The 56,211-nt window shown below is 65.2% G+C and carries 51 protein-coding genes (1 of these 51 only partly in view); 26 read left to right on the top strand and 25 right to left on the bottom strand.

Going from position 1 to position 56,211, the window contains the following annotated elements:
- Positions 1-18, top strand: partial view of a DUF1127 domain-containing protein gene (locus tag BJF92_RS16080; RefSeq protein ID WP_075635757.1) — the final stretch only. 270 nt of this gene lie to the left of the window's left edge; the window shows 18 of its 288 coding nt (coding positions 271-288); the start codon falls outside the window, past its left edge; the stop codon is at positions 16-18.
- 232 nt (positions 19-250) lie between these two features.
- On the opposite strand, the gene BJF92_RS16075 is transcribed toward BJF92_RS16080, so the two are convergent.
- From BJF92_RS16075 to BJF92_RS16040, 8 genes are all read right to left on the bottom strand, one after another.
- Positions 251-1,117 carry a DUF937 domain-containing protein gene (locus BJF92_RS16075; RefSeq protein ID WP_075635756.1) on the bottom strand — a complete coding sequence of 289 codons (867 nt, stop codon included), beginning with the start codon at positions 1,115-1,117 and terminating at the stop codon, positions 251-253.
- Between the two features lie 132 nt (positions 1,118-1,249).
- On the bottom strand, positions 1,250-2,623 hold the full coding sequence (locus tag BJF92_RS16070) for a glutamate--cysteine ligase (RefSeq protein WP_075635755.1): 1,374 nt from the start codon (positions 2,621-2,623) through the stop codon (positions 1,250-1,252).
- 245 nt (positions 2,624-2,868) lie between these two features.
- On the bottom strand, positions 2,869-3,606 hold the full coding sequence (locus BJF92_RS16065) for a 16S rRNA (uracil(1498)-N(3))-methyltransferase (RefSeq protein WP_075635754.1): 738 nt from the start codon (positions 3,604-3,606) through the stop codon (positions 2,869-2,871).
- Positions 3,607-3,681: 75 nt separating this feature from the next.
- Positions 3,682-5,184, bottom strand: a complete 1,503-nt coding sequence (locus tag BJF92_RS16060; RefSeq protein WP_075635753.1) for an inorganic phosphate transporter — start codon at positions 5,182-5,184, stop codon at positions 3,682-3,684.
- Between the two features lie 563 nt (positions 5,185-5,747).
- Positions 5,748-6,251 carry an NUDIX hydrolase gene (locus BJF92_RS16055; protein WP_143524061.1) on the bottom strand — a complete coding sequence of 168 codons (504 nt, stop codon included), beginning with the start codon at positions 6,249-6,251 and terminating at the stop codon, positions 5,748-5,750.
- Positions 6,252-6,918: 667 nt separating this feature from the next.
- Entirely contained in the window at positions 6,919-7,587 is a 669-nt protein-coding gene (locus tag BJF92_RS16050; RefSeq protein WP_075635752.1) for an outer membrane protein, read from the bottom strand.
- A gap of 277 nt (positions 7,588-7,864) precedes the next feature.
- Positions 7,865-8,848, bottom strand: coding sequence for a bifunctional riboflavin kinase/FAD synthetase (locus BJF92_RS16045; RefSeq protein ID WP_075635797.1), 984 nt, complete (start codon positions 8,846-8,848; stop codon positions 7,865-7,867).
- Entirely contained in the window at positions 8,845-9,693 is an 849-nt protein-coding gene (locus BJF92_RS16040; RefSeq protein ID WP_075635751.1) for a TIGR01459 family HAD-type hydrolase, read from the bottom strand. Before BJF92_RS16040 ends, BJF92_RS16045 begins: the two co-directional genes overlap by 4 nt.
- Positions 9,694-10,043: 350 nt before the next feature.
- Between BJF92_RS16040 and groES the strand changes: the two genes are divergently transcribed.
- The 3 genes from groES to BJF92_RS16025 all read left to right on the top strand — a co-directional run bounded on the left by groES (position 10,044) and on the right by BJF92_RS16025 (position 13,208).
- On the top strand, positions 10,044-10,340 hold the full coding sequence (groES, locus tag BJF92_RS16035; RefSeq protein ID WP_075635750.1) for a co-chaperone GroES: 297 nt from the start codon (positions 10,044-10,046) through the stop codon (positions 10,338-10,340).
- 72 nt (positions 10,341-10,412) lie between these two features.
- Positions 10,413-12,050, top strand: a complete 1,638-nt coding sequence (gene groL / locus BJF92_RS16030) for a chaperonin GroEL (protein ID WP_075635749.1) — start codon at positions 10,413-10,415, stop codon at positions 12,048-12,050.
- A 501-nt stretch (positions 12,051-12,551) separates the two neighbouring features.
- A complete protein-coding gene (locus tag BJF92_RS16025; RefSeq protein WP_075635748.1) occupies positions 12,552-13,208 on the top strand; it encodes a ParA family protein in 657 nt (218 codons plus the stop codon).
- Between the two features lie 175 nt (positions 13,209-13,383).
- Here BJF92_RS16025 and BJF92_RS16020 read toward each other — a convergent pair whose 3' ends face one another.
- The 7 genes from BJF92_RS16020 to hisS all read right to left on the bottom strand — a co-directional run bounded on the left by BJF92_RS16020 (position 13,384) and on the right by hisS (position 19,701).
- On the bottom strand, positions 13,384-13,845 hold the full coding sequence (locus BJF92_RS16020) for a GNAT family N-acetyltransferase (protein WP_075635747.1): 462 nt from the start codon (positions 13,843-13,845) through the stop codon (positions 13,384-13,386).
- 121 nt (positions 13,846-13,966) lie between these two features.
- Positions 13,967-15,217 carry an NAD(P)/FAD-dependent oxidoreductase gene (locus BJF92_RS16015; RefSeq protein ID WP_245294786.1) on the bottom strand — a complete coding sequence of 417 codons (1,251 nt, stop codon included), beginning with the start codon at positions 15,215-15,217 and terminating at the stop codon, positions 13,967-13,969.
- Positions 15,218-15,260: 43 nt separating this feature from the next.
- A complete protein-coding gene (locus BJF92_RS16010; RefSeq protein WP_075635746.1) occupies positions 15,261-15,782 on the bottom strand; it encodes a nucleoside deaminase in 522 nt (173 codons plus the stop codon).
- Between the two features lie 203 nt (positions 15,783-15,985).
- Complete coding sequence (gene hisG, locus BJF92_RS16005) at positions 15,986-16,681, bottom strand: ATP phosphoribosyltransferase (protein ID WP_075635745.1); 696 nt, start codon at positions 16,679-16,681, stop codon at positions 15,986-15,988.
- Complete coding sequence (locus BJF92_RS16000) at positions 16,678-17,817, bottom strand: ATP phosphoribosyltransferase regulatory subunit (protein WP_075635744.1); 1,140 nt, start codon at positions 17,815-17,817, stop codon at positions 16,678-16,680. The genes hisG and BJF92_RS16000 overlap by 4 nt, the downstream gene beginning before the upstream one ends.
- Positions 17,818-17,821: 4 nt before the next feature.
- The gene (locus tag BJF92_RS15995; protein ID WP_075635743.1) at positions 17,822-18,190 is read right to left on the bottom strand and encodes a VOC family protein; all 369 of its coding nucleotides are present in this window, start codon (positions 18,188-18,190) and stop codon (positions 17,822-17,824) included.
- Complete coding sequence (gene hisS / locus BJF92_RS15990; RefSeq protein ID WP_075635742.1) at positions 18,187-19,701, bottom strand: histidine--tRNA ligase; 1,515 nt, start codon at positions 19,699-19,701, stop codon at positions 18,187-18,189. The genes BJF92_RS15995 and hisS overlap by 4 nt, the downstream gene beginning before the upstream one ends.
- Before the next feature lie 169 nt (positions 19,702-19,870).
- Between hisS and relB the strand changes: the two genes are divergently transcribed.
- From relB to copM, 5 genes are all read left to right on the top strand, one after another.
- Positions 19,871-20,101 carry a type II toxin-antitoxin system RelB family antitoxin gene (gene relB / locus BJF92_RS15985; protein ID WP_075635741.1) on the top strand — a complete coding sequence of 77 codons (231 nt, stop codon included), beginning with the start codon at positions 19,871-19,873 and terminating at the stop codon, positions 20,099-20,101.
- The gene (locus BJF92_RS15980; protein WP_075635740.1) at positions 20,085-20,354 is read left to right on the top strand and encodes a type II toxin-antitoxin system RelE family toxin; all 270 of its coding nucleotides are present in this window, start codon (positions 20,085-20,087) and stop codon (positions 20,352-20,354) included. The genes relB and BJF92_RS15980 overlap by 17 nt, the downstream gene beginning before the upstream one ends.
- 112 nt (positions 20,355-20,466) lie before the next feature.
- Complete coding sequence (locus tag BJF92_RS15975; protein ID WP_075635739.1) at positions 20,467-21,255, top strand: hypothetical protein; 789 nt, start codon at positions 20,467-20,469, stop codon at positions 21,253-21,255.
- Between the two features lie 61 nt (positions 21,256-21,316).
- The gene (locus tag BJF92_RS15970; RefSeq protein WP_075635738.1) at positions 21,317-21,802 is read left to right on the top strand and encodes a hypothetical protein; all 486 of its coding nucleotides are present in this window, start codon (positions 21,317-21,319) and stop codon (positions 21,800-21,802) included.
- A 101-nt stretch (positions 21,803-21,903) separates the two neighbouring features.
- Positions 21,904-22,311, top strand: coding sequence for a CopM family metallochaperone (copM, locus tag BJF92_RS15965; RefSeq protein WP_075635737.1), 408 nt, complete (start codon positions 21,904-21,906; stop codon positions 22,309-22,311).
- 156 nt (positions 22,312-22,467) lie between these two features.
- On the opposite strand, the gene BJF92_RS15960 is transcribed toward copM, so the two are convergent.
- Positions 22,468-23,130, bottom strand: a complete 663-nt coding sequence (locus BJF92_RS15960) for a DNA-3-methyladenine glycosylase I (RefSeq protein ID WP_245294785.1) — start codon at positions 23,128-23,130, stop codon at positions 22,468-22,470.
- A gap of 252 nt (positions 23,131-23,382) precedes the next feature.
- Here BJF92_RS15960 and BJF92_RS15955 point away from each other — a divergent pair, with 252 nt between their 5' ends.
- Together BJF92_RS15955 and BJF92_RS15950 are read left to right on the top strand one after the other, a co-directional pair.
- Positions 23,383-24,264 carry a L,D-transpeptidase gene (locus BJF92_RS15955; RefSeq protein WP_078058111.1) on the top strand — a complete coding sequence of 294 codons (882 nt, stop codon included), beginning with the start codon at positions 23,383-23,385 and terminating at the stop codon, positions 24,262-24,264.
- A 339-nt stretch (positions 24,265-24,603) separates the two neighbouring features.
- A complete protein-coding gene (locus tag BJF92_RS15950) occupies positions 24,604-25,296 on the top strand; it encodes a L,D-transpeptidase (RefSeq protein WP_075635735.1) in 693 nt (230 codons plus the stop codon).
- A 174-nt stretch (positions 25,297-25,470) separates the two neighbouring features.
- Here the strand turns inward: BJF92_RS15950 and BJF92_RS15945 are convergent, their stop codons facing one another.
- Positions 25,471-25,938 (bottom strand): type II toxin-antitoxin system VapC family toxin, encoded by a 468-nt coding sequence (locus BJF92_RS15945; protein ID WP_075635734.1) that lies wholly within the window; start codon positions 25,936-25,938, stop codon positions 25,471-25,473.
- Entirely contained in the window at positions 25,935-26,198 is a 264-nt protein-coding gene (locus tag BJF92_RS15940; RefSeq protein ID WP_075635733.1) for a hypothetical protein, read from the bottom strand. The genes BJF92_RS15945 and BJF92_RS15940 overlap by 4 nt, the downstream gene beginning before the upstream one ends.
- Positions 26,199-26,587: 389 nt before the next feature.
- On the opposite strand from BJF92_RS15940, the gene ileS reads away from it, so the two are divergent.
- The 4 genes from ileS (at position 26,588) to BJF92_RS15920 (ending at position 32,751) form a co-directional block, all read left to right on the top strand.
- Positions 26,588-29,611 carry an isoleucine--tRNA ligase gene (gene ileS / locus BJF92_RS15935; protein WP_075635732.1) on the top strand — a complete coding sequence of 1,008 codons (3,024 nt, stop codon included), beginning with the start codon at positions 26,588-26,590 and terminating at the stop codon, positions 29,609-29,611.
- 386 nt (positions 29,612-29,997) lie between these two features.
- Complete coding sequence (locus tag BJF92_RS15930) at positions 29,998-30,615, top strand: GPALPP1 family protein (protein WP_075635731.1); 618 nt, start codon at positions 29,998-30,000, stop codon at positions 30,613-30,615.
- Positions 30,616-31,143: 528 nt separating this feature from the next.
- Complete coding sequence (locus BJF92_RS15925) at positions 31,144-31,623, top strand: GNAT family N-acetyltransferase (protein ID WP_075635730.1); 480 nt, start codon at positions 31,144-31,146, stop codon at positions 31,621-31,623.
- 63 nt (positions 31,624-31,686) lie between these two features.
- Positions 31,687-32,751 (top strand): ABC transporter ATP-binding protein, encoded by a 1,065-nt coding sequence (locus BJF92_RS15920; RefSeq protein WP_075635729.1) that lies wholly within the window; start codon positions 31,687-31,689, stop codon positions 32,749-32,751.
- 222 nt (positions 32,752-32,973) lie between these two features.
- Here BJF92_RS15920 and BJF92_RS15915 read toward each other — a convergent pair whose 3' ends face one another.
- From BJF92_RS15915 to BJF92_RS15905, 3 genes are all read right to left on the bottom strand, one after another.
- Positions 32,974-34,695, bottom strand: coding sequence for an ABC transporter permease (locus tag BJF92_RS15915; protein WP_245294784.1), 1,722 nt, complete (start codon positions 34,693-34,695; stop codon positions 32,974-32,976).
- A gap of 111 nt (positions 34,696-34,806) precedes the next feature.
- Positions 34,807-35,784, bottom strand: coding sequence for an ABC transporter substrate-binding protein (locus tag BJF92_RS15910; RefSeq protein ID WP_425356475.1), 978 nt, complete (start codon positions 35,782-35,784; stop codon positions 34,807-34,809).
- Positions 35,785-36,015: 231 nt separating this feature from the next.
- A complete protein-coding gene (locus BJF92_RS15905; RefSeq protein ID WP_078058119.1) occupies positions 36,016-36,444 on the bottom strand; it encodes a nucleoside deaminase in 429 nt (142 codons plus the stop codon).
- A gap of 84 nt (positions 36,445-36,528) precedes the next feature.
- Between BJF92_RS15905 and BJF92_RS15900 the strand changes: the two genes are divergently transcribed.
- From BJF92_RS15900 to BJF92_RS15890, 3 genes are read left to right on the top strand one after another with little or no spacing between them, the layout of a single operon-like run.
- A complete protein-coding gene (locus tag BJF92_RS15900) occupies positions 36,529-38,724 on the top strand; it encodes a pseudouridine synthase (RefSeq protein WP_078058110.1) in 2,196 nt (731 codons plus the stop codon).
- A 6-nt stretch (positions 38,725-38,730) separates the two neighbouring features.
- Complete coding sequence (gene rsmD / locus BJF92_RS15895) at positions 38,731-39,297, top strand: 16S rRNA (guanine(966)-N(2))-methyltransferase RsmD (protein WP_075635726.1); 567 nt, start codon at positions 38,731-38,733, stop codon at positions 39,295-39,297.
- A 39-nt stretch (positions 39,298-39,336) separates the two neighbouring features.
- Positions 39,337-40,233, top strand: coding sequence for a patatin-like phospholipase family protein (locus tag BJF92_RS15890; RefSeq protein ID WP_075635725.1), 897 nt, complete (start codon positions 39,337-39,339; stop codon positions 40,231-40,233).
- Positions 40,234-40,243: 10 nt separating this feature from the next.
- On the opposite strand, the gene BJF92_RS15885 is transcribed toward BJF92_RS15890, so the two are convergent.
- Positions 40,244-41,344 (bottom strand): serine hydrolase domain-containing protein, encoded by a 1,101-nt coding sequence (locus BJF92_RS15885; protein ID WP_078058107.1) that lies wholly within the window; start codon positions 41,342-41,344, stop codon positions 40,244-40,246.
- An 81-nt stretch (positions 41,345-41,425) separates the two neighbouring features.
- Positions 41,426-43,255, bottom strand: coding sequence for a monovalent cation:proton antiporter-2 (CPA2) family protein (locus BJF92_RS15880; protein WP_075635724.1), 1,830 nt, complete (start codon positions 43,253-43,255; stop codon positions 41,426-41,428).
- Positions 43,256-43,494: 239 nt separating this feature from the next.
- On the opposite strand from BJF92_RS15880, the gene BJF92_RS15875 reads away from it, so the two are divergent.
- From BJF92_RS15875 to lpxK, 6 genes are all read left to right on the top strand, one after another.
- Positions 43,495-44,841, top strand: a complete 1,347-nt coding sequence (locus tag BJF92_RS15875) for a TldD/PmbA family protein (RefSeq protein WP_075635792.1) — start codon at positions 43,495-43,497, stop codon at positions 44,839-44,841.
- 140 nt (positions 44,842-44,981) lie between these two features.
- Positions 44,982-45,830, top strand: a complete 849-nt coding sequence (locus BJF92_RS15870; RefSeq protein WP_425356474.1) for a 3'(2'),5'-bisphosphate nucleotidase CysQ — start codon at positions 44,982-44,984, stop codon at positions 45,828-45,830.
- Positions 45,831-45,915: 85 nt separating this feature from the next.
- A complete protein-coding gene (locus BJF92_RS15865; RefSeq protein WP_075635723.1) occupies positions 45,916-46,152 on the top strand; it encodes a DUF4170 domain-containing protein in 237 nt (78 codons plus the stop codon).
- Positions 46,153-46,267: 115 nt separating this feature from the next.
- On the top strand, positions 46,268-47,584 hold the full coding sequence (waaA, locus tag BJF92_RS15860) for a lipid IV(A) 3-deoxy-D-manno-octulosonic acid transferase (protein ID WP_075635722.1): 1,317 nt from the start codon (positions 46,268-46,270) through the stop codon (positions 47,582-47,584).
- A gap of 108 nt (positions 47,585-47,692) precedes the next feature.
- A complete protein-coding gene (locus BJF92_RS15855; protein ID WP_075635790.1) occupies positions 47,693-48,478 on the top strand; it encodes an HAD family hydrolase in 786 nt (261 codons plus the stop codon).
- Between the two features lie 90 nt (positions 48,479-48,568).
- On the top strand, positions 48,569-49,639 hold the full coding sequence (gene lpxK, locus BJF92_RS15850) for a tetraacyldisaccharide 4'-kinase (RefSeq protein WP_075635721.1): 1,071 nt from the start codon (positions 48,569-48,571) through the stop codon (positions 49,637-49,639).
- A gap of 28 nt (positions 49,640-49,667) precedes the next feature.
- On the opposite strand, the gene BJF92_RS15845 is transcribed toward lpxK, so the two are convergent.
- Together BJF92_RS15845 and mutL are read right to left on the bottom strand one after the other, a co-directional pair.
- Positions 49,668-49,892 (bottom strand): DUF2093 domain-containing protein, encoded by a 225-nt coding sequence (locus BJF92_RS15845; RefSeq protein ID WP_075635720.1) that lies wholly within the window; start codon positions 49,890-49,892, stop codon positions 49,668-49,670.
- Between the two features lie 107 nt (positions 49,893-49,999).
- Entirely contained in the window at positions 50,000-51,937 is a 1,938-nt protein-coding gene (gene mutL, locus BJF92_RS15840; RefSeq protein ID WP_075635719.1) for a DNA mismatch repair endonuclease MutL, read from the bottom strand.
- Between the two features lie 435 nt (positions 51,938-52,372).
- On the opposite strand from mutL, the gene BJF92_RS15835 reads away from it, so the two are divergent.
- Together BJF92_RS15835 and BJF92_RS15830 are read left to right on the top strand one after the other, a co-directional pair.
- Positions 52,373-54,052 (top strand): response regulator, encoded by a 1,680-nt coding sequence (locus BJF92_RS15835; RefSeq protein WP_158032239.1) that lies wholly within the window; start codon positions 52,373-52,375, stop codon positions 54,050-54,052.
- A 644-nt stretch (positions 54,053-54,696) separates the two neighbouring features.
- A complete protein-coding gene (locus tag BJF92_RS15830; RefSeq protein ID WP_075635717.1) occupies positions 54,697-56,046 on the top strand; it encodes a putative bifunctional diguanylate cyclase/phosphodiesterase in 1,350 nt (449 codons plus the stop codon).
- Positions 56,047-56,211 lie beyond the last annotated feature (165 nt).

Genomic DNA, 56,211 nt, shown 5'->3' with positions numbered 1-56,211 from the left:
GAGCGGCTGAGGCGCTAGAGCATCGGACCGAAAAGTGGGAACCGGTTTTCGGAAAAATCCGATGCAAAAACAAAAATCTAGAGCATCGGACGTTTCGTCCAAGCACACCTTCCCCGCGGGGCCTTGAAGCCGAGCGCCTCGCCTTTACCCGGCAAGCTGGTCCTTCGACCACTTTGCCGGGTTTTTTCTTTGGTTGCGTTCTGATTGCCCCGCGTGACGCGTCAGCCGATCAGGCTCTGCGCAGCAAGGGTTATTCGCCCTTGCCGGTGCGGTAGGAGGTGAAGATCCGGTCGACCGCGCGGCCATATTCCTTCTGCGCTTCCAGGCCGCTCTCGAACATGGTGTTGACCATCTGGCGGAAGGGCGTGGTTGCGGTCTCGATCGTCGGCTCGGGTTCGGGTGCGGGCGGCGGGGTCGGCTCTGGCTTGGCCATGCCGATCGTCATCATCTGCTGGAACGCCTTGAAGAAGGGATTGGCAGCGAAGAGATCCTGCACGGGCTCGGGTGCTGGCTTGGGCGGCTGCGTGCCCTGCGACAGCGCTTGGAAATAGGCCTGCATGGCCTGGGTGAAAGGCGTCTCGAACGGCATGCGCGGCGGCGGCTCGGGCTTGCGCATCAGGCCGGTCGCTTCCATCCACGGGCGCATCATGGCTGCGAAGGGCATGGCGTCGAAAGGGGTTGCGGGGGGCGGCATCTGCCCGCTGGTCTGCTTGAACAGGCCGCCCATCAGCGCATTGGCGAAGACCGGCATCATCTGGCGCATCACATCCTGGGTGATGCCGGTGACCTGCGCCGCCTGCGCCGCCACGGCGCGGGCCACGTCGTTGGAGCCGAAGATCCGCTCCATTGCCACCGTGCCGTCATCCATCCCGCGCGGGGTGAAGGCCTTGGTCATGTCCTCGAAATACTGGACATAGCTGCGCGCCGCCATGGTCTGCATCAGCGCGCCGAAATCATAGGGGCTCGCAGCATTCTGCTTCAGCCCCATGGAGAAAGCCGGCATCAGCGCAGCGGTGGCCTTGACCATTTCGGCCTGAGCCAGCCCGAACTGCCGGGCCATCACGTCCATTGCATGGCCGTTCTGGGCCTGCAGCATCATATCGAACAGCGGCAGCATCCGGGCGTCTCCTTCTCCCAGTCTCTTGGTGCTGTGCAATATAGCGCCAAAGTCTGAATGGAAAACAGCTGCGATCCTGCGTTTCACGAAATCTACGGGTTGTGGTTCCCTCGCTGCCCGCTGTTCGCCCTGCTAATAGGCATAATCGGTGAAAATCGGCGCGACCGACTGGTTCCAGCGGCCATGATAGAGCGCCAGCAATTCCTCGGCCAGCGTTGAGCGGCGGGCGACAGCCTCTTCGAGCGGCGCGAGGAAGTGGCTTTCGTCTGCCCCTTCCGCGTTCAGCCGGCCGCGGGCCTGCAGCCCCTGGCGCGAGATCGCCAGCGCCTCCCGCGCGAGATCGAGCATCGACAGGCCATTGACCTCCGCCTTCAGCCCGCGCGACGGCACTTGGTCGCGGAAGGTGATGACATCACCATAGCTCAGGCGCCGGGTCAGCTCCTCGGCTGCCGAAAGCGCGCCGTCATCATAGAGCAGGCCCACCCAGAAGGCGGGCAGGGCGCAGATGCGCCGCCACGGGCCGCCATCGGCGCCGCGCATCTCCAGGAAGCGCTTGAGACGGACATCGGGGAAGAGGGTGGAGAGATGGTTGGTCCAGTCGCCCATATTGGGCTGCCAGTCGGCAACCTCGCCCTTGAGCGCGCCGGCCATGAACTGGCGGAAGGTGATATGGGTGCAATCGTGGTAGCGGCCATCGCGCACGACGAAATACATCGGCACGTCGAGCGCCCATTCGACATAGTCGGCAAAGCCGAAATCCGGCCGGAAGGCGGCGGGCAGGATGCCGGCGCGCTGGTTGTCCGTGTCGCGCCAGATCTCGCCCCGCCAGGAGAGCAGCCCGTTCGGCCGGCCTTCCGTGAAGGGCGAGGCGGCAAACAGCGCGGTCGCCAGCGATTGCAGCTTCAGCGAGACCTGCATCTTGCGGCGCATGTCCTCCTCGCTGGAGAAATCGAGGTTCACCTGGATCGTGCAGGTGCGGTACATCATGTCCAGGCCCTGCGTGCCGACCTTGGGCATGTAGCGGGTCATGATGTCGTAGCGCGACTTGGGCATGCGCGGTGTTTCGTCCAGGCTCCAGAGCGGGCTGCCGCCGATGCCGAGGAAGCCGATGCCGAGCGGATCGGCGATCGCCTTGAGATCGGCCAGATGCCGGTTGGACTCGCGGCAGGTCTCGTGCAGCGTTTCCAGCGGTGCGCCGGAGAGTTCGAACTGACCGCCGGGCTCCAGCGAAATGGCGCCGCGCCCATCCGGGCCCGACAGGCCGATGATTGCGGGCCCGTCCAGGATCGGCTCCCAGCCGGTCTTTTCGCTGAGTCCCTTCATCAGCGCGGCGATGCTCGCCTCGCCCTCATAAGGAACCGGCGCATGGTCCGCCTTGAAGAAGACGAATTTTTCATGCTCGGTGCCGATGCGGAAAGCCTCTTTCGGCTTGGAGCCGCCGGCCAGATAGTCGGTCAGATCCTCGATCGAGGAGATCGGCGTTGCATCGGTCGTGTCGCGGGCCATATGGGTCTCTTCCGAAAGCCAGGAACGGGGCGTCGATCACGTCTTCGCCTCGGGTCAGGTTGTCTGACATTTCGGGCGCACATTAAGCAAGTGAATTTCTTTCATGCTTGCGAGCCCGCGCCGCCGGCCCGGTCTGAATGCGCCCAAGATGCTGATTCCCATCTTGTTTTGGCAAACTCACCTCTCCCGCTCCTTGGGGAAAAGCCGCCTGGTGCTCCCGCAGGATGCGCCCGTTCATGTTGGGTCTATCGCCAGTCGCCGATCGTTGCCTGAATGACGGCGAGTGCGGCGACGGCGGCGGTGTCGGCGCGCAGGATGCGCGGCCCCAGCGGAATGGCGGTCACAAAGGGCAGGCTGTGCAGGAGCTGGCGCTCGCCCTCGGAAAAGCCGCCTTCCGGCCCGACGAGCAAGGCGAGCGCGCGCTCCTCGATCGCGCCGAGCAGGGGGAGCGGATTGTCGCCGGCCGCGCCCTCGTCGCAGAAGATCAGCCGGCGGCCGGGGTCCCAGCCTTCCAGCAGAGCCTCCAGCCGCACCGGCTCGTCCACGGCCGGAACCGACAGGATGCCGCATTGCTCCGCCGCTTCGATCACATTGGCGCGCAGCCGGTCGAGGCTGGTGATGCGGCCCTGCACATGCTGGGTCATGACCGGCACAAGCCGTCCGGCCCCCATCTCCACCGCCTTCTGCACGAGATAGTCGAGCCGTCCGGTCTTCAGCGGCGCGAAGAGATAGTGGAGATCGCCGGCCTGCGGCTGGGGCCGGGTCTGCTCCACCGGGATCATCTGAATCCGCTTGCGGGTGGGGAAAGCCAGCCGCGCACGCCATTCGCCATCGCGCCCGTTGAACACCAGCACCTCAGCCCCTTCGCCGAGCCGCAGCACATTGGCGAGATAGTTGAACTGGTCGCCCGTGGCCTCGATGGCGGCGTCAGGCGCGAGCGCGGCCTGAAGAAACAGGCGCTGCATGCGGAAATTGGCTCTCATATCCGGTCCTGCTCGAAAGTCGCCTCCACCGGGTGCGGGCGAAGGCATCGCCGCCACGCCGGCCGGAGGCGGTGGTCAGAAGATGTGGATAAACACCGTGTAGAGCAGCGCTGCAAGCGCGCCGGAGGCCGGAACGGTGACCACCCAGGCGGCGACCATGGTCATGAAATGCGAGCGGCGGACGAGCTGGCGGCGCTGCATCTCGTCCGAGCCCGGCTCCTCGCGCTGGCGGAACTCGGTCTGGCCGGTCTTGCGGCGAACATAGTCGAGGCGCAGCTGCGAATTGCGGGTGAACCATTCGCGAAAGAAGCCGATGCCGAAAACCGCGCCCACCGCCGTATGTGTGGTGCTGACGGGAATGCGGATGGCGACGGCGAGAAGCACCGTGAGTGCTGTGGCCAGCGCCACGCAGAAGGCGCGCATCGGGTTGAGCTTGGTGATGCCCGCGCCCACGACAAGGATCAGCTTCGGGCCGTAGAGCGACAGGCCCAGCGAAATGCCGAGCGCACCGATCAGCGTGACCCAGAGCGGAACCACGGTATAGGGCTCGGGCGCCAGGCCGGAACTGGCCGAGACAATGGCCGAGAGCGGACCGATGGCATTGGAGACATCGTTGGCCCCGTGGGCGAAGGAGAGCAGGGCCGCCGACAGGATCAGCGGCACGCGGAACAGACGGCGCATGGCATGCTTGCCGTCGCCCATCAGAAGCGCCTGCCGCCGGATGCGGCCCGCAAAGGCCATATAGGTGACGAGGCCGGTGGCAAGCCCTATCGCCAAGGCATGGTTGGCCGGCACGCGCGCCACGCGGTCCATGCAGATCAGCGCGAAATAGACCGTGAAGGTGCCGACCATCAGCGCGATGATGATCGGGATCCAGAAGCCGGCCGCTTCCATCTTGTCTTGGCGATAGACCACCTTGATCTTCATGAAGGCGAGCAGGGCCGCGGCGATGCCACCGCCGAGAAAGGGCGTGATGACCCAGCTTGCCGTGATCGAGGCGAGCGACGGCCAGTCGACAGTGCCGATCCCGGCGGCGGCGATCCCTGCGCCGAGGATGCCGCCGACAACGGAATGGGTGGTGGAAATGGCTGCGCTCGACCAGGTGGCGATGTTGACGCAGATGGCGGCGGAGGTCAGCGCGGCCATCATCACCCAGACGAAGGTGTCGCGGCTCGGCATGTCGGCCATGTGGACGATGCCGCTTTCGATGGTCGAGGTGATCCGCCCGCCGGCAAAGACGGCGCCGGCCACCTCGCAGACCGCAGCGATCATCAGCGCGGTGCGCAGCGAGATCGCCTTGGCGCCGACGGCCGCGCCGACATTGTTGGTGACGTCATTGGCGCCGATGTTCATCGCCATATAGGCAGCCATGGCGGCGGCGGCGATGATCATCACCGTTCCAGGCTGGCCGGCGGCCTGCGAATAGGCGAACAGCCCACTGACGACCAGGAAGACGGCGGCAAACCCCAGCCAGGCCGAGGGCCGGCGAACATGATAGACCGCCTGCTCGGCCAGCGTCAGCTTGTCGAGTTCCTTGTCCAGCGTTGCCTTTTCCAATGTGGGCGTCTGCTTTGACACCGTTTCTACTCCAAATTCGCCGGCCTTCAGTTGCCCGCATCCGTGCAACTGAAGGCCTGGGGCTGCTCAGGCGCCGAAACGGCGCCCAGGCTCCCGCTGTTCTTGTTTGGTCCCGACCGCGCGCATCCGGATGACAGCTCCGTCTCCCGACAGGCCGCCTTGCCTCGATATAGTGCCGCGGGACCGGGCGCCGAGGCGGCCGAGTCGCTCAACCATCAAGGAACCCTTCAGGATCGTCATTTGCCCGGGATTGACGAGGCCTTTCCCTTGTCGTGGGACCGGACGACGGCCCGCCACGGCGCGCGCCGTGCTGATCGAAACATCAGGCATGTCCGGCTGCGTGCAGCAGTCCACATGTTTGAGAATTGCGGGAAAAGCGAGACGGGCCTGCCGAGGATAGGCCGCCGAGATCAGGCGGTGCGGCCTTTGCATGCTAGAGCATCGGACTGAAAACAGTCCTCAGTGCGATGCTCTAGATTTTTGTTTTTGCATCGGATTTTTCCGAAACCCGGTTCCCACTTTTCGGTCCGATGCGCTAAAGGCAGAGCGTGCAGACAGGCGGCTCAGGCGGACAGCGAGGTGCCCGCCCGCTCCAGCTGCACCAGTTCGTGGCCGAACTGCTCGATCAGGGCCTTGAGCCCGGGCTCGGCCACGCGGGCGGCAGCCTCCTCGAAGGAGACCCATTCGAGCCTGCGGCTGCCGCGCTCGGGGAAGTTCTTCAGCATGTTGGTGACAAGCAGCGGATAGACCTGAACGCGGCAGGGAACCTTCAGGCCGCCATTCATGCCTTTTTCGTACATATAGGCGCCGGCCATGGTCTCGCTCAGCACGCCCTTCACGCCGGCTTCCTCATAGGCTTCGCGTTCCGCGGCCTGGGCGGAGCTCTTGCCTTCCATCGGCCAGCCCTTGGGGATCACCCAGCGTCCGGTATCGCGGCTGGTGATCACGAGCATTTCCGGCTTGCCGGTCTTTTTCTGCAGCCGGTAACACAAGGCAGCACACTGCATCCGCGCAGGGCGGCGGAACATCAGCATCATATCCTGAGCGAACCGGTTGAAAATCGTCAATTCTTTCACCTCTTCCAGGGTTCTTCAGACCCTTTGTGCGTGGCTCCAATGTCGCCGGTCCTGCTTTTCGAAGCAGGATGCCACGTCCGACTATAAATTACGTAAAGACGCCAAGGATGGCATTAGGGATATATAGGGACTTTCCGTGCGAGGGAAAGCCACATTCCAGCCACGACCGCCTCTCGGGATAAGAAAAATCGTTTCGAGGAACGAAAAATCCAACAGGCCATAAGAGTTTAGCCGGTTACCATTTTTTCAGCGCATAATTTGCATTCTTTCTGCCCGGGAAAAATGCAAAAATTCGGGAAAAATGATGTAAAAACATGCAATCATCCGCTGCATGCCCTCGCCGCTAAAAGCCTAGCCGGCTTAACTTATATTCTTTGCTTTCCGTGATTCGCCGTTCGGGCCTGCCGCTTCGCTCGGCGGCCGGGTCGTCGCCTTCGCAACCGGCGGTTCTCCGCCTCCGGCGCGTCTCGTCGGGCTGGGATCGCGACTGTCACAATTCTTGTCTTAAGCGGGAGAGGCGGCGGTAATAGTGTTTGAATACAGTGCTGAAGCTTAATAAAGAAAGCTTTCATAAGAAGCATCAGAGCATTGCTGACGGCCTGAAATTGCGCCCGCGCGCGGGCGCATGACTGGCATCGCCACCGACATGCCGCTTCACTTAAAAATGAAAGCTGACGCCGAGATTGATGCCATGGGTGAAGACGTCGGTCTTCAGCTTGGCGCCGCTGTCGATATCGACATCGACGAAGGAGTAGTTGGCCTTGTATTCGGCGAAGGCCGACCAGTGCTCGGTGATCTTGTAGTCGACACCGGCCTGCGCCTGCAGCGTCGCGCCGCCGACCTGATATTCAAAGGTGCGGCCGCTGGGGCGCGTGACCTCGACATGGGGGATGTTGATGCCGGCACCGAGGCCGACATAGGGCGTCCAGTCGCGCGTGGCGTCCTGGAAGCGATAGAGCCCGTTCAGCGTCAGCACGTTCAGGCCATCGGTGAATTCGAGCGTCGTCCAGCCCGGGGTACGCCGGAAGGTGGCGTCGTCGGCATAGACTTTGGCATGGGCGTAATCGAGCGAGACGCCGAAATCCGACAGGCCGAAATCATTCAGCCACCAGGTGCCGCGAAAGCCGTAATAGGGCGGGGCGCTGAAAGAGCGGCCTTTCCAGTCTGCCGAGAAGCGCGTACCGTCGGAGGTTTCGACCGTGCCCGGCGCCGCCCATTGCGAACCGCCATAGGCCGACAGAACCATGTCCGCTCGCGCTGCGCCCGCAAGACCGGTCGAGAGCAGCAGTGCGGACAGGAAAGCGGTCGAGAGGCGAAAGGGGCGCATGGTCGGGGGATCCAAATCAGACAGTTTCCGATGTCTTAATTGGCGCATGCGACCGCTCGGTGACAATCAGTATAATTGCTGATGCCGAACGCGGAAATCCCCAGACCCAACGAATATTAGCGAATGTCTGTGGCATTTTTACGTCATCGGCGACCTGCGCCTGAAGAGGCGTTCCGGCTCGGTGCGCCAGCGCATCTCACTGGAAATCACGCGCAATCCGATGCGCTATCTTTTGTCTGTATCGGATTGTTCCGAAAACCGGTTTCGGTCCTTGACCCTAGAAACACAAGGCCGCGTCGATGGCGCTCAGCGGCTTCACCCCGGCCAGCAACGCGCGCGCCTCGGCATCGTCCTGGCGCATCTGGGCGACCAGCGGGTCGAGGCCGGAGAATTTCAGCTCGTCGCGCAAATGCCCGAAGAAGCTGACGGAGGCCACCTTGCCATAGAGGTCGCCCGACCAGTCGAACAGGAAGGTCTCGAGCAGCGCCTCGCCGGCCTGGGTCACCGTGGGACGGTTGCCGAAGCTCGCCACGCCATTGTGCAGGGTGCCATCGGCCTCACGGAAGCGCACGGCATAGATGCCGTTCTTCAGCTCCGTGGCGGGGTCGAGCCGCATATTGGCGGTGGGATAGCCGAGCGTGCGGCCCAGCTGCTTGCCGTGGATCACCTCGGCCTCGACCGTGAAGCGATAGCCGAGCAGGCCGGCGGCGCCCGCGACATCGCCCGACTGCAGGAAGCTGCGGATGCGGCTGGACGAGATCACCTCCGTGTTCTCATCGCGGAAGGCATCGACCAGGGTAACGCCGAAGCCGTGGGCCTGCCCCGCCTGCATCAGGAAGGCCGGCCCGCCTTCGCGTCCCTTGCCGAAATGGAAGTCGAAGCCGGTGACCACATGGCCGGCATGCAGCCAGTCGATCAGCACGCGCTGGACGAAATCGCCGGCGGAAAGCTCGGAGAAGGAGCGGTCGAAGGGATATTCGATCACGCAGGCAAAGCCCATGGCTTCCAGAAGCCGGGCCTTGAGCGGCGCCGGCGTCAGCCGGAAGACGGGCTGCTCGGGTTTGAAGACGCTGCGCGGATGCGGCTCAAAGGTCAGCACCAGCGCCTTGACGCCGCGGGCCTCGGCCTCCTTCAGCGCGCGCTCCAGCACGGATTGATGGCCGCGATGGACGCCATCGAAATTGCCGATCGCGATCACGCCGCCCTTGAGATCCTCGGGCAGCGGCTGGCGGGTTTCGTTGCGGTGGAAAATCGTCGTCATGCGAGGCGCGGCATCCACCATTTCGGGGATGCTCCCTCAGCCTTCAGGAAGGCCTTGAGTTTGGATTCGTCGGTCTTCTCGCCGGTCATATAGTCCTTCGCGTGGATGCCGGCGCTGATGTAGAGCAGGTCCAGCCCGCTGTCGATCGCGCCGCGCACATCCGTCGGCATGCCGTCGCCGATCGCCAGAACGCGCGAGAAATCGACCGAGCCGCGCACGGCTTTGGCCTCCGTCAGCGCCGCGCGGTAGATCGGCTTGTGCGGCTTGCCGGCGATCCGGGTCTCGCCGCCCAGCTCGCCATAAAGCTTGGCGATGGCGCCGGCGCAGGGGATCAGCCGGTGGCCGCGCTCGACCACCAGATCGGGATTTGCACAGATCAGCGGCAGTTTTCGCGCGGCGGCGGTCTTCAGCGTCGCGCGATAATCTTCCGGCGTCTCGCTCTCGTCATCGAAGAAACCGGCGCAGACGATCGCATCGGCCTCCTCGCAGGAGACCATCTGCACGTTCAGCCCCTCGATCAGCGGCAGATCGCGATCGGAGCCGATGAAATAGATCTTCTTCGGGCCGGCGGCGATCAGCGCGCGGGTAACGTCGCCTGAGGTGACGATGCGGTCATAAGCTTCGTCGGGCACGCCGAGCCCGCGGATCTGGGCAATGACGCCTGGCGACGGGCGCGGCGAATTGGTGATGAGCACCACGGTCATCCCGCGTGCACGGGCGGCCGCCAGCGCCTCGCCGGCACCGGGAAAGGCCGCAACGCCGTTGTGCAGAACGCCCCAGACATCGCACAGCGCGATGTCGTAACGGGCGGTAATGTCGCGAAACTCGGAAATGCGGGAAATCATGGCGTCTTTGCGATCGACAAAAGGAGTGAAGGGTTCATGACAAGGCTCGGCACAAAACACAAGCGTCAAGGCCATGCTCAGGTGCGGCCTGCAGGATTTTCCGGGTCATCTTCCACGCCTCATGCCCTGCGGCGATGCTGGCCGCGCCCGGGACGAATGGCCATGGTTAACGCCGGCCAACAGCAAAAAGACACAAAAATTTTGCAGAAGCGCGATGGAACCGGTTCTTGACTCGCGCTTGCGGCGTGACTATCTCCAGGGCGCTGGCACTCCCTAAGCGAGAGTGCTAACAGTTCATCGCGGGTCCCACCTCGCGCGATCCGCACGTCATTTGATCGAGGAAACAGACAATGACAAGCACCAACTTCCGCCCGCTGCACGACCGCGTCGTCGTTCGTCGCGTCGAGTCCGAAGCTAAGACCAAGGGCGGCATCATCATCCCCGATACCGCCAAGGAAAAGCCGCAGGAAGGCGAAATCGTCGCCGTCGGCACCGGCGCTCGTGACGAGTCCGGCAAGGTCGTTCCGCTCGACGTCAAGGCTGGCGACCGGGTTCTGTTCGGCAAGTGGTCTGGCACCGAGGTCAAGCTCAACGGCGAAGACCTGCTGATCATGAAAGAATCCGACATCATGGGCGTCATCGCCTGATCTCGGACTTTTTCCGACATCGAATTGCTTGAGACGCCGGATCATCCGGCATTCAAACCAGGAGTTTGAGACATGGCAGCTAAAGACGTAAAGTTCGGCCGTAGCGCGCGCGAAAAGATGCTGCGCGGCGTCGACGTTCTCGCCGATGCAGTAAAGGTCACGCTCGGCCCCAAGGGCCGCAACGTCGTCATCGACAAGTCCTTCGGCGCTCCGCGCATCACCAAGGACGGTGTTTCGGTCGCCAAGGAAATCGAACTGGAAGACAAGTTCGAGAACATGGGCGCCCAGATGGTCCGCGAAGTCGCTTCGAAGACCAACGACATCGCCGGTGACGGCACCACGACCGCGACCGTTCTCGCCCAGGCGATCGTTCGCGAAGGCAACAAGGCCGTTGCCGCCGGCATGAACCCGATGGACCTGAAGCGCGGCATCGATCTGGCCGTGTCCGAAGTCGTGAAGGATCTCCAGGCCAAGGCCAAGAAGATCTCCACCTCGGAAGAAGTTGCCCAGGTCGGCACCATCTCCGCCAATGGCGACAAGCAGGTCGGCGCCGATATCGCCGAAGCCATGCAGAAGGTCGGCAACGAAGGCGTCATCACGGTTGAAGAAGCCAAGACCGCCGAGACCGAACTCGAAGTCGTCGAAGGCATGCAGTTCGACCGCGGCTACCTGTCGCCCTACTTCGTGACCAACCCGGAAAAGATGGTCGCAGACCTCGAAGACGCGTTCATTCTCCTCCACGAGAAGAAGCTCTCGAACCTGCAGGCCATGCTCCCGGTTCTGGAAGCCGTCGTTCAGACCGGCAAGCCGCTCCTGATCATCGCTGAAGACGTCGAAGGCGAAGCCCTTGCAACGCTCGTCGTCAACAAGCTGCGTGGCGGCCTGAAGATCGCTGCCGTCAAGGCTCCGGGCTTCGGCGATCGCCGCAAGGCCATGCTGGAAGACATCGCCATCCTGACGGGCGGCACAGTCATTTCCGAAGACCTCGGCATCAAGCTCGAAAACGTCACGCTCGACATGCTCGGCCGTGCGAAGAAGGTTTCGATCTCCAAGGAAAACACCACGATCGTCGACGGTGCCGGCCAGAAGTCCGACATTGAAGGCCGCGTTGCCCAGATCAAGGCTCAGATCGAAGAAACCACCTCCGATTACGACCGCGAGAAGCTCCAGGAGCGCCTGGCCAAGCTCGCTGGCGGCGTTGCCGTCATCCGCGTCGGCGGTGCGACGGAAGTCGAAGTCAAGGAACGCAAGGACCGCATCGACGACGCTCTGAACGCCACCCGTGCGGCCGTTCAGGAAGGCATCGTTCCCGGCGGTGGCGTTGCCCTGCTGCGCTCCTCGACCAAGATCACGGCCAAGGGCGAAAACGACGACCAGGAAGCCGGCATCAACATCGTTCGCAAGTCGCTGCAGTCGCTGGTTCGCCAGATCGCCGACAATGCCGGTGACGAAGCCTCGATCATCGTCGGCAAGATCCTCGACAAGAACGACGACAACTACGGCTACAACGCCCAGACCGGCGAATTCGGCGACATGATCTCCATGGGCATCGTCGACCCGGTCAAGGTCGTTCGCACCGCCCTGCAGAACGCCGCTTCGGTTGCTTCGCTGCTGATCACGACGGAAGCCATGATCGCCGAGCTGCCGAAGAAGGACGCTCCGGCAATGCCGGGCGGCATGGGCGGCATGGGCGGCATGGACATGATGTGATCGGCCGATAGGCCAATCGCAGCAGGGCCATGAAGCCGCCCATCATCTAAGGTGGTTCAGCGCGTCAAGCGCGCTGAAGAGGCGGCATGGACATGACGTGATTGGCCGACAGGCGATTGCACTGATCCATCCGGTTCAGTCTAGGAAGGGCGGTCCCGCAAGGGCCGCCCTTTTCCTTGCGCTTTCCATCCACCGGCAGGCAGGCAGGGACAGGCGGCACAGAGACCGTGAGAGGTCACGATCGCGCACGCTCCGGATTTCGTCGCAAACCCCAGACAAAGGCGAAAATTGTCACATTTATGTTATGCTTAACAGGATATCATGGATGAATTTATCCCTATTTATCGTGTTTAACCGACCTCTTTTTTATGAATAATGGCCAGGGGGAATTGATTCTGGGACCGTCGGCAGCGCCTAGCGAACAAGCCGTCATGAGAGGTATCACTTGCAAAACGACACCGTAGCTGCGCCGGTTTTCATCAACTTGGTGTCTTCAGCTTCATGATCATCAGCTTTGCAAATGTAAAAGGCGGGTCTGGAAAGACAACAAGCTCTGCGCTGCTCATCTCGGGCTTGACCGAACGCGGCTATCGGGTCGCGGTTCTCGATTGCGACCCTCTCTTGACCCTTCATGACTGGTGTTCGACCGCATGGCCGGAGCGGCTCACCTCGGCCCGTGCCGACAAGCCGGCGGATATTTCACGCCATCTGGAAGCGTTCAAGCGCCAGGCGGATTTCATCATCGTTGACCTTTCCGCAGCCACCGATGTGATGAACGCGCTGACATTCGCGCTGTCTGATTTCGTTGTCGTGCCCATGCAGGGCTCGGCCGTCGATGCGCGCGGCGCCATCCACACGCTCAACCTCCTGAAGCTGGTGGAGGACAACAGGCGGATGGTGATCAAATCCTCGGTTCTGCTGACGCGGCTCAATCCCATGGTGCTGACCAATTCCGCCAAGCATGTCAGCCAGGTGATCTCGAAGCAGAACATTCCTTTTCTGGATGCGGCCATTCTGGAGCGTAGCGCCTATCGCGACATGTTCACCAAGATGGCCTCGCTGTTCAGCGCGGAGGATCCCCGGATCCACAATCTCGACAAGGCGCGGCGGGACATTCTCTGCCTCACCGATGCTGTGGAGCGGCGTCTGGCCGGCTGAGCGCGATCGTTGTGCACGTGCCCTGCCATTGGCTTGCCTTCTGTCGATCCAAACCACAGAGCGGTTTCACGCGCCAGGCTTCAGCGCAACACGCGGCCAAGGCCTGCCAGGGCCTGCGCGCGATCAGGCCAGCAATAGCGCACGGTCTCGATCGGCGGACAGTCAGCGCGCTCTGTCATCCAGCGCTCGCGGATTGTGCGCCAAGCCGGGCATAAAGCGCGCAGGCCGGGTGATTTTGCGCAAAGGCGGTCAGATGCACCCCGCGCGCACCAAAGTCCCCGGAAATGTCCATCAGCCCGGCCTGGAACAGCTTCCGGCCAAGGCCTAAGCCGGCAAAGGGCGTATCGACATAGAGATTATGGAGATAGATGCCCCATGGATCGTCCGGCTTCAGCACGAAGCAGGCAAAGCCGGCGATCTCCCCTTCCGCGGTTTCCGCCACCCGGATGAGGATATCCGGCGCCGCACCCTCCGCCAAAATGCGCGCAGCCCAGAGGATCCGCTTCTCGTCTGGCATCACCTCGAACAGATAGGCTGGCGGCAGAAAATGCGCATAGATGCGCTGCGACTGCCGAACGTGGATATCGACGATCGCCGCGCGATCCTCGGCGCGGACAGGGCGAATGGACGGATGCATGCAAGGCTCTCCGGACAGGTGCTGCGCGGGCGACGAAGAAGCGCGGCAGCGTGACAGGACGATGACAAAGCCAGGCCCGAAATCACGGTCTGACAGAATTCCGGCTCGTCGCGCTGCGCGATCAGGCCGGCAGCAGCGATTTGAGATCCGTTGCCGGATCGGCGAGCCTGACCCTCTCAGGTGTCACGCCCATCTCGATCAGCTTCTTGCCGGTGACATAGGCCTTGGCATCGTTGAGCGCATCGACGGCGATCAGGCGGCCGCCTCGGAAGTACCAGACGGAGACGGCGCCTTCGCGTGCGCCCGGCCGGGTCAGCGTCTCGTCATGGCCGAGGCCGAAGCCGGCGATCTGCAGCTTGACGTCATATTGATCTGACCAGAACCAGGGCTTGGGACGGTAGGGCTCGGCACTGCCTGCCAAGTGCGCTGCCACCGCCTCGGCCTGATCCACGGCGTTCTGCACCGATTCCAGCCGCACGGCCATGTCCTCGAAGGGCACCAGCGCGCAATCGCCCATGGCATAGATGGCCGGGTCTTGCGTGCGCCCGAACGCATCGACCAGGATGCCGTTGCCGGTGGCAAGGCCGGCCTCGCGCGCCAGCGCATCATTGGCGGCAACGCCGATGCCGGCAATGACGAGATCGACCGGCAGCACCGTGCCATCGGCCAGGTGAGCGGCCACCACCCGGCCATCGCGCCCTTCGAGACGGGACAGCGCCGCCCCCTCGCGCAGATCCACGCCGCGCCCGCGATGCAGCGCCGCCACCAGCGCCGAGGTGGCGGAAGCCGCCACGCGCTGGAGGATGCGGTCCGCCATTTCGATCAGCGTCACGTCGAGCCCCTGCAGGCGCGCGACCGCAGCCGCCTCGAGACCGATATAGCCGCCGCCGACGATCAGCGCCCGCCGCCCTGCGGCCTTGACTACCGCCATCGCCTGGGACAGCCGGTCGGCATCGCGGAAGTCGCGCAGGGTGAAGACCCCTTCGAGATCGCCACCTATGGCCGAAGGCAGCTGCCGGGGCGTCGCGCCGGTCGCCAGCGCCAGCCGGTCATAGCCAACCCGTTCGCCATCATCCAGCACCACGCAGGCAGCGGCACGGTCGATCGCGGCCACGCGGGTGGAGAGGCGGAGCTCGATGGCATTGTCGCGGTACCAGGCCTCCGGGCGGAACTGCAGGCGGTCGAGCGCCATCTCGCCGAGCAGATATTTCTTCGACAGCGGTGGCCGCTGATAGGGCAGGCTCGCCTCCGCGCAGAGCATCGTCACCGGCCGAAGGTCACCCAGCGCCCGCAGTCGCGCCGCCAGCGCAAAGCCCGCCTGTCCGCCACCCACGATCACCAGCCGTCCGTTTGCCGCTTCCGCCATTGCCATCCTCATCGTCCTTAGCTCGTGTCCACGGCCGGCCGCCCCAGCCTCAATCGCCGCGCACCGCCGCCTGGAAATGCGCCGCGCCGCCGCTCGTCCAGTAGCGCTCATCCGTGGTGTCGAGAAACTGCCGGAACAGCGCCTGCGCCTCGTCCTGCCTGATCCCGGCGATGATCTCGACCGTGTGCGCGGCATGGCGCGGCGGGCTCGGCACCATCCGGCTGGAGGCGCAGCCGCCATAGGCATCGGGCATGGCATAGACCAGCCGGGCGATCGGCAGATGAAGAAGCGTGCCGAAGCACATGATGCACGGCTCCAGTGTCGTATAGAGCGTCAGCCCGTCGCTGCGCTGATGGTCATAGGGGCTGACGAAGACCGAGCGGAACAGGTTGATCTCGGCATGATCGAGATGGTTGCTGGCCATGGTCTTGTGCGCCCGCCCCAGCACGCGCCCATCCGGCGCGGCCAGCACGGCGCCGACCGGAAAGATGCCGGCGGCCAGCGCAAGTGCCGCTTGCTCCAGCGCAGCGCCCATCAGGGCATGATCGTCCGTGCGAACCGTTCCGTCCATGCGCATGCCTCCTGTTCGACCCCTCGTCCGCTGGCTGCCCATCGTCCGAAGGCTTTGGCCTCACAGTCTGTTCAAGACTTGCTGTTGGTCTGACAAAAATGGTGATTTCGAGAACCGGAGCGCAGCGTACTCAAGGTACGTGAGCACCGGAAGCGCAGAAATTGCCATTTGCAGGCGGCCAGCGGCGATTATCGGACAGACTGTCAGAGCGCGCCGCGCACCCGGCGCACGATCTCTTCCACGCGCTCATCGCCCTGATGCGCCGCCTTGCGGGCGCGCACCAGACAGGCTTCCGATTTCAGGATCACCCCATCCGCCAGCACCTTCAGATGGTTGGCCTTCAGCGTCGAGCCGGTGGAGGTGATGTCGACGATGATGTCGGCCTGGCCGGCCGCCGGCGCGCCTTCGGTGGCGCCCAGGCTTTCGACGATCCGATAGAGCTGGATGCCGTGGCTGCCCGAGAAGAACTGCTGGGTCAGCCGCCAATATTTGGTGGCGATCGCAAGCCGCCGGCCATGGCGCGCGCGGAAATCGGCGGCGACATCGCCGAGATCGGCCATGGTCTCGACATCGAGCCAGATCTCCGGCACCGCCACCACCACATCGGCCCCGCCAAAGCCGAGCCGGGCGCAGAATTCCACGCGGGCATCGACCTCGCTCATGTCCTCGCGCACCAGATCCTCGCCGGTCACGCCGAAATCCACCGTGCCGGCGGCAAGCTCCCGGGCGATCTCGGAGGCTGAGAGATAGGCGATCTCGACGCCGTCAAGCCCGTCGATCCGCCCGCGATAGGAGCGGTCATTGCCGACCGAGACAAGCGGCAGGCCGGCTCTGTCGAAGATTTCGGCGGCGGCTTCCTTGATGCGGCCCTTGGAGGGAAGCGCGATCGTCAGCGTCATGGCGCGGTCCTTTCCCCTGCGGGGCTCAGCGCGGCGGCGATCCGGTCCAGCCACAGCGCGAAGCCGACGGCGGGAATGTGATCGGGCGCGCCCAGCAGCGTCATCATCCGGTCGAAACGGCCGCCGCCGGCCAGCACCTTGTGCTGCCCGCGCTCGGTCACCTCGAAGACGAGGCCGGTATAGTAATCCAGCGGCCGGCCGAAGGCGGCGCGCCAGGTGATGTCGGCCAGCGGCGCGCCGGCATTCGCAAAGGCCGCCACGCGCGCATCGAAGCCGGCAATGGCCCCGTCCAGCGGCAGGCCGGCGGCGCGGGCGAAATCGGCCAGAACGCCCGGCGCATAGCGCAGGCTGACATTGAGCGAGAGGAATTCCTTGAGCGCGTCGAGCTTGGCCTTGTCGAGCGAGGCGTCGGCCAGCTGGCGTTTCTCCTTCAGCCGCCGAACGATCTCCTGCGGGGCGCGGCTGGCATTGGTGAGAGTGCCGGTGCGGGCCATCTCGGCCTCCACATGGGCGATCAGCCCGGCCTCGTCGCCGGCCTGAAGCAAGGCCTCGACCTCGGCCGGCAGCCCCGCCATCGGGGCAGGGCGGGCGAGCCGGGCGATCATTGCATCCAGCACCTCCTGCTGGCCGAAGGCGCGCACCAGCCGCTTCTGCCAGCCGGCCGGAAGCCCGAGCGCGGCCACGACGGCCTCGAACACCGCCTGATCGCCGATCGTCACCGTCAGGCTGCGGCCGGGCAGAATGCGCGCGAGGCAGCCGAGCGCATCGGCGACGATGCGCGCATCGGCGGCGGCGAGATCGGGATCGCCCAGATCCTCGATACCGGCCTGATAGAATTCATGCCCGCCTTCGCGGCGCTGGCGGAAGACCTGGCCGAGATAGGCATAGCGCTTGGGCGTGCCGGTCGCCGTTTCGATATGGCGCAGGCAGACGGGAATGGTGAATTCCGGGCGCAGGCAGAAGCTTTCGCCGGTCTCGCTTTCGGTGAGGAAGATGCGCCGGCGCAGATCCTCGCCGGCCATGTCGAGAAAGGGCGCGGCCGGCTGGATCACCGGCGTATCCACCCGGTGGGTGCGCCGGGCCGCAAATTCATCGAGAAGCGTGCCGGCAAAATCCGGCAGGTCGATCAGGGCCATGGGATCACCGCGCCAGGCGTTGCATCAGTTCGATGCGGTTTTCAAAAGGGTCCTGCACATGCAGGCGGTCATAGCCATCGAGCGGGACGTCGCGCGTCACCGCCACGCCGGCGCCGGCAAGTCGGGCCTCAAGCGCGGCGAGATCATCGACGAGGAGCGCCGGATGGGCCTTGCGGGCAGGGCGGAACTCCGTCTCCACGCCGAGATGCACACGCGCGCTGCCGGCCTGAAACCAGCACCCGCCCCGGCCGGCGAGCGCTTCCGGCTTCTCCTCCTCGGCCATGCCGAGCAGGCCGGCATAAAAGCCGCGCGCCAGCGCCTCGCCGCCTGCGGGCATGGCGAGTTGCACGTGATCCAGACCCAGAACGCTCATGCGCCGGCCCGGCGGCGGTCTTCGGCCTGAGCCTCGAGCATGGCCTTGACCTTCTCCACCAGCTCGGCCTCCGGCACCGTCTCCTGCGCCACGCGGGCCTCGCGCCAGGCGGCATTGTCCTCGATCTCGCCGGAGAGCCGCTTGCCCTCGATCAGATCCTTGATCTGGACGACGCCCTCAGCGCGCTCGTCACCGCCCTGGATGATGGCGACGGGCGAGCCGCGACGGTCGGCATATTTCAGCTGGTTGCCGAATTTCTTCCAGTTGCCCTGATACATTTCGGCGCGGATGCCGGCGCTGCGCAGCTCCTGGGTAAAACGCTGGTAGCGCCCCATGGCCTCGACATCGCCATCCATGACGGTGACGAGAACCGGGCCGAGCACCTCGTCCTGCCCCAGCTTGCCAAGGTTCTTCAGCGCGGTCATCAGGCGCGAGACGCCGATGGAAAAGCCCGTGGCCGGCACCGGCTGGCCCATGAAGCGCGAGACCAGCCCGTCATAGCGCCCGCCGCCGCCGACGGAGCCGAACACGACCTTCTCGCCCTTCTCGTTGGTCACGTCGAAGGTGAGTTCGGCCTCGTAGACCGGGCCGGTGTAATATTCGAGGCCGCGCACGACGGAGGGGTCGATCTTGACGCGGGATTCATAGCCGGCGCCGGAGACCAGCGCGCCGATCATGTTCAGCTCGTCGACGCCTTCCGCCCCCTTCGACGTGCCCTCGACCATGGCGGCGAGTGCCGTTGCGCTTTCGGCGTAGTTCTGGATTCCGACGAAGAACAGGACCTTGTCGATCTGCTCGGCATTCAGTCCCGCGCCCTTGGTGAAATCGCCGCTCTCATCCTTGCGGCCTTCGCCCAGCAGCAGCGTCACGCCCTCAGGGCCGAACTTGTCGAGCTTGTCGATGGCACGCAGCACGTTGAGCCGCCGACCGGCATTCTCCTCGCCGCCCAGCCCGATGGCCTCCATGACGCCGTCGAGCACCTTGCGGTTGTTGACCCGGATCACATAATCGCCGCGCTGGATGCCCAGCGCCTCCAGCGTATCGGCCATCATCATGCACATTTCCGCATCCGCCTGGACGCCGGGCGCGCCGACGGTGTCGGCATCGAACTGCATGAACTGGCGGAAGCGGCCCGGGCCCGGCTTCTCGTTGCGGAAGACATAGCCGGCCCGATAGGTGCGGTAGGGAAGCTGGATCTCCTGGAAATTCTCCGCGACATGGCGGGCAAGCGGCGCGGTCAGGTCGTAGCGCAGGCTCATCCACTGATCGTCGTCGTCCTGGAGCGAGAAGACGCCCTCGTTCGGCCGGTCGCTGTCGGGCAGGAACTTGCCCAGCGCATCGGTATATTCGAACAGCGGCGTTTCCACGGGATCGAAGCCATAGCGCTCATAGACGGCGCGGATCTTCTCGATCATCGCATTGGCGGCATGGATGTCGGCGGCGCTGCGGTCGACGAAGCCGCGCGGCAGGCGGGCTTTCAGCTTCTGCGGTTTTTTCTGCTTCTCGCTCATCACATGTCATCCACGGCCATGAGGCCCCGTTTCGAGGCCGAAAATTGAGCGGTTTCTTAGAGGATGGCAGCCGGAGCGGCAAGGGCGAAGGCTGGTCGGCCCGGCTGGCGGCTGGTATATTCGCAGGGCCCGACAGCGAAAGACATCGATCAAGGCCAGGACGGTTCCCATGAACACGCGCGTCACCCTCAGCATGCCCGAGGAAATGCACCATCTGATCCTCAAGCACGCGGCTGAAGCCGGTGCGGCGCCGGATGCCTATATGATCGAGGTGCTGGAACAGCATCTGGAAGACCTGCACGACATCGCCCTGGCGGAAGCGGCGCTGGAACGGATTAAGCAGGGAGAGCGGATCTACACGCTGGAAGAAGTGAAGCGCGAACTTGGCCTGGGCGATTGATTTTCGCGACACGGCGCGTAAGCAGCTGGGCCGGCTTGCGCCGCCGGACTCCGCGCGCATCATTCGCTTTCTTGAGGAGCGACTGGCCACCCACGAAAATCCGCGCAAGCTCGGCCTTGCCCTGAAGGGCACGGAACGCGGCGGCCTCTGGCGCTATCGGGTCGGCGATTATAGGATCATCTGCGAGATCCAGGACGACAGGCTGGTGGTGCTGGTGGTGGAAATCGGCCATCGTCGCGAGATCTATCGCTGAGCGTGCCGCCCCCCCCCCCAGCCGCGTCTTGACCCGGCGCACGACAACCAACGCCTCGCTTGCCTTGCCGGCGCTCTGGAAATTATCCCCGCCTTCCTCTATCGCCTCCCTGATGATCCCCGAAGCCCTGAACTATGCGGCGAGTGCCGCGCTGACGCCTGCAAGCTTCCGCCCCTTCATCGGCGGCTCGGTCCGGCTCTGGGCCCGCGCCCGGCGCTGCGCGAAAGCCTGGGCGCCGCATGAGGCGCAGTGCCATGCGGCCGTCGAGGCCATGGTGGCGGAGATGAAGCAGCGGCGCACCGTGGTCGTGCTCGGCTCAGGCCTCCTGCGCGACGTGCCGGTCAAGGCGCTGTCGCGCGCCTTCGACACGGTGGTGCTGGTCGACCTCGTCCATCTCGCCAGCATCCGCGCCTGGCTGGCGCTGAACGGCATTCGCAATGCCAAGCTGATTTCGCGCGATCTCTCCGGCGCGCAAGCGATCCTGGCCGGGCTGCCGACGGAGCCGCTCGCTTTTCTGCGCCAGGTGCCGGCGCTGGATCTGGTGATCTCGGCCAATATTCTCTCGCAAATGCCCATCGGCCTGCGCCGCAGCCTGGAGGGTCAGAGACGGCCAATCGAGGAGGCGACGCTTTCGCGGATCGTCGAGGCCCATCTCGAGGGGCTGGCCGGTCTGCCCTGTCGCCGCCTGCTGCTGACCGATTGCGACTATACGGTGCGGGACCGGGCAGGCACGGTCGTCGAAACGGCCGATCTCCTGCTCGGCCATACCCTTCCACCTGAGGAGGCCGAATGGATCTGGCCCGTCGCGCCCTTTGGCGAGGAAGGACGCGACATCGAGATCCTGCATCGTGTCGTCGCCGTGCGCGATCCCGGCGCGGGGACGCGGCCAGCGGTGCGGTGATGTGACTAGCTTTGATTTGCCCGGCGTTGATTTGCCTGGCGGGGCGCGCTAGCTTTCCGCCATGCCCCGTCTCGCCGCGCTCCTGATGGTTCTTGCCTGGATGGTCCTTTCGGCCATGCCGGCGCTTGCCATGCATCCGCCGCTGACGATGCCTCCCGGCGGCCTTGCGCAGGACTGGGTGCAGCAGGGTTCCGAACAAAAGGGCAGGGGACAACAAGGCGGCGGGCATGAGCATGAGCGGGGGATGACATCGCGCCATGCCGCCCACCACGCCGCCTCTGCGACTGATTCAGTCCAAATGGCCGAACAGCCTTGCAACGTGATGGCGCAAGCCGGCTGCACACCTCCCTGTTGCGACCATCATCAAGATGGCGGGCATGCCGGCAAGTGCTGCTGGATGGCCGCCTGTGCCGGATGCCTGACGCTGCTGCCGCAGGCGCTGCCGGTCGCCTGGCTCACCCTGCCGCGTAATGTGCCCGATCAAAGCGCAGTGCCGATGCTGGCCGACCATCCGCCCCGGCCGGCCGAGCGTCCACCCCGCCTGTAGCGCGACGTCCGCAGCCGCCCGGCAAAATTCAGGCGGTATGTCATTCGTCGGGCACGTTCCGTGCCGCACCTTCACAGGCCCCTTTCAGGGAAGGACGTTCCATGTCCATCAAGACCATGCTCACCAAGACCCCGGCACGCCGCAGCCTTCGCGCCGCTTTCCTCGCAGCCGGCCTCGCCGTCCCCCTTCTGGCCACGCCCGCTTTTGCCGAGGAGATGAAGGATCATTCCGCCATGGGCGCGTCGGCAGCGCAAGCGCCGTCGACCCAGGCCTTCAAGAAGGCCAATATGGCCATGCACGAGGAGATGGCGATCGACTATTCCGGCAAGCCGGATGTCGATTTCGTGCGCGGCATGATCCCGCATCACGAAGGGGCCATCGCCATGGCGAAGGTCGAGCTTCAATATGGCAAGGATCCCGAAATCCGGAAGCTGGCCGAAGCCGTGATCAAGGCCCAGGAGGCTGAAATCGCCGAGATGAAGGCCTGGCTGGCAAAGCACGACAAATAAGTCTCAGGCCGGGGCGTCGAACGGACGATGGTTCGGCGCCCCGATCTCTTTGCACAGAAGCGTTCCGGAAGCCGGTTGCCGGTTTCCGCGATGCTCCAATTTTTGTTCTTGCATCGGATTTTCCGAAAACAGGTTCCCACTTTTCGGTCCGATCCTCTAGGGACGGACGAAGCGCAGCCTTGCCTCTTCCGCCCGCGCCCGGCAGCTGCAGCCCTCGATATGGTCGTTGACCATGCCCATGGCCTGCATGAAAGCATAGACAGTGGTCGGGCCGACGAAGGTCCAGCCGCGCTTCTTCAGGTCCTTGGAAAGGCGGATGGAAGCCTCCGTCTTGGGATTGGCCACCAGCGCCGCATAGCTCACCTCTGCGGGGCGCTCGGCCGGCTTTGGCTCGAATTGCCAGAGATAGCGGGCCAGCGAGCCGAATTCGGCGCGCACCTTCTGGGCCTGGCGCGCATTGTTGATGGTGGACACGATCTTGCCGCGGTGGCGCACGATGCCGGCATCGGCCACGCAGCGCTCGATGTCCTCCTCGCCGAAGGCGGCGACGCGGTCGATATCGAAGCCGGCAAAGGCCGCGCGGAAGCCCTCGCGCTTGCGCAGGATGGTCAGCCAGGAGAGGCCGGACTGGAAGCCTTCCAGGCAGAGCTTCTCGAACAGCCTGGTGTCGTCCTCGACGGGCTGGCCCCATTCCTCGTCATGATAACGGATATAGTCGGGCAGGCCCATCTGCCAGAAGCAGCGCAACAGGCCATCCTCGCCCCGCCGCAATCCCTCCGGCAGCGGCTGTGCCTCCGCAGCCATCCTCGTCTCGTTCATGCTCGTCATCCCCTTTGCCATCCGACGCCCGCACGGCGCCGATGGTTAATGCCCCGGCAAGCTCTTTTACCCCGAATGCACCATGTCGCCAAACCGGCTGATAACCTTGATCAAAGCTTGCCTGCGCCAAAGCGGGGCGAACCGCCACCCGTTTACGTCCCGGTATCCTTTACGGTGGGAGGCTAAGGGCACTCGCCGGCCCGGAAACATCGTTTCCAATCTATATCGGCCCGCACGCTGCACGAGGACGCCATGACCACCAGGTTTCTGCCCGGCCGCAAGGATGCGCCCGCCTCTTCTTTCGATCCCGCCAAGCGTGCAGGTCCGGCGCGACGGCTGGCGCAGATCGCGCTGGCTGCCGGACTGATCGCGGCAAGCGCCTTGCCCGCCTTCAGCGCCGAGCGCTATGGCGACCGTCCGCCCGTCATCGTCAGCCCCGATCTGACCGCTCCCTGGTTGATGCAGCTCGGCGGCGCGCCCGACGCGCCGGCCGCCGTCAGCCGCGCCAACCCGCAACGCGCAATGCCGCAGCGGCAGGTCTATCAGCGTCAGGTGACCCAGCCCCAACTCGTCCAGCCTCAGGTCTCTCAGCCCGTCGCAGGCCCCGCGCCGGCGGCGCGTGTGCGTCCCCAGCAGCAGGCGGCTGTCCTTCGCCCGCAGGTGCAGGCCTCGCGCTTCGATCCGCAATATCTGCCGCAGATGGTGGTCTATGAGACGAAGGAGAAGCCGGGCACGGTGGTGATCGACACCAACAACCGCTTTCTCTATCTCGTCACCGGCCCCGGCCAGGCGCGGCGCTATGGCGTCGGCGTGGGCAAGCCGGGCTTCGAATGGGCGGGCGAGCACAAGGTGACCCGCAAGGCCGAATGGCCGAGCTGGCACCCGCCGCAGGACATGGTGAGCCGCGAGGCGGCCAAGGGCCATTATCTGCCCGCCTCGATGGAGGGCGGCCCGGCCAATCCGTTGGGCGCGCGGGCCATGTACCTCGGCTCCACGCTCTACCGCATCCACGGCACCAACGCCCCCTGGACCATCGGCTATGCCGTCTCCTCCGGCTGCATCCGCATGCGCAACGAGGATGTGGTCGATCTCTATGAGCGGGTGAAGGTCGGCACGCGCGTCATCGTGCAGTAAAAGCATGACGCGGCACCAGTTTTGTGCATTGCAACAGGTCGGTCTTGGCGGGTGATGAAATCATCCGCCGGCGCGGACCAGGGGCAGGGGCGTGTCCTTCCTGCAACAAGCGCGGCCAGGCAGAGGGATAAGCCTTGTCCGCAGCGATATGTTTTCAAGACAGGACTTTATCGGTTTTGGCATAGTCTCGCCGATACTGTCCGTTTCGTGTTGCGAAAGCCTTTAGACGACAAAGCCGGGTGGCCGGGCTGCCCGTCTGCCTGAGACCTCGAGACAGCCGAGCATGCGACCGCAATCGCGTCAGGCTGTCCACCCATGCATTGAGAGGAGACCTATTCGATGAGAATGCCCCTGCGGTTTGCCGCCGCGCTCGCTCTGTCCGTCGGCATCGCCCTGCCGGTCCTGCCGGCCCATGCCTTCCCCGCGGCGCCGGTCGCGGCCCGGGCAAACAGCGCCGTGATCAAGGCCTCCGCGCAGGAGCGCAAGCCCGCCCGCCAGTTCTGGCGCACAAAGGTGCGGCTGCGCACGGATGAGGCGCCGGGCACCGTCATCGTCGATACCAACAACAAGTTTCTCTACTATGTCGAAGGCAACAACAGGGCCACGCGCTATGGCATCGGCGTCGGCCGCGAGGGTTTCGGCTGGTCGGGCATCGTCCAGGTCGGACGCAAATCGGAATGGCCGAGCTGGCGCCCGCCGGCGGAGATGATCGCGCGCGAGCGAAAGAAGGGCCATATCCTGCCGGAGGTGCAGGAAGGCGGCGTCAACAATCCGCTCGGCGCGCGCGCTCTCTACCTCTACAAGGGCGGACGCGACACGATCTTCCGCATTCACGGCACCAACCAGCCCTGGACCATCGGCCAGAACATGTCGTCCGGCTGCATCCGCATGATGAACGAGGATGTCACCGACCTCTATGCCAAGGCTCCCATCGGCACCAAGGTGATCGTCATCGGCCCCGGCAACAAGCAGGGCGAAGTCTCCTATGACGACCGCGGCGTCGACGTGCTGCGCACCTTGTTCGGCGGCTAATACTCAGTGTTGATGATAGGTCCTATAGGTTCCTATCATCGACACTTGGTATAAGGCCTCGTGCTGCGCACGACTTTCCCTATGGTGCTCTCGTGGTCTGATTTTGACTTTTGCACCCGTTCGCAGCACCCCTGAGAGCGCTGCAGAAGGGTATCAACTGTCAAATTCATTCCACTAGGGTGCTGTTTTTGGTCTGATTGGAAACGCTGCCGCATCATCGTTCCACGGATCGAAGACAGCGGCACCGCATAACTTCACATCCCTGACGTTTCGTGTGACGAGATAGAGGCGATAACGAATGGCGGTTGCGGCCAGCAGGCAGTCGATGACAGGGGGAGCCTGCCGCGTCGTGCGCTTGATCTCGCCTGATATGGTTCCCCAGAGACGCACGATGTCATCATCAACGCTGAGCACTCTGTTGCCGAAGCGTGCCTCCAATGCGTCGCGTGCGGCGATATAGCGATGCCGGGCAGGGTCATGGGGATCGAGATGCGCAATCCCCTTATCGAATTCCGCCAGGCTCAAGACGCTCAGATAAAGGCTTTCTTCCGGCTGACTTGCCGCCCATGACTTGACCGAGGGGGCGCCCCGGACGGCGATCAGGGCCGACAGCACGTTGGTGTCAAGCAGCCAACCCTTCATGGCAGCGAAACATCCCGGCCGCGATCCTCGTTACGGGACAGATCGATGCCGTCAAGATCGAGGCTTTCGAGAAAATCGACGAGCGGAAGATCGCCGTGCCATCCGGTCAGGGCGGCGTAGCGCTGGCGGCTGATGACGACGACCCCGTCGCTGTCCTCGAGATCGACATACTGCGGCCCTTCATCCCGCGCCTTCTGCAGGAGATCGTCGAGATGCGATCTGGCATCTTCCTGCGTCCATCGTCTATCCGCCTGGGCCATCCTTGCCTCCTTGAGCGTGTCGTAACAGGACCCCTCCGGTGGACGGTGCACCCTCAAGGTGACAGGGGCACGCCGCCTGGGGATGAGGTTATGCGATGCGCTGCCCGCCGTCGAGACGGCAGGGAAATCCCCTTCCTTTTCCCCGCAAAACCTCTTAGAGAAGGCGGCTATGACCATCGGCGCCCGGAAGAACCTGTTTCGAATTACCGGCCCGGCCTTCCGCCCGCGCTTCGCGGCTTGAGCGAAGCGCCGGAAGGGCCGGGTTTTCGTGCGCCGCCCGATCGCGCCTGTTTGCCGATGGCCGGCCGCACCGTCCTCTTCACATTGTCCTTCGTCCCCTGCGCCGGCGCCTTTCGCCGCGCAAGACAGATCTGTCCGAGCAAGAAGCCATGACCGACACCGCTGCGACGCCCCTCGACTATTCCAAGACGCTCTATCTGCCCGAAACCGAATTTCCCATGCGCGCCGGCCTGCCGCAGAAGGAGCCGGAGATCGCGAAGCGCTGGCAGGAGATGGACCTTTACAAGCGCCTGCGCGCATCCGCTGCCGGCCGGCCGAAATTCGTGCTGCATGACGGCCCGCCCTATGCCAACGGCAACATCCATATCGGCCATGCGCTGAACAAGGTGCTGAAGGACGTCATCACCCGCTCGTTCCAGATGCGCGGGCGCGATGCCAATTACGTGCCGGGCTGGGACTGCCACGGCCTGCCGATCGAGTGGAAGATCGAGGAGAAATACCGCGCCGCCGGCAAGAACAAGGACGAGGTGCCGGTCAACGAATTCCGCCGGGAGTGCCGGGAGTTCGCGCAAGGGTGGATCGACATTCAGTCGGCCGAGTTCCGCCGCCTCGGCATCGAGGGCGATTTCGAGCGGCCCTACACCACCATGAACTTCCACGCCGAGAGCCGCATCGCCGGGGAACTGTTGAAGCTCGCCGTCAGCGGCCAGCTCTATCGCGGCTCCAAGCCGATCATGTGGTCGGTGGTCGAGCGCACCGCACTGGCGGAAGCGGAGGTGGAGTATCACGAAGTCGAGAGCGACACGATCTGGGTGAAGTTCCCGGTGTTGAAAGTCTCTGAGGATAAAGAACTAGGCTATTGGATCAAAGAAGCATTAAAATTAATCGCTGTCGATGATGAGACTGAGGACGGTCTGGAGCGCATGCACGACTACGAAGTTGATGCATATCTTTCCAGTATAAGATCGGCCAACGTCGTCATTTGGACGACTACGCCTTGGACGATCCCCGGCAATCGTGCGATCTCCTTCTCTTGGAAGGTCTCTTACGGCCTTTATGAAATCACTTCAGCCGCCAATAATTTCGGTCCTAAGCCAGGCGAAAAGCTGATCCTTGCAGACAAACTCGCTGCGGAGGCATTTGCTAAGGCAAAGCTGGAATATCGCCGCTTAGCTCCCGTGCCCGCTGAAGTGCTTGCGGCGATCACCTGCGCCCATCCGCTGGCGTCACTCGGCTATGATTTCCTCGTTCCAATGCTCGACGGCGACCATGTCACCGACGATGCCGGCACGGGTTTCGTCCACACCGCGCCCGGCCATGGCCGCGAGGACTTCGATGCCTGGATGTCGAATGCGCGCGATCTCGAAGCCCGTGGCATCTCGGCAAAAATCCCCTTCACCGTCGGCGATGATGGCTTCTACACCGACGAAGCCCCCGGTTTCGGCCCCTCGGCCGAGGGTGGCGCCGCCCGCGTGATGGACGACAACGGCAAGAAGGGCGATGCCAACAAGCGCGTGATGGACGCGCTGATCGCCGCAGGCAATCTCTTCGCTCGCGGCCGGATCAAGCACGAGTACCCGCATTCCTGGCGCTCGAAGAAGCCGGTGATCTTCCGCAACACGCCGCAATGGTTCGTCTATATGGACAAGGACCTCGGCGACGGCACGACGCTGCGTTCGCGCGCGCTTGCCGCCATCGACGACACCCGCTTCGTGCCCGCCGCCGGCCAGAACCGCCTGCGCGCGATGATCGAGCAGCGGCCGGACTGGGTGCTGTCGCGTCAGCGCGCCTGGGGCGTGCCGATCTGCGTCTTTGCCGACAAGGCCGGCACCGTGCTGAAGGACGAGGCGGTCAATGCCCGCATTCTCGAAGCCTTCGAGAAGGAAGGGGCCGATGCCTGGTTTGCCGCAGGCGCCAAGGAGCGCTTCCTCGGCAACGAACATGATGCCGAGCAGTGGACCATGGTCACCGACATTCTCGATGTCTGGTTCGACTCGGGTTCCACGCACACCTTCACGCTGGAAGACCGGCCGGATCTGAAATGGCCCGCCGACGTCTATCTGGAAGGCTCCGACCAGCATCGCGGCTGGTTCCATTCCTCGCTGCTCGAAAGCTGCGCCACGCGCGGCCGTGCGCCCTATGACGCCGTGGTCACCCACGGCTTCATCATGGACGAGAAGGGCGAGAAAATGTCCAAGTCCAAGGGCAATGTCACAGCACCCCAGGACATCATGAAGGACGCCGGCGCCGATATCCTCAGGCTGTGGGTGATGAGCTCCGACTATGCGGAGGATCTTCGCGTCGGCAAGACCATCATCCAGACCAATATCGACGCCTATCGCAAGATCCGCAACACGATCCGCTGGATGCTGGGCACGCTCGCCCATGACAGGCAAGAGGAGATCGCCTACGCCGATCTGCCGGAGCTGGAAAAGCTGATGCTGCACCGGCTCTCGGAGCTCGATCAGCTGGTGCGCGAAGCCTATGACGGTTTCGACTTCAAGCGCATCACCCGCGCCCTGACCGACTTCGCCAATGTCGAGCTCTCGGCCTTCTATTTCGACGTGCGCAAGGACACGCTCTATTGCGATGCGCCCTCGAGCCTGAAGCGCCGCGCGGCGCTTCATGTCATCCGCAAGCTGTTCGATTGCCTCGTGCTCTGGTTCGCCCCGATGATGCCCTTCACCACGGAGGAGGCCTGGCGCTCGCGCGATCCGCAGGCGGATTCCGTGCATCTCGAACAGTTCCCGGCCATCCCCGCCGAATGGCGCGATGCGGATCTCGCCGAGAAATGGCGCAAGGTGCGCATCGTCCGCCGCGCCGTGACAGGTGCCCTGGAGGTGGAGCGCAAGGACAAGCGCATCGGCTCCTCGCTGGAGGCAGCACCTGTGGTGCATGTGGCCGATCCCGAGCTGATGGCGGCGCTCGACGGGCTCGATTTCGCCGAGATCTGCATCACCTCCGATATCGAGGTGGTGTCAGGCGAGGGGCCGGAAGGCGCCTTCCGCCTGGAGGACGGCACCAAGGTCTCGGTCGAGCCGAAGCTGGCGGAAGGCACGCGCTGCGCCCGCTCCTGGAAGGTGACGAAGGATGTCGGGTCCGATCCGGCCTTCCCCGATGTCTCGGCCCGCGATGCGCAGGCGCTGCGGGAGCTGGGTTTCGCCACCGCCTGACTTTTGGGTGATCGCCCGGAGGCTTGCAACTCTGCCTGCGCCCGTCCTTGCCCTTTTCGGCAGGGCGGGCGCAGGGCCGCTTTAACGAAGCCTTAAGCCGGTCGATTGCGTCTGTGGCGGCCTTGGTTTAAAAGCCGCCTTGGTTTAAGAGAAGGGCACGCCTGCCTCCTGCCGGCACGGCCGGGGTGGGAAGACGGCACATTGCCTGAAATTTGGCGGATTTGTCCGCCAGGGCAATGGCAATGGGCAATCTCAGGGGCAGATCGCCACCGGCAGGCCATGCGGAAGGCCGCCCGCCGCTTTGCGGAGCGCGGCAGCGGCCCGGCAATAGCCGTCATGGTGATCAGTCGCGCCTTCGATCGGGGCGCAGGGCGGGAAGGATAGGCATGGAAATTTCGCGACAGATGCGCAGTGGCGCCCTGATGCTGGCTGTTGTGGGCTTTGGTCCTCTCCTGTCCGGCTGTGTCGGCGGCCCGACCTACGGCACCGACAAGACCGCCGGCGAGCATCTCATGGACGATCTCGGCAATGTCGTGAGCCTTGAGGGCGAAAAGCCGAAGAACCTCAAATATCAGCCGCGCCCCAACCTGGTCATGCCGCCCTCCTCGCAGAGGACGGCGCTGGTCCAGCCGCAGACCTCGGTCGCCTCCAAGGACAATCCGCAATGGCTGGAATCGCCCGAGGAGACGCGCCAGCGCCTGCGCGACGAGGCCACGGAAAACGCCAACAGCTCCACCTATGTCTCTCCGCTCGCCAAGGGCCCGGCCAATGGCCGCGCGCTGACGGCCGACGAGCAGCAGGCCGCCTATCGTGCCGCCCGGCGCGAACAGATGGGCGCCTATTCCGACAAGCGCCGCTTCCTGAGCGATCCGCCGCTGGCCTATCGCGCGTTGCCCGAGGATCAGATCAATGATCTGGGCGAGCCCGAGCAGGACAAGGAGCGCCGCCGCAAGAAGGAGGCCGAAGTCGATGGCACCGGCCGCAAGTGGTGGCAGGTGTTCTGATCGCTAGTGGAATGAATTTTACATTTGATACCCACGTGCAGCGATCTCGAGGATCAAATGTCAAAATCAGACCACTAGAGCATCGGACCGAAAAGTGGGAACCGGTTTTCGGAAAAATCCGATGCAAAAACAAATTTCTAGAGCATCGGACTGCGTATGATTTTCAGTCCGATGCTCTAAAGGCAAGGCCTGTGCGCCCCGGTCGCTCGACCGAAGGCGGCGGGCTTTTTCTTTGGCCTTTCCGCGCAGCGGCTTTCGCCTCGCTTGGTGCCTCTCGGCTTATGACGCTGACGCTCCGTCCATCCTCTGTCGCCAGACTGTCGGACATCGTGCGATCGATTGGCGCGTAGCGCACCGGTGGGTGAGACCATTTCGGAACCGGCGTCAAACCGCCTCTCTGTCCTATGACATCATCACGACATGTGGTTTGCACATGATACAAGGGAACCGTTCCTGCTCTCGCCGAGCCTGTTTTCCCTCTTGTCCCCGCCCTCGACATTTCCTTCCATGCCATTGATCCGAGATCCCATGCCGCCTGTCCTGCGTCCCGCCCGTCCCGACGACATCGCCACCATCCTGCGTTTCATTCGCGAACTTGCGGTCTATGAGGAGGCCGGCCATGAGGTGGAGGCGTCCGCGGAGGATCTCGCGGCATCGCTGTTTTCGCCGGGCGCCGTGGCCCATGCGATCCTCGCCGAGGAGCAGGGCCAGCCGGTCGGCTTTGCGCTCTGGTTCTATTCCTTCTCCACCTGGCAGGCGAAGAAGGGGCTTTATCTCGAAGATCTCTATGTGACGCCGGAAGCGCGCGGCTCCGGGGCCGGGCGGGCCATGCTGCAGCATCTGGCAAAGCTGGCGCTGGCCGAAGGCTGCGGCCGGTTCGAGTGGAGCGTGCTCGACTGGAACGAGCCGGCCATCCGCGTCTACCGGCGCATCGGCGCCGAACCGCTGGACGAATGGACCCGCTACCGCCTGTCCGGCGCGGCGCTCAAGGCGTTTGCCGAGGGATAGGCGTCGGACGGAACGGCGGGAGCGGGGCTCCCGCACAATGGCAGGGAACCCGCGAGGCGCCGCATGACCCATATTCAGATCGACACCGTCACCAAGGCCTTTGATGGCGCCAAGGCGCTCGACGCTGTCTCGCTCGATTTCGCCAGCGGCTCGTTCACGGCGCTGCTTGGTCCCTCCGGCTGCGGCAAGACCACGCTTCTGCGGCTGGTCGCCGGCTTCGAGCGGCCGGATGCGGGGGAGATCCGCTTTGACGGGCGGGCGATGAGCGGGGCGGGCGGCATGGTGCCGCCGGAAGAGCGCAATGTCGGCGTCGTCTTCCAGTCCTATGCGCTCTGGCCGCATCTGTCCGTGGCCGGCAACATCGCCTATCCCTTGAAGATGCGCGGGGTTTCGAGCGGCGAGATCGACCGTCGCGTGGCCGAGGCGCTGGATATCGTTGAGCTCGGCGGCTTCGGCGCGCGCGACACCTCCGAGCTTTCGGGCGGCCAGCGCCAGCGCGTGGCGCTCGCCCGCTGCCTGGTCGCCGATGCCGACCTGATCGTTTTCGACGAGCCGCTCGCCAATCTCGACGTTCATCTGCGCGCCGCCATGCTGGAGACCTTTCGCCAGGTTCACCGCACCACCGGCCGCACGATCATCTATGTGACGCATGACCAGGCCGAAGCCTTGGCGCTGGCCGATCGCGTGGCGGTGATGGAGAAGGGCAGGGTGCTGCAATTCTCCCCGCCCGAGGCGCTCTATCGCGCGCCCGCCACGCAGAAGGTCGCCCGCTTCATCGGCCGGGGCAGCTTGCTCGCGGCCTTTGTGTCGCCGCTTGGCCCCGGCAGCGCCGGCGTGCGTTGCGGCGAGGGGGAATTTTCCGCGCGGTGCGAGGGGACGGTGGCGGAGGGGCCGGCGCATGTGCTGCTACGCCCGGAAAACCTGCATCTCGTGGAGCCCGGATCGGACAGCATCACGGGCACGGTGCGTCGCGTGACCTATCACGGCCCGGCCTATGAGACCGAGGTGGAGGTTTCAGGGGTGGAGGCCTCTCGCGGCAGGCTGATCGTCGATGCGCCACAGGCGCTCGTCATCGGCGCGCCGGTTGCCATCGCCGTCAGCGATGCCTGGGTGGTGCCTTCGGCCTGACAGTCTGTCCAATCATCGCCGTTGGCCGCCTGCAAATGGCAATGTCTGCGCTTCCGGTGCTCACAGACCTTAAGGACGCTGCGCTCCGCTTCTGGAAATCACCATTTTCGTCAGACCAACAGCAAGTCTTGAACAGACTGTGAGAGACGGCTGAACTGCTCCCGTCCGCGCGCCACAGCCGCCTTCAGACCATGCGTCGCGGCTCTGCCGAAGTCTCTCGCCTCAGCGCCAGGGCAAGACCCCTGGCGGCAGGCGCCGGCCGAGGCGGTCGATCAGGCCGAGCGTGACAATGACCACCAGGAGCGAGGTGACGGCGATGGCGGCGGCCTGGGTGCCCAGCCCCGCCTCTTCCAGGCTGAACAGCACCACGCCCAGCGTCTCATGGCGCGACGACCAGAGCAGGGCGGAGACGGTCAACTCGTTGAAGGCGCTCATGAACACCAGAAGCGCACCGGCAATGGCGGCGGGCGCGGCCAGGGGCGCGGCGATGGTCGCCAGCCGGCGCAAGGGGCGCGCGCCGCTGGCCGCCGCCGCCTCGTCCAGCGCCGGCGGGATCTGCGCAAGCGCCGTGCTCACCGGCTTTCCGGCCAGCGCCAGGAAGCGCATGAGATAGGCGATCAGGATGATCCAGGGCGTGGCATAGAGGCTGCCGATCAGCGGCAGCGGCTTCAGAAACAGGAGGATCGCGGCGATCGCCAGCACGATGCCGGGGATCGCATAGGGCAGATCGATGGCGCCGCCGACCGCTGTCGCCAAACGTCTGGGCCAGCGCATCATCAGCCAGCCGAGCGGAAGGGCGAAGCCGGCCAGCAGCAGCGCGGCGGCGGAGGACAGAAGGAAGGAATTGACGAAGGCGCGCGTGGTCGAGGCCTGCCGCCACAGCACCTCGACATAATTGTCGAGTGTGACGGTGCTCCAGCCGAGCGGCACGCCGAAGGCCGGGATCAGCGAGGTAACGACCAACGCCAGCGCCGGCAAAGCGAGCGTGAGCAGGATCACGCCCCAGGCGGCAAGCGCCACCGGCAGCTTCCAGCGGCCGAGCGCGAAATGAAAGGCGGGGCCGGCGGTCATACGCGCCGGCCGTCCACCGGTTGCCAGCCGCTGCAGGCCGATGCCGGCAAGCGTTGCCACGGTGACGATGATCGACAGCGCCGCCACGTCCGGCAGTACGTCCGGCCCCGAGCTCGACAGCTTCTGGTAGATCAGCGTGGACAGGGTGAGATAATTGACCGGCAGGCCGAGCAAAGCGGGGATGCCGAAATTGCCGATGCCGGAGATGAAGGCCAGCGAAAAGCCGGCTGCCAGATAGGGCCGAATCAAGGGAAGGATGACGGTCGCCAGCACCCGTAGCGGCCGCGCGCCGCTGGCCCGCGCCGCCTCGATCAGATCGCGCGGCACCTGCGCCAGGCCGGCGCGCAGCGCGATGAAGACGATCGGCGCGTGCTGCACGGCATAGAGCAGGATGATGCCGCCGCGCCCGAGCATCGGATTGCGCGCGCCCGGCGCCGGCGCCAGGCCGACGAGATGGAGCAGCGTGCTCGACGGGCCGAAGAGATGCAGCCAGGCGATCGCCGTTACCTGCGGCGCGATCATCAAGGGCAGGATGATGCAATAGCCAAGCGCAAGGCGGCCCGGCACATTGGTGAGCGCCACGGCAAGCGTTAGCGGCAGAGCGAGAGCCAGCGCGGCGCAGGCGCCGAAAAAGGCGGTGTCCACCGTGTTGAGCGTCGCCCGAAAGGCGGAGGGGCGCGCGATGCGGGCGAGGAACTCCGTCAGATCGAGCGCGCCGCCGGGCGCCAGGGCCACCATGAACAGCCGGCCGATCGGCAGCAGCGTCAGGCAGGCGACGACGACAAGGACGAAGGCTGTCAGGATCGCAGGACCGGAGAGGCCGCCAGCACGGAGCGGCTGCCGGTGGACGGTCCGCGAGTAGCCGTCAGGCAACGACCTGCCAGACGAGGTGCTGGCAGGCGACGATCCAGCTTGCGCCGGCGCGGTCGGCCGTTGAGGCGCGTGGCGGGGCCGGTAGGGGGAATGCGCAGGCAAGAGCCGGCCTTACTGCGCCATCGCGTCGGCGAATTTTTCCTTGTTGTCCTTTTCCGCGCTCAGCGCCTTGGCCGCGTCGAAAGGCATGACCTTGATCGTCTGGCGAGCCGGATAGCCGGCGGGAAGCGCGACATCGTTGCGCGCGGGGATATAGCCCTGGCTGACTTCGAGCGCCTGGCCCTCCGGCGACAGCAGGAAATCGACGAAGGCCTTGGCGGCCTCGGGATTCTTGGCGGTCTTCAGGATCGCCACCGGCTCGGTCACGGCCGAGACGCCTTCTGCCGGGAAGACGAAATCGACCGGCGCGCCCTTGGCCTTCTCGCGGATGGCCATGAAATCGACGATCATGCCATAGAGCTTGTCGCCGCCGGACACGGCCTTGAGCACGTCGCCATTGCCGCCGCTCGCCTGCGCCTGGTTGGCGCCGAGCGCCTTGATATAGTCCCAGCCGCCGGGAAGGTTTTCCGTCAGCGTCACCGCATGGATCAGGGCGGCGCCCGACGCGAGCGGGCTCGGCATGGCGATGAGGCCGCGTGCCTTGGCGTCCGTCAGGTCCTGCCAGCTCTTCGGCACGAAGGGAGCCTTCGTGTTGTAGATGATGCCCGTGGTGATCAGCTTGGTCGAGAAATAGGTCTTGTCGCGGTCCATGATCGCGGGATCGAAGGCGGCGGTATCAGCCCCGGGATAGGCCATCAGCCGGCCTTCCTTCTTCAGCCCCTCCATGGTCACCACATCGGCGATCAGCAGCAGGTCCGGCTGCGGCTGTCCGGCCTCGATCTCGGCGCGCAGCCGAGCGATGATCTTCGGCGTTCCGTCGCGCACCCATTCCACCTTGATGCCCGGATGCTTCGCCATGAAGGCATCGGCCGTCTGCTGCGCATCGGTGTTCGGCTGGCTGGTATAGAGCACCAACTTCTCTTCCGCCGCAGCGGGCGCGACCCAGGCAAGCGTGGCAAGGACGGTGGCGAGCGAGGCGAGCGAGCGCAGGATCATGGCGGGTCTCCTAAGGGCCCATTAGAGCGCGAGCGAGAAAGTCGGACGCGACAGGCAAGGACGGGCGCGGCGGGGAAAGTTGAGTTTGTGCCGGCAGATTTCTAGGGCGCGTGGATGTCACTGGCATGACAACGACGGATGTTTGTTCGCCTGCCAACGCCTTGTTCCGCAGAGCGGTTTTGCCAAAAGGGCTGTCGCTCTTGCCTGGTTGCGGCAGGTGCGGCCTCAGCGCCGGGCGGCGAAAAACGCGGTCAGGAGGTCCGCCGCATCGCTGGCGGCGAGGCCGGAATAGACCTCGGGCGCATGGTGGCAGGTGGCCTGCGCAAAGAAGCGGGGGCCGTTGTCCACCGCGCCTCCCTTCACATCCTCCGCGCCATAATAGAGCCGGCGGATGCGGGCAAACGAGATCGCCGCCGCACACATGGCGCAGGGCTCCAGCGTCACATAGAGATCGGCATCGGTTAGCCGCTCGCTGCCGATGATCTGTGCGGCCTGGCGGATCGCCTCGATCTCGGCATGGGCGGTGACATCGAGCTTTTCGCGCGTGCGGTTGCCGGCCTCGGCGATGATCGTCCCATCGAGAACGACGACGGCGCCGACCGGCACTTCGCCGCGCGCGGCCGCCGCTTCGGCCTGTTTCAATGCGCGATCCATGAAGCCGCCCCGCATGGCGATGAATTTCCTCTTAACCCGCCGGTTGCGACCTGATAGGAGAGCGTCAAACGATAGGCAAGACAAATGACCAAGAATGACAAGCCGCAGCGCCCGGGCGGCAAGCCAGCCGGTGCGCGCGGGCCTTCGGGCAGCAAATTCAGCAAGAGCGCCGGCGGCGCCTCCGGAGCGAAATCGGGCGGCAAGTCCGGTGAGTTCAAGGGTGGCGGCTTCAAAGGCGGCGGTTTCAAGAGCGGCGGCTTCAAGGGCAAGCGCGACGAGGCCGATGCTGGCGGCGAGGCGAGACCCTTCCGCGCCAAGAGCTCTGCCGGCGGCTTTGCCGGCAAGGGTGGCGAGCGCGGCGAGCGCTCCTTCGCCGGCAAGCCTTCGGGCGCGAAGACCGCCTCGGCCCGCGACAGGGATGCGGCGCCCAAGGCGCGCGTCGGCTCGGCCGAGGGCGCAAGCGTCGGGGCGGAAGAGCCCAAGCGCATTTCCAAGGTGCTGGCCCGCGCTGGCGTGGCCTCGCGCCGCGACATCGAGCGGATGATCATGGAAGGCCGCGTGCGGCTGAACGGCGTTCTCCTGGAAAGCCCCGTGGTCAATGTGACGCTCGCCGACGAGATCGAGGTGGACGGCCAGCCGGTGCGCGGGCCGGAGCGCACGCGCCTGTGGATCTACCACAAGCCCGCCGGGCTGGTGACCACCAATTCCGACCCCGAGGGACGCCCGACCGTGTTCGACCGGCTGCCGGACGACCTGCCGCGCGTGCTGTCCATCGGCCGGCTCGACATCAACACCGAAGGCCTTCTGCTGCTCACCAATGACGGGGGCCTCGCCCGCGTGCTGGAGCTGCCGACCACGGGCTGGCTGCGCCGCTACCGCGTGCGCGCCCATGGCACGATCGAGCAGGCCCAGCTCGACACGCTGAAGGACGGCATCGCCGTCGATGGCGTGCTCTACGGCTCGATCGACGCGACGCTGGACAAAGTCCAGGGCTCCAACGTCTGGATCAGCATGGGCCTGCGCGAAGGCAAGAACCGCGAGATCAAGAACGTGCTCGGCGCGCTCGGCCTCGACGTGAACCGGCTGATCCGTGTGTCCTACGGCCCGTTCCAGCTCGGCGACTTGCCGGAAGGCGAGGTGCAGGAAATTCGCGGCCGCACGCTGCGCGACCAGCTCGGCCCGCGCCTGATCGAGGAGGCCAAGGCGAATTTCGAGGCGCCGCTGTTCGACCACGGCGCGCCGGAAAAGGCCGAGAAGCCCGAGCCCGAGAACACCCGCTGGGAAAAGCCGGTGGAGCGGCGTGAGCGCCTGCTCGCCCGTCTCGATACCAAGCCCTCCTTCGGCGATCGTGGAGATCGTGGGGACCGTGGAGATCGTGGCGGTGACAAGCCGGCGCGCAAGCCCAAGCGCGAGCCGCTGAGCCAGAGCCGGCGTTCGAACGTCTGGATGGCGCCGGGCGCGCGCCCGGTTACGGAAAAGGGCGGCGCCGAGGACGAGGCGGGCGACCGTCCGCTGCGGCGCGACGACGTGCCGCGCGGCAAGCGCTTCGGCCGCACCGCCGAGGGCGCCAAGTCGGCCGGCACGCGCAAGTTCGATCCCGACAGCAAGGGCGCCGCAGGCTTTGGCGGGCGCAAACCTGCCCCCACCGGCCCGCGCATCCTGAAAGCCCGCGACGAAGAGGGCGAGTGGATCCGCGCCGAGAACAAGCCGGCCGATGAAGGCTTTGGCGGACGCGGCCGTGGCCGGGACCGCGACGAGGGCGCCCCGCGCTTCGAGCGCGGCGACCGTCCGGCCCGCGATTTTGGCGGCCGTGACCGGGGTGACCGGGACCAGGGCGAGCGCGGCGAACGCAGTTTCGGCGGCCGGGATCGGCCGAACCGCGATGGCGGTTCGCGCGACGGCGGCGGGCGTGATTTCGGCGGCGAGCGCAAGCCGCGTTCCTTCGGCGACAAGCCGTATGGCGAGCGCAGCTCCGGCGATCGGCCCTCGGGGGATCGGCCCTTCAACCGCACGGGCAAGCCCGGCGGCCGCTTCGGGGCCGAGGACGGCAAGCCGCGCTCCGGCGCGCAGAAGCCCTTCGGCCGCAAGAGCGACGGCGCCTCCGGTGGCAAGTCCTTCGGCGAGAAATCCTTTGGCGGCAAGCCGGGTGGAAGCAAACCCGGTGGAAGCAGGCCGGGCGGCGGCAAGTCCTTTGGCGGCAAGCCTGGTGGGGGCCGTCCCGGTGGCGGTCGTCCCGGCGGCGGCAAGCCGGGTGGCGCTCCGCGCGGGCGCAAGGGCTAAGCCGGCATGCGCATTGTCGGCGGCACGTTTCGCGGGCGCGCGCTCGAGGGGCCGAAGACGGACACGATCCGTCCGACCTCCGACCGCACGCGCGAAAGCCTGTTCAATATCCTCGCCCATGCCTATAGCGAGGCGATCGACGGCACCCGGATGCTCGAGCTGTTCGCCGGCACCGGCGCCGTCGGGCTGGAAGCCATCTCGCGCGGCTGCCGCTACGCCCATTTCGTCGAGCTGAGTGCAGAGGGCCGCGGCCTCCTGCGCACCAATATCGAGGCGCTGGGACTGACCGGCCACACACGCATCTATCGCCGCGACGCCACCGATCTCGGACCCATCGGCACGCTGGAGCCTTTCGACTTCGTCTTCGCCGACCCGCCCTATGGCCAGGGCCTTGGCGAAAAGGCGCTCACGGCGGCGCTCAAAGGCAATTGGCTGGTCGATGGCGCGCTGGCGATCTTGGAAGAGCGCGCCGACGTGCTGCCGATGCTGCCCGAAGCCTTCGCACCCATCGAGGTGCGCATCTTCGGCGACACGCGCATGCATTTCTACCGCTTCCGCAAGCAGGCTCCCTGAGCCCGCTTTCGAGAGGTCTTCGCAGAAGGAGCCTGCCCCATGCCGAGCCACTCTCTGCCCGGCCTGCAGGATAACGGCGCTTCGCTGCGCGCCGAACCACGCATCGGTCTTGCCCTTGGCGGCGGCGGCGCGCGGGGGCTGGCGCATATTCATGTGATCGAGGCGCTTGACGAGTTGGGCCTGAGGCCGGCGGCGATCGCCGGCTCCTCCATCGGCGCGATCATGGGCGCGGCCATGGCTTCGGGCATGGGCGGGGCGGAGATCCGCGCGGTGGCGCTCGCCACCGTTGGCCGCCGAGCGGATGTGATCGCCCGGCTGTGGAAGCTGCGCCCGACCAGCCTCGCCGAAATGCGCATGGGCAGCTTCGGCCTCGGTCCCTATTCGCTGGAGCGCGTGCTCGACGGCTTCCTGCCCGAGGCCATTCCCCGGCGCTTCGAGGATCTGTCGATCCCGCTAACCATCATCGCAACGGACTATTATGCGCAGAGCGAAACGGAGCTGACAGCCGGCGACCTGCGCCTGGCCATTGCCGCTTCGGCCGCCATTCCCGGCGTGTTCCTGCCCGTGCGTGTGGAGGGGCGGGTGATGATCGATGGCGGCATCGTCAACCCCGTGCCCTTCGACCGGCTGGCGGACAGGGCCGACATCGTCATCGGCGTTGATGTCGTCGGCGGGCCGGAAGGCGACGGCACCACTGTGCCCGGTCGGATGGACGTTATGTTCGGCGCCACCCAGCTGATGATGCAGGCGATCATCGGCATGAAGAGCCGCACCAGCCCGCCGACCCTGATGCTGCGCCCCGACGTCGGCCGCTTCCGCGTGCTCGATTTCCTGAAAGCGCAGGAGATTCTTGCCCGCAGCGAGCCGGTGAAGGACAGCTTCAAACGGGCGCTGGAGGCGGAGCTGGAGGAATGGGCAAAGGGCAGGCGGGGCTGACGCGCCAGCATTACCTCTGTGTCAGGCTGGGCAGGAAGACCTTGTATAAAAGTGCCGCAGGTGCCCGCCACTGATCCGGCAGATTGTAATTGCCGCAGGTGATTGCCAGGACGAAATCGAAGCCTGGGAAGACGAACAGGCGCTGCCCGCCATTGCCGAGCGCGGCGACAAAGCGCTCGCCATAGGTTCCCGTCCTGTCCGTTATGGCTTCTTCGCCCAGATACCAGAGATAGCCGTAACGCATTCCGGGCCAGCCGATATCGACCATGGCGGCAGGTCGGAAGCTCTGGTCGAGCCACGCTTCTGGAATGATCCTGTTGCCGCCCCATTGGCCGCCCTGCAAGATCATCTGGCCAATGCGCGCCAAGGAGCGAGGCGAGAGGCGCAGACCCGATGCTGCCGACGCTTCACCGTCCTGACCCTCGATCCATTCCATGGCCTCGATGCCGAGAGGGGTGAACAGCGTGTCTCGTGCAAAGTCCGGCAGACTTTGGCCAGTGCCGCGCTCAATGATCTTTCCCAAGAGAGCAACTGCGCCGCCGCTGTAAATCCAGCCCCTGCCGGGTTCAGCGAGGATTGGGCGATCCAGGATGAAGCGATAGCGGTCCGCCGCCTGCTCCATGGCGATCTCGCTGTTGGCGGAGCTGGTATAGGGGGCGTCTTCATTCCATTCCATCCCCAGCGTCATGGTGAGCGCATGCCGGACGGTGAGGCGTTTGCGTTCAGGATCACGCCCAAGATCGGCATATTCGGGAAAGAGTGTGACAAGGGGTTCGTCAGGCTCGGGAACGCAGCCCTTCGTCAGCGCGATGCCGTAAAGCAGGCCGATAATGCTTTTGGTCACGGAACGGATGTCATGCAACGTTTCAGGCTGGAACTCGACATGTCCCAGCGGCTGCCCCCAGCGCATATCGGTGCCGTCGATATAGCGTTCAAACACGATCCGACCGCCCAGCAAGGCGACGACGCCATGCACCCCCGACAGCCCTCCATCCTGTGCCAGCGCATCGAACCGAGGCGCGGGGTCAGACTTGAAACCCGTCTCGCCGGGGGCGGCAATCTGCCAGCCGATCTGCTTTTCACCGCCGAAGGCGGAGGACGTGTGCACCATGATTGCCGTTCCCTTTTGCTTGAAGTTCTGCCTGCGCCTCTCTCTGCACTTTGCCGGGACGCTCGTTTCTGCTGCTCTGCCTCAAGAACCCGCCGCCTGGGCGACGGGAGCGGAGATATCCTCGTCTGGATCGAGGGTCGGCACAAGATCGCGCTTCGGCTTGATCAGCGGTTCCGGCTTGACCGGCTCGTGCAGCAGCATGTGGCGACCGGCCATGATGCCGTCCACCGCCTGCAGGGCCAGGCGGTCCTCGTCGCGTCGGCGGATGTCGTCGCCGATGGCTTCCGCCTGCGCCTCGCTGATGCCGAGGCCTTCCAGCGTACGCCGGCCGAAGAGCAGGCCCGATTCGAAGGTCTCGCGCAGCTCGTAATCGACGCCGCGGGCGCGCAGGGACAGGGTGTGCACCCGGTCATAGGCGCGGGCATAGATGCGTGCATTGGGAAATTCCGACTGGACGAGGTCGATGATCTTGTCGGTCATCTCCACCTGATGGGTGCAGATGGCGACGATCTTCGCCCGTTCGATGCCGGCAGCGCGCAGCACGTCGCTGCGGGTGCCGTCGCCGAAATAGATGCGGAAGCCGAAGGTCGCCGCCTGCTGCACGCGGGCGGCGGAATGGTCGATCACGGTGACCTCGCGCCCGCCGGCCAGCAGGATCTGCGCGGCGATCTGGCCGAAGCGGGAGAAGCCGATCATCAGCACATCGGCGCCCGCGCCTTCGAAATTCTCCTCGATCTCCTCATCCTCCTTGGCGGTTTCCGCCATCAGAAACCGCGCCAGCATGGCGGCGGCAGGGGTCAGCGCCATGGAGAGCGTGACCACTGCGACGAGGATCGAGGCGTCCGTCTGGCGCATCACGCCCGCGGCGGCCGCCGCGCTGAACAGCACGAAGCCGAATTCGCCGCCCTGCGGCAAAAGCAGGCCGATGCGCACGGCGTCATTATGCGTGGAGCCGGTGAGCCGGCAGAGGAGGTAGAGCACCACCGCCTTGACCAGCATCAGGAGCGGCACCGACAGCAGGATCAGCAGCGGATGCTCGATCAGCACCTCAATGTCAAGCGACAGGCCGACGGCCATGAAAAACAGAGCGAGCAGAAGCCCGCGGAACGGCTCGATATCCGCCTCAAGCTCATGGCGATAGGAGGATTCGGCCAGAAGCACGCCGGCCAGGAAGGCACCCATGGCCATGGACATGCCGGCCAGCTGCATCAGCGTGGCCGCGCCGAGAACGATCAGCAGCGCGGCCGCGATCATCACCTCGCGCGCGCCGGTGCGCGCGAGAATCTGGAACAGCGGATTGATGATGTAGCGGCCGGCCGCCACCAGAACGAGAACGGCGCCGATGGCGACGGCGAAGTCCTGATAGGGCGGGGTCGTATCCTCCGGCTTCTGCAGGGCCAGCAACGGGATCAGCGCCAGAAGCGGCACGATCGCCAGATCCTGCAGCAGCAGGATGGAGAAGGCGCGCTGGCCGTAGCGGGTGTTGTTGTCGCTGTGTTCCTCGAGGATCTGCAGGGCGAAGGCGGTGGAGGACAGGGCCAGGCCGAAGCCGGTGATGACGCTGCCCTGCCAGGCAAACAGGCCGACCTCGTAGATCAGCGCGGAGAGGATGCCGCCGGTGACCAGCACCTGCGCCGTGCCCAGGCCGAAAATATCGCGCCGCATCTGCCAGAGCCGGCCGAGATTGAGTTCGAGCCCGATGACGAAAAGCAGGAAGACGACACCAAGCTCCGCCACGCCGAGGATTTCCTCGCCGCCGGAGATCAGGTGCAGGAAAGGGCCGATCAGAATGCCGGCGGCGAGATAGCCAAGCACCGTGCCGAGCCCCAGCCGCTTGAAGATCGGTGCGGCCACCACGGCGCCGCCGAGCAAGAGCAGGGCCTGCGAGGTGAGGGCATGGGTGTTCGACATGGAGGTCCTCAGGCAATCTGTGGCCGGCTCCGCGAGACCGTTCGCGCAGAGCCACGCGGCGATGTCGCGGGGTCGGCAGGCGTTGACAGGTTGAGACGAGACCCGGAGCACGCGGCGCAAAACGATGGCTTCGCGGCGTGCTTCGGGCGGCGACGGCCGGATCAAGAATGGGTTTATGGTCTTGATGCGGTTCCACCCGCACAATAAATGGGAACAAGATCCGAATGAAAGGCGAAATCATGTCCGCAGAGATCGATTCCGGTACGCTCGAAGCCCGTGCCCGCGAACTGGTGGAGCGCGCGCTGAAAGCCGGCGCCGATCAGGCGGATGCCGTGGTGGTGCGCGGGCGCTCCCGCTCCGTCTCCGTGCGGCTGGGCAAGGTGGAGGCGACCGAATCGTCCGAGAGCGACGATTTCTCGCTGCGCGTCTTCATTGGCCGGCAGGTCGCCAGCGTCTCCGCCAATCCGGGCTTCGACCTGCAGACGCTGGCCGAGCGAGCCGTGGCCATGGCCAAGGCCTCGCCGGAGGATCCCTATGCCGGTCTTGCCGCGCCCGAGGCGCTTGCCCGCACCATTGCCGATCTCCAGCTTTACGATGCCACCGAAGTCTCCTCGGCGGCGCTGACCGAGGCCGCGCTGGCGGCGGAGGCGGCGGCGCTCGCCGTTCCCGGCGTCACCAATTCCAGCGGGGCCGGAGCTTCTGCCGGCGCGGGCGGCCTGGTCCTCGTCACCTCCCACGGCTTTTCCGGCAGCTATCTCGGCACGCGATTCGGCGTGTCGGTGAGCGCCATTGCCGGCGAGGGCACGAAGATGGAGCGCGATTACGACTATGACAGCAAGCTCTACCATGCCGAGCTGAAATCGCCGGATGAGATCGGCCAGCTGGCGGGCGAGCGCGCGGTCAGGCGCCTGTCGCCGCGCCAGGTGCCGACGCAGAAGAACGTTACCGTCGTCTTCGATCCGCGCATGTCGCGTGGGCTCGCCAGCCAGATCGCCGGCGCCATCAATGGCGGTTCGGTCGCCCGCAAGACCACCTTCCTGCGCGACCGCATGGGCGAGCAGATCATGGCCAGGGGCATCCGCATCACCGACAATCCGCTGGTCGTGCGGGGGCCTGCCTCGCGGCCCTTCGATGGCGAAGGTGTCGCCGGCGGCCCGCTGGTCATGGTGGAGGACGGGGTGCTGAACCATTGGTTCCTGTCGTCGGCCATCGGCCGCGAGATCGGCCTGCCCACCAATGGCCGCGGCGTGCGCAGCGGGCCGACGGTCGGGGCGGCCTCGACCAATTTCGCCATCGAGCCCGGCACGATTTCGCCGCAGGAACTGATCCGCCAGGTGGGAACCGGCTTCTACGTCACCGAGTTGATCGGCAACGGCGCCAACCTGCTCACCGGCGAGTATAGCCGCGGGGCGAGCGGCTTCTGGATCGAGAATGGCGAGATCGCCTATCCCGTGTCGGAGGTGACGATTGCCTCCAACCTCAAGGAGATGCTGATGGCGATCACGCTGGCCGATGATGTCGACCGCGCCTTCGGCACCGCCGCCCCGACGCTCGCCATCGAGGGCATGACGCTTGCGGGCCGATAAGGCCTCATAGTCTGTTCAAGAATTGCCATTTGCAGGCGGCCAACGGCGATGATTGGACAGACTATCAGAGCCCGTGCCGCCCTGTTTTGACCGGATAGCCGGCGCGTGAGCGGAAGGACGGGCAAGCGAAAGGATCTACCGTGCACGAAGACGCGGAAAAGAAGACGCCGGGAAGCCGGCAGGCAGAGGATATCTGGCGCGCCGATCTCGATCTGATCACCGAGGCGGCGCAAGCTGCCGGTGCAACGGCGCTCGGGTTTTTCGGCGCCAATCCGAAGGTGCGCTTCAAGAGCGAGGACCGCTCGCCGGTCAGCGAGGCGGATTATGCCGCCAATGACGTTCTGAAGGAAAAGCTGCTGGTCGCCCGGCCGAATTATGGCTGGCTGTCGGAAGAGACGGATGACGATCCGGCCCGGCTGCGCTGCGAGACGCTGTTCGTCGTCGATCCGATCGACGGCACCCGCGCCTTCATCGCCGGCAAGGATGTGTGGTGCGTCAGCGTCGCGGTCGTGCATCGCGGCCGACCGGTGGCCGGCGTGCTCGTGGCGCCCGCACTGCGCCAGCTCTATCAGGCCACGGCCGAAGGACCGGCGCTGCTCGACGGTGCGGTGCTGAAGGCGCCGGGGCCGGCTGAGGAGCGGCCGCTGGCCGTGGCGCTGCCGGAGGATGTGCTCGCCCGTCTGCCGGAGCCGGCGCGCCGGCTGATCCACCGTGTCTCCCATGTTCCCTCGCTCGCCTACCGGCTGGCGATGATCGCCGATGGCCGCATTGATGCCACGGTTGTCAAGAAGAACGCCCATGACTGGGATCTGGCGGCGGCCGATCTGATCCTCGCGCGCGCCGGTGGCGCGCTGGTGGATCTGAGCGGCCAGCCGCTGGTCTACAACAGGGAAAGCGTGTCCCACGGCATGCTGCTGGCGGGCTCGCTCGCGGCGCAGCGGATGTTGGCGGCGACGGGTCTCGGCCAGATGCCGCAGCTGGGGACATGATGGCGGCGGCCGACAAGGGGCATTGACCTTTCTGCTGCGATGCCGCACATCACCTGTGACTTGAATGCCACATGGACGGTCCGATATGCCCAACAGCTCCGAAAAGAAACAATTGTTGCATCTCGTCTTCGGTGGCGAGCTGACGACGCTGACGGAGGTCGAATTCCGCGATCTCTCCAAGCTCGATATCGTCGGCATCTTCCCCAATTACGAGACGGCGCTGACGGCCTGGAAGGCCAAGGCGCAGCAGACGGTCGACAATGCGCATATGCGCTATTTCATCGTCCACATGCATCGGCTCCTGGATCCCAACCAGGCGTGACGCAGCCGCTGCGCGCCGCCTGGCGGCCGGCTCAACCACGCAAGGCCGTTCGCCCGGCGGCGGCCCTGCATCCTTCCTGCGGCGAGTTCTTCGCCTTTTCCGGAGCGCGGCACGGATGAGCAACCGCCCCCTCGCGCGGCTGGCGCTTTCGACCTATCGCTGGGCTGGGGCGGTCGCCTATCCCTTCATGGGCGCCTATCTGGCCATGCGCGCGGCCAAGGGGCGCGAGGATTCCAGGCGTCGCGACGAACGCTACGGCTTTGCCAGCGTACCGCGACCGCAGGGGCCGCTGGTCTGGTTCCATGCCGCCAGCGTCGGCGAGACCAATGCGGTCATTCCGCTGATCAAGGAAATCCGCGCCCGTGGCATCGCCGTGGTGGTGACCACGGGCACGACGACCTCCGCCAAGCTGGTCTCCGAGCGGCTCGATGCCTCCATCATCCATCAATATGTGCCGATGGACTTCAAGCCGGCGGTCAGCCGCTTCCTCGATTACTGGGAGCCGGATCTCGCGATCATCGCCGAGTCGGAAATCTGGCCGATGACCATCGTCGAGCTCGGCCGGCGGCATATTCCCCAGGTTCTGGTCAATGGCCGCCTGTCGGACCGCTCCTTCGCCCGCTGGAAGAAGCGGCTGTGGCTGGCAGAGGCGCTGTTCGAGAATCTCGCGCTCGTCATCGCGCAGTCGGAAGTCGATGCGGAACGCTTCCGCGCACTCGGCGCGCTGCCGGTGCTGGTCTCGGGCAATCTCAAGGTCGATACTGATCTGCCGCCTTACGACAAGGGCTCACTTGGCACCTATCGCCAGCAACTGGGCAGCCGCCGCACCTGGGCAGCGATCTCCACCTTCGACGGCGAGGAGGCGGCGGCCGCCGTTGTCCATGCGGCGCTGAAGCCGCGCACCGATCTTCTGAGCATCATCGTGCCGCGCCATCCCGAGCGGGCCGATGCGATCGAGGCCATGCTGACCCAGCGCGGGCTCAAGGTGGCCCGGCGCACGCGGCGCGATCCTCTGAATACCGATGTGGATGTGTTTCTGGGCGATACGATCGGCGAGATGGGCCTCTATCTCCGCCTGACCGAAGTGGCCTTCGTCGGCCGCTCGCTCACCGCCGAAGGCGGGCAGAACCCGATCGAGCCGGCCATGCTCGGCTGCGCCATTCTCTCGGGCGGCAATGTCCAGAATTTCCGCGAGACCTATCAGATGCTGGCCAAGAACGGCAGCGCCAAGATCGTGCGCGATGTCGAGATGCTGGCCAAGGGCGTCAACTATCTGCTCGTCAACGAGGATGTCCGCCACCAGATGATCGATGCCGGGCAGCAGACCGTGCATGAAATGCGCGGCGCGCTGTCGGCGACCATTCGCGGGCTAGAACCCTATATCAACCCCTTGAGCGTGAAGGCCCGGCTGCAGCCGCATGGCGATGCCTGAGAAGGCCGCGGCCTGCGGGCATCGCAAAGGCCCGGGATCAGGATGGGCACAGGACAGAAGCGGGGCGGATCGATGAGCGACGTACAGCCGGACAGCGCGAAGACGGACATGGGAAGTGCAGGCGGGGCGGAGGCCGGCACGGTGAAGAAAGAGGACGACCGCACGCCGATCGCCGGCATCCTGTTCGACAAGGACGGCACGCTGCTCGATTATGCCCGCAGCTGGGTACCGGTCAATTACAGGATCGCGCGGCTGGCCGCGCGCGACGACCCGGCGCTCGCCGATCGTCTGCTCAAGGCCTGCGGCATGGACCCGGAGAGCGGCCATGTCCTGCCGGACAGTCTTCTGGCCGCGGGCAGCACCCGGGAAATCGCCGAGGGCATGGTCAAGGCTGGCGCGCCATTTGCCGTGGAAGCGCTGACTGCCGAATTCGACGGCCTGTTCGAGGAAGCCGCGGCAGCCGCCGTGCCGGTGACCGAGCTCGCGCCGTTTTTCGCCCTCCTCAAGGCGCAGGGCTACCGGCTCGGCGTCGCCTCCTCCGACAACGAAGCCTCGATCCGCGAGACCGCCCGCCGCTTCGGCTTTGCCGGCGATCTGGATTTTGTCGCGGGCTATGATTCCGGCTACGGCATCAAGCCGGAGCCGGGAATGGTGCTGGCCTTCTGCGCCGCCACGGGCCTCAAGCCGGAATCGGTGGCGGTGGTGGGCGACAACAATCACGATCTGCATATGGGCCGGGCAGCCGGCGTGGGCCTGACCGTGGCCGTGCTCACCGGCACCGGCTCGCCCGCCTCGCTGGCGGCGGCAAGCGACCATTGCCTCGTCGATATCACCGCCCTGCCGGGTCTGCTGGAGCGGCTGGGCCTGGGGGTGGGGGCTGACACCGCGCAGTAAATCGTCAGCGGAAACAGTCATCGCCTACATTCCACCGGGCTGGCGGCCGACCAATTGCCAGTCTGGCCGACCGCATTGAAAAGGACGCTCATGGTCTCGCAAGCACCCGCTTTCTGGTGGCAGCCGCGCGGGCTGAAGGCCTGGGGGCTCAGCCCCTTGGCCTGGCTCTATGGCCGCATCACCGGCCGGCGCATGCGTCGGGCGGCGCGGAGCGCTGCCGGGCTTCCGGTCATCTGCGTGGGCAATTTCACCGTCGGCGGTGCCGGCAAGACGCCGACGGCGCTGGCGCTGGCAAAGGCCGCGCGCGAGAAGGGATACACGCCGGGCTTTCTCAGCCGGGGCTATGGCGGCACGGTCAAGCAGCCGACCCTGGTCGATCCTGCTCGGCACGGGGCCGATGCGGTCGGCGACGAGCCGCTGCTGCTGTCGCGCTTCGCCACGACCGTGGTCTGCCGCACGCGCATCGAGGGCGCGCGGCTGCTGGCGCAAAGCGGCGCCGACCTGATCATCATGGATGACGGCTTCCAGAGCGCGCGGCTTCACGTCGATCTCGCCGTGATCGTGGTCGACGCCCGCCGCGGCATCGGCAACGGGCTGCCATTGCCGGCGGGGCCGCTGCGCGCGCCGATGGCCGAACAGATCCGTCAGCTCTCCGTGCTTCTGAAGATCGGGGAGGGGACGTGCGCTGACCCCGTCGTGCGCCAGGTGGCGCGGGCCGGCAAGCCGGTGCTGCAGGCCCGGCTGCGACGCCATGACGCCTTATCGCTCCAAGGTGCGCGCGTGCTGGCCTGGGCCGGGATTGCCGATCCCGAGAAATTCTTCGCCACCCTTTGCGAGGCCGGCGCGGAGATCGTGGACCGGCAGGTCTTTGCCGATCATCACCTGTTGACGACGGAGGAGATCGCCGATCTTTTGGGGCGTTCCAAGGCCGGCCGTCTGCAACTGGTGACCACGGCCAAGGATCATGTGCGCCTTGCCGCCGGCCCGGGCATTTCCGGGCGGCTTGCCGCAGAGAGCGCCGTGGTGGAGGTGGAACTGGCCTTCGACGACCCTGCCGCGCCCGGCCGGCTGGTGGAGCAGGCGATGGGCCAGGGGCGACTGCGGCTGCTGGGTGTGGCGCAGCCGGGACCGGCGGCCGGCGCGACAACGAGCCGACGATAAGGGAAAGGATGCCGGAAGGAGACCTGTCTTATTGGTTGGGCAGCGCGCCCGCCCGCTTCTCCGCCTCGAAGGCGGCGGCGGCGTCGATATAGGGCTCCTGGCGGGCGACGCTCCAGTAGCGCAGCTCCTCCATGGGGATGACACGGCCCGTGACGGCGCAGACGACATGGCTGCCCGGCAGGACGATCTGGAAATCGCCGTCGAGATAGCGGACCTTGGCTTCCCTGTCGCCGCTCGGTTCAAACCGGTTCATGCTGTTTCGACCTCGCCTCATCATGCGCGCGCCCGGCGCGCCCCGGCCTCTATCATAGCCCGTCACTGATGCAAATCCCGCTCCTGTGGGAGGATGCGCGCGGGGCGTCACGAGCGCCCGAACAGACGTTCAATATCCGAAAGCTTGAGCGCGATATAGGTCGGCCGCCCATGGTTGCACTGGCCGGAGCCCGGCGTCGCCTCCATCTCGCGCAGAAGCGCGTTCATCTCTTCGATCCGCAGCCGCCGGCCGGAGCGCACGGAGCCGTGGCAGGCCATGGTCGCGGCCACATGCTCCAGCCGGGCGGAGAGCCCATTGGCCGTGTCCCATTCCGCCAGCTCGTCGGCAAGGCCGCGGATCAGGCCCGGCACATCCACCTTGCCCAGCATGGCCGGCGTCTCGCGCACGGCAATCGCGCCGGGGCCGAAGCGCTCGATCGACAGGCCGAGCGGGCGGAAGGCCTCCGCCTGTTCCATCAGCCGGTCGCAATCCTCCTCCGGCAGGTCGACAATATCGGGGATCAGCAGGGTCTGCGCCGTCACCGGCCGCTCGCGCAGGCCCTTGCGCAGGGTCTCGAACACCAGGCGCTCATGGGCGGCGTGCTGATCGACGATGACGAGCCCGTCCTCGGTCTGGGCGACGATGTAGTTTTCATGGATTTGGGCACGCGCGGCGCCGAGCGGATGGCGCAGCGCCTCCGGGTCCGGCGGCGCCAGCGGCGCATCGGCGCGGGCGGACGGCGTCAGCAGGCTCGAAAAGGCGGCCTGGACGCTGTCGGCATAGCTTTGGGCGGGTGAGGCCTCGGAAAGCCCCGCGCCGAAGGGGTCCGGCGAGCCGGAGGGGGCAGAGGCGCTGGTTGCCGCAGCAGGGTCGCCCGCAAAAGTGGCGCCCGCCGGTGCATAGGGCCGATAGGGCGAGCGCTCCAGGCTCCAGTCGCCCGGTGGCGCCTCGCTGCGGTGGAAGCCGAAGGGACGGGCAGGCTGCGCGGCGGCGGAGTTTGCCGCGCCCTCCGGCCGGAAGGCGCGCATCAGCCCGCTTGCCCCGGTGCTCGAGGCCCGGTCGCCGCCCGTCGCCAGCGCCTGCCGGATGGCGCCGATGATCAGGCCGCGCACCAGGCCCGGATCGCGAAAGCGCACATCGGCCTTGGCCGGATGGACGTTGACGTCGACAAGCGCCGGATCGATGGCGATCGACAGGACGGCGACGGGGTAGCGCCCCTGGGGAATGGTTTCGGCATAGGCCGCGCGCAGGGCCTGGAAGATCAGCCGGTCCTGCACCGGCCGGCCATTGACGAAGGCATATTGCTGCAGCGAATTGCCCCGGTTGAAGGTCGGCAGGCCGATGAAGCCCGTGAGCGCGACATCCTCCCGCTCGGCATCGATCTCCAGCGCGTTCTCGCGAAAGTCGCGGCCCAGCACCTGGGCGATGCGCTCCAGCCGGTCGTCGCCCGTGGCGGCGAATTCGAGCGTGGTGCGGTCCGTGCCCGACAGAACGAAACGCACGGCGGGAAAGGCGATGGCCATGCGCCGCACGACTTCCGAAATGGCGGCCGCCTCGGCCCGCTCCGTCTTCATGAATTTCAGCCGGGCGGGCGTGGCGAAGAACAGGTCGCGCACCTCCACGATCGTGCCGCGATTGGCGGCCGCCGGCCGCACCGGCGTCAGCCGACCGCCCTCCAGCAGGATTTCCGCCCCTTCGCCGGCGGCCTGCGGCCGGCTGGTGATGCGCAGCCGCGAGACCGAGCCGATCGAGGGCAGCGCCTCGCCGCGAAAGCCGAGCGTGCGGATGGCATTGAGATCGCTATCGAGCTTGGAGGTGCAATGGCGGCGCACGGCGAGCGTCAGATCCTCCGGGCTCATGCCGCAGCCGTCATCGGTGATGCGCAGAAGCGTCTTGCCGCCGCCGGCCGTGGCAATCTCGATGCGCCGGGCGCCGGCATCCAGCGCGTTCTCGATCAGCTCCTTGGCGGCGCTTGCCGGACGCTCGATGACCTCGCCCGCGGCGATCTGGTTGATGAGTGTCTCTGGCAGCTGACGAATGACCATGGCGTATTTTCGCCGATTTCGCTCCGCTTGAAAACCGGGCGCGGCACCTTTCCCGGCAAAAGGCAGGAAGGCCCGTTGTGCGGCCCCGCGCCGAAACCGGACGCAAGGAGAGAATCTGCTGCCTTGTTTAGTCCGCTAATGGCTTCATCGTGCGAACTCGCATGCATCGCTTAAGCCCCGCTTAAGGAAAAACTGTAAAACTTCCAAGCACTGACCCGCATGAAATGGGGTCGGGAAGACCGGTTTCATGCGCTGACATGAACGGATCAAGACTTCCCGGCAGGCTTCTCGCCTTCCGTCAGCATGGTTTTGCCTGGGATGCAGCGCGTCGCTGAGCGGCAGCGCGCGCGCAAGGAAGGTTCGTCATGTGGCGTAAGACTTTGAAGGGCCGCTGGAATGTTGGATGATGCGGCGCCTCGCGCCCGGGACAGCTCGATGATCCTCGACCTGGTGGCCAATGGCCTGGGTCTGGCTGTGCTGGTCTGGGATCGGGACGATCGACTTCTCTTCGCCGCCCGTGCCGTGCTGGGCCTGTTTCCGATCTCGCCGTCCTTTCTGGAGCCGGGAACCCGGCTGCGCGACTATCTGGGCGCGCTTTATGATGCGGGGCTTGGAGCCGGCATCCCTGTCGAAGGCAACCGGCGGCGGGTCGGCCGCGAGGAATGGATTTCCAACCGGCTGTCGCTGCACTGGCGTGAACGCTTCGAAAGCGTGGAGCGCATGGCGCGCCGCAGCTGGGTCAGCATCAGCAATCGGCGCCTTTCCAATGGCATCGGCATCGTCCTCCTGTCCGATCTGACCCAGCAGAAACTGCATGAGGAAGAGCTTCAGCAGGACCGTGAGCGCGTCGAGCTGACGGAGCGGATTCTGGACGAACTGCCCAATGCCGTGTGCGTCAAGGACCGCAATTTAAACTATGTCGCCGTCAACAAGGCCTTCTGCGACATGCACGGCATGAGCGCGTCGGCGCTGCTCGGCCGGTCCGTCTGGGATCTGGTCGATGCCGAATTCGCCGAGCGCTATGAGAACAGCGACCGCGATGTGCTTGAGAACGGCACGCGCCATGTGGCCCCGCAGCAGATCGTCACCGCCGATGGCGAGGATCTCTGGACAATCGTCCATAAGTTCCGGGTGGGAAAGCCGGCGGATGGTCTGCTGGTCACCTATTTCAGCGATGTGACGCCGCTGATCGACGGCTTCGGACCGTTGGGCATGGAGGGCAGCGGTGCGGCCCTTGTGCCGCGCGGCGCGATCGACCGCTTCGAGCCGGCGCAGAACCTCTATGATCCCTTCAAGGCGCTCGACGTGTCAAGCCTCGTGGAAACGCCGGCGATCCAGCTTCCGGTCGAGGTCGCCTACCGGCTGCGCATTCTCTTGGTGACGACTTGTCCGACCTTGGAGCGGCGTTTTGCCGATGCGCTCGCCGAACTCTCCTGCGATGTCGGCATCGTCAATTCCTTCGCGATGCTGAAGGATCTCAACGAGGCGCTGGCCGGCATCGCGCTTTCGCCCAATTTGATCCTGTATGACGAGAGCCTGGGCGCCCCACCGCCCGGGCCGTTCGACGCTCTGCCGCATCTGCCCGTCTCGCTGCATCTGGCGCCGCGCGACCTCGCCGCGCAGATCATGGCCGCAGGTCTCTCCAGCCAGGAGGTCGTCGGTGACATTCATGCGCAGGTCGCTGGTCTTGCGCCTGTCGCACAGCCGCAGACGGCGATCGATGTCCTGGTTGCGGAGGATAACGATATCAACCAGATCGTCTTCGCCCAGATCCTGGAAGGGCTCGGCCTATCCTTCAAGATCGCCGTCAATGGCGAGGAGGCCGTGGCCTTTTGGCGCAGCCATCATCCCAAGCTCATCCTGATGGATCTCGCCATGCCCGTCATGGACGGCCATGCCGCCATCCGGACGATCCGGGCGAGCGAGGAGCAGGAGGCGCAGGAGCCGACGCCGATCGTGATCGTGACCACGCAGGCCGCCGATATGGAAGCCGCGGAGATGGCGGCGCTGGCCATTCCAGCCCGCCTGATGAAGCCCGTCAGCCCGGAGCGCGTGGAGGCGCTGTTCCACCGCTTCGCCGCCGGCCAGCCCGCCGCCGAACGGATTGCGCCCTGAGGCATCGGACCGAAAGCGTTTTCAGGTTCTCGGAGAAATCCGACGCAAAAACAAAACCCGCGAGCACAAGATCGCGTGCGGCCACACGATATGACGTACTGCTGTGCGACCCTGGCCGGCGCGCTCATCCGACCTCTCGGGCCTCCGACCAGGGATGAGACCCACGGCTCGCCCTCGTTCGGGTGGCGGCAGGCGGATGAACGGGGCGCGAATGCGCGCAAGCCCGTATGTCCTGCACCATGGCGTATGCTTTTCAGTTCGATGCTTTGGTGGTCTGCTTTCGCCATCGATCGTCGGAGGCAAAACCCATAAGCGCATTTTTCTATTATAAAACTACTGCTGATTTTATAATATCAAGTTTTACTCATACTATCTGCACCTTTTCCTGGAAGTCGACAGGGTTCGCCTGCCCGATTCTCTAAAATACAACCAACGTCGCTATTCTTTTCCTCATTGTTTCCGGCTAAAGTTGTTCATCGGAGGACTATCTTAAATCTATCGTTGCAGAGGCGCGTTGCGTCCTGAATTTTTGTCATTTTTCGGGCATCCTGTTAGAATGCGGGATCCCGCTGGTTAGATTTTGTTAAGTTTGTTCTCCGCATTTTATGCACGCGACGACAGGAAATGCGCAAATCGGATAGAGAATGACAGCTGTCTTCCTCACGCGAGAGCCAAAACATGCAGCTGCTTCGGAGCGAGACCGGCTGGCCGATGGTCTGACCGGGCTTGGCAATCTCGGATGGATGGACCAGGAAGTGCGCCGTCTTGCCGCGGAACGGCAGGATGATCCTGCGCCATTTACCGTCGCGCTTGCCAATATCGACGGGTTCCGGCCGATCAACGATCTTCTCGGCCAGCGCGCGGGCGACGATATTCTGCGCCAGGTCGCCAACCGCCTGAAAGCCTGCCTGCCGGATGGCGCCACCGTGGTGCGGGTGGGGGGAGACCAGTTCGGCTTCGTGCTGCCATTGGTGTTCGAGCAGAAGGGGGCTGAGAAGGTCGGCCTGATGCTCAAGGATGTTCTGGCCGCACCCTTCGAGATCGGCGAGCGTCACATCCGTCTCTCGGCCTCCTTCGGCTTCGCGATCTATCCCTTTGCCGGGGATGATTTCGATGCGCTGATGAAAAGCGCGAGCACCGCACTTTACCGCGCCAAGCGCCGCGGGCGGGCGCAGATCACCATCTACAGCGAACAGATCGCACTGGAAATGCGCCGGCGCACGCAGATCGAGCAGGCGCTGCGCAATGCCATCATTGCCGACGAGGTGGATGTGCATTTCCAGCCGATCGTCGATCTGACGGGCGACCGCCTGGTCGGCTTTGAAGCGCTTGCACGATGGCATGATGCCGATCTCGGCACCATCTCGCCGTCCGATTTCGTACCGCTGGCGGAAGATCACGGCTTCATCGACAGGTTGACGGAGGTGCTGTTTCGCAAGGCGCTTCGCGCGGCGCTGGCCTGGCCGAAGGATATCTTCCTCTCCTTCAACCTGTCGTCCGCCCAGTTCGTCGATCTGTCGATCGCCTCGACCGTGGTCAACATCTGCCGCCAGACCGGCTTCGATCCTCGCCGCCTGATCATCGAGATCACCGAAACCGCCGTCATGGCTGATGCCGATACGGCGCAGGAAATCGTCGCGGAAATGCGGGCGGCGGGCATCCATGTCGCGCTTGACGATTTCGGAACAGGCCAGTCCAGCCTCTGCCGCCTGCGCGATTTCGCCTTCGACAAGGTCAAGATCGACCGCTCCTTTGTCTCCCGCATCGCTAACGACCATGCGAGCGAGCAGATCGTCAAGGCGATCATCGCCATGTGCGTGGGCCTTAATCTCGAGGTCGTCGCTGAGGGCATCGAAACCCCGGCCGAGGCGATGAAACTGAAAGCGCTTGGATGCCATATGGGCCAGGGCTATTTCTATGGAAGGCCCAAGGATATCGCGTCGACGTTGAAGGATCTCAACGGACCGTTTGCGCGCGGAGACACAAAGGCCTGACGCCGGGCTCACGCGCTGCCAGCGCGCGCCGGGCGGTGTCGGCTCGGGGACCGTGTTTCAAGATCATGGCCGAGAGCTTCGCCGCATCCAGATAGCGAAAAAGAGCGGCGCCGGCAGGCACCGCTCTTCTCGGTCAGGCAGTCAATCGGGTAAAGGCTTATCCGA

The organism is Xaviernesmea rhizosphaerae (assembly GCF_001938945.1).
GTDB classification, from domain to species: Bacteria; Pseudomonadota; Alphaproteobacteria; order Rhizobiales; family Rhizobiaceae; genus Xaviernesmea; species Xaviernesmea rhizosphaerae.
This window is presented reverse-complemented; position numbering and strand designations above follow the sequence as displayed.

Bases quoted from the DNA above. Each gene is read 5' to 3' on its own strand.
- BJF92_RS16010 (WP_075635746.1), bottom strand. From the start codon at position 15,782: ATGGACGGAACGGTTCGCACGGACGATCATGCCCTGATGGGCGCTGCG.
- mutL (WP_075635719.1), bottom strand. From the start codon at position 51,937: ATGGTCATTCGTCAGCTGCCAGAGACACTCATCAACCAGATCGCCGCG.
- rsmD (WP_075635726.1), top strand. From the start codon at position 38,731: ATGCGCATTGTCGGCGGCACGTTTCGCGGGCGCGCGCTCGAGGGGCCG.
- BJF92_RS15960 (WP_245294785.1), bottom strand. From the start codon at position 23,130: ATGAACGAGACGAGGATGGCTGCGGAGGCACAGCCGCTGCCGGAGGGA.
- BJF92_RS16050 (WP_075635752.1), bottom strand. From the start codon at position 7,587: ATGCGCCCCTTTCGCCTCTCGACCGCTTTCCTGTCCGCACTGCTGCTC.
- BJF92_RS16015 (WP_245294786.1), bottom strand. From the start codon at position 15,217: ATGGCAATGGCGGAAGCGGCAAACGGACGGCTGGTGATCGTGGGTGGC.
- lpxK (WP_075635721.1), top strand. From the start codon at position 48,569: ATGGTCTCGCAAGCACCCGCTTTCTGGTGGCAGCCGCGCGGGCTGAAG.
- BJF92_RS16075 (WP_075635756.1), bottom strand. From the start codon at position 1,117: ATGCTGCCGCTGTTCGATATGATGCTGCAGGCCCAGAACGGCCATGCA.
- BJF92_RS15835 (WP_158032239.1), top strand. From the start codon at position 52,373: ATGATCCTCGACCTGGTGGCCAATGGCCTGGGTCTGGCTGTGCTGGTC.
- copM (WP_075635737.1), top strand. From the start codon at position 21,904: ATGTCCATCAAGACCATGCTCACCAAGACCCCGGCACGCCGCAGCCTT.
- ileS (WP_075635732.1), top strand. From the start codon at position 26,588: ATGACCGACACCGCTGCGACGCCCCTCGACTATTCCAAGACGCTCTAT.
- hisG (WP_075635745.1), bottom strand. From the start codon at position 16,681: ATGACGCTGACGATCGCGCTTCCCTCCAAGGGCCGCATCAAGGAAGCC.
- BJF92_RS15940 (WP_075635733.1), bottom strand. From the start codon at position 26,198: ATGGCCCAGGCGGATAGACGATGGACGCAGGAAGATGCCAGATCGCAT.
- BJF92_RS15925 (WP_075635730.1), top strand. From the start codon at position 31,144: ATGCCGCCTGTCCTGCGTCCCGCCCGTCCCGACGACATCGCCACCATC.
- BJF92_RS15875 (WP_075635792.1), top strand. From the start codon at position 43,495: ATGTCCGCAGAGATCGATTCCGGTACGCTCGAAGCCCGTGCCCGCGAA.
- BJF92_RS15855 (WP_075635790.1), top strand. From the start codon at position 47,693: ATGGGAAGTGCAGGCGGGGCGGAGGCCGGCACGGTGAAGAAAGAGGAC.
- BJF92_RS15945 (WP_075635734.1), bottom strand. From the start codon at position 25,938: ATGAAGGGTTGGCTGCTTGACACCAACGTGCTGTCGGCCCTGATCGCC.
- BJF92_RS15865 (WP_075635723.1), top strand. From the start codon at position 45,916: ATGCCCAACAGCTCCGAAAAGAAACAATTGTTGCATCTCGTCTTCGGT.
- BJF92_RS15900 (WP_078058110.1), top strand. From the start codon at position 36,529: ATGACCAAGAATGACAAGCCGCAGCGCCCGGGCGGCAAGCCAGCCGGT.
- BJF92_RS16045 (WP_075635797.1), bottom strand. From the start codon at position 8,848: ATGACGACGATTTTCCACCGCAACGAAACCCGCCAGCCGCTGCCCGAG.
- BJF92_RS15880 (WP_075635724.1), bottom strand. From the start codon at position 43,255: ATGTCGAACACCCATGCCCTCACCTCGCAGGCCCTGCTCTTGCTCGGC.
- relB (WP_075635741.1), top strand. From the start codon at position 19,871: ATGAACACGCGCGTCACCCTCAGCATGCCCGAGGAAATGCACCATCTG.
- BJF92_RS16065 (WP_075635754.1), bottom strand. From the start codon at position 3,606: ATGAGAGCCAATTTCCGCATGCAGCGCCTGTTTCTTCAGGCCGCGCTC.
- BJF92_RS16040 (WP_075635751.1), bottom strand. From the start codon at position 9,693: ATGATTTCCCGCATTTCCGAGTTTCGCGACATTACCGCCCGTTACGAC.
- BJF92_RS15890 (WP_075635725.1), top strand. From the start codon at position 39,337: ATGCCGAGCCACTCTCTGCCCGGCCTGCAGGATAACGGCGCTTCGCTG.
- BJF92_RS15885 (WP_078058107.1), bottom strand. From the start codon at position 41,344: ATGGTGCACACGTCCTCCGCCTTCGGCGGTGAAAAGCAGATCGGCTGG.
- hisS (WP_075635742.1), bottom strand. From the start codon at position 19,701: ATGAGCGAGAAGCAGAAAAAACCGCAGAAGCTGAAAGCCCGCCTGCCG.
- BJF92_RS15975 (WP_075635739.1), top strand. From the start codon at position 20,467: ATGATCCCCGAAGCCCTGAACTATGCGGCGAGTGCCGCGCTGACGCCT.
- BJF92_RS16000 (WP_075635744.1), bottom strand. From the start codon at position 17,817: ATGGCCCTGATCGACCTGCCGGATTTTGCCGGCACGCTTCTCGATGAA.
- BJF92_RS15930 (WP_075635731.1), top strand. From the start codon at position 29,998: ATGGAAATTTCGCGACAGATGCGCAGTGGCGCCCTGATGCTGGCTGTT.
- BJF92_RS15955 (WP_078058111.1), top strand. From the start codon at position 23,383: ATGACCACCAGGTTTCTGCCCGGCCGCAAGGATGCGCCCGCCTCTTCT.
- BJF92_RS15830 (WP_075635717.1), top strand. From the start codon at position 54,697: ATGACAGCTGTCTTCCTCACGCGAGAGCCAAAACATGCAGCTGCTTCG.
- BJF92_RS15920 (WP_075635729.1), top strand. From the start codon at position 31,687: ATGACCCATATTCAGATCGACACCGTCACCAAGGCCTTTGATGGCGCC.
- BJF92_RS15970 (WP_075635738.1), top strand. From the start codon at position 21,317: ATGCCCCGTCTCGCCGCGCTCCTGATGGTTCTTGCCTGGATGGTCCTT.
- groES (WP_075635750.1), top strand. From the start codon at position 10,044: ATGACAAGCACCAACTTCCGCCCGCTGCACGACCGCGTCGTCGTTCGT.
- BJF92_RS15950 (WP_075635735.1), top strand. From the start codon at position 24,604: ATGAGAATGCCCCTGCGGTTTGCCGCCGCGCTCGCTCTGTCCGTCGGC.
- groL (WP_075635749.1), top strand. From the start codon at position 10,413: ATGGCAGCTAAAGACGTAAAGTTCGGCCGTAGCGCGCGCGAAAAGATG.
- BJF92_RS16070 (WP_075635755.1), bottom strand. From the start codon at position 2,623: ATGGCCCGCGACACGACCGATGCAACGCCGATCTCCTCGATCGAGGAT.
- BJF92_RS15845 (WP_075635720.1), bottom strand. From the start codon at position 49,892: ATGAACCGGTTTGAACCGAGCGGCGACAGGGAAGCCAAGGTCCGCTAT.
- BJF92_RS15905 (WP_078058119.1), bottom strand. From the start codon at position 36,444: ATGGATCGCGCATTGAAACAGGCCGAAGCGGCGGCCGCGCGCGGCGAA.
- BJF92_RS16020 (WP_075635747.1), bottom strand. From the start codon at position 13,845: ATGCATCCGTCCATTCGCCCTGTCCGCGCCGAGGATCGCGCGGCGATC.
- waaA (WP_075635722.1), top strand. From the start codon at position 46,268: ATGAGCAACCGCCCCCTCGCGCGGCTGGCGCTTTCGACCTATCGCTGG.
- BJF92_RS16025 (WP_075635748.1), top strand. From the start codon at position 12,552: ATGATCATCAGCTTTGCAAATGTAAAAGGCGGGTCTGGAAAGACAACA.
- BJF92_RS15995 (WP_075635743.1), bottom strand. From the start codon at position 18,190: ATGAGCGTTCTGGGTCTGGATCACGTGCAACTCGCCATGCCCGCAGGC.